The organism is Sinomonas terrae (genome assembly GCF_022539255.1).
GTDB lineage: Bacteria > Actinomycetota > Actinomycetes > Actinomycetales > Micrococcaceae > Sinomonas > Sinomonas terrae.
The window spans coordinates 1-55519 of sequence record NZ_JAKZBV010000002.1 but is presented as its reverse complement, the minus strand read 5'-3'; the positions used below and the strand labels follow the sequence as shown (position 1 = coordinate 55519).

53 protein-coding genes and 1 other annotated feature (1 of these 54 cut by a window edge) are annotated in these 55519 nt (G+C 69.1%); of the genes, 35 read left to right on the top strand and 18 right to left on the bottom strand.

Annotated features, from left to right (window positions below; all coding sequences use genetic code 11):
* A protein-coding gene (locus L0M17_RS21055) for a DUF1345 domain-containing protein (protein ID WP_241056592.1) crosses the window boundary here: on the bottom strand, positions 1-82 show its start. 593 nt of this gene lie to the left of the window's left edge; only the first 82 of its 675 coding nucleotides appear in the window; its start codon is at positions 80-82; the stop codon falls past the left edge of the window.
* A 175-nt stretch (positions 83-257) separates the two neighbouring features.
* Here L0M17_RS21055 and L0M17_RS21050 point away from each other — a divergent pair, with 175 nt between their 5' ends.
* A complete protein-coding gene (locus L0M17_RS21050; protein WP_241056591.1) occupies positions 258-476 on the top strand; it encodes a YegP family protein in 219 nt (72 codons plus the stop codon).
* A 235-nt stretch (positions 477-711) separates the two neighbouring features.
* Here the strand turns inward: L0M17_RS21050 and L0M17_RS21045 are convergent.
* A protein-coding gene (locus tag L0M17_RS21045; protein WP_241053928.1) for an IS3 family transposase occupies positions 712-1931 on the bottom strand; the annotation gives its coding sequence in 2 pieces (ribosomal slippage) (positions 712-1652 and positions 1652-1931; 1221 coding nt in all).
* Positions 1540-1653, bottom strand: a sequence feature (AL1L pseudoknot). Its footprint overlaps the gene before it by 114 nt.
* Before the next feature lie 52 nt (positions 1932-1983).
* On the opposite strand from L0M17_RS21045, the gene L0M17_RS21040 reads away from it, so the two are divergent.
* On the top strand, positions 1984-2415 hold the full coding sequence (locus L0M17_RS21040) for a hypothetical protein (RefSeq protein ID WP_241056590.1): 432 nt from the start codon (positions 1984-1986) through the stop codon (positions 2413-2415).
* 842 nt (positions 2416-3257) lie between these two features.
* A complete protein-coding gene (locus L0M17_RS21035) occupies positions 3258-3488 on the top strand; it encodes a hypothetical protein (protein ID WP_241056588.1) in 231 nt (76 codons plus the stop codon).
* Between the two features lie 567 nt (positions 3489-4055).
* On the opposite strand, the gene istB is transcribed toward L0M17_RS21035, so the two are convergent.
* From istB to L0M17_RS21010, 5 genes are all read right to left on the bottom strand, one after another.
* Entirely contained in the window at positions 4056-4853 is a 798-nt protein-coding gene (gene istB / locus L0M17_RS21030) for an IS21-like element helper ATPase IstB (RefSeq protein ID WP_308196793.1), read from the bottom strand.
* On the bottom strand, positions 4850-6382 hold the full coding sequence (gene istA, locus L0M17_RS21025; protein ID WP_290427279.1) for an IS21 family transposase: 1533 nt from the start codon (positions 6380-6382) through the stop codon (positions 4850-4852). The genes istB and istA overlap by 4 nt, the downstream gene beginning before the upstream one ends.
* A gap of 120 nt (positions 6383-6502) precedes the next feature.
* On the bottom strand, positions 6503-7837 hold the full coding sequence (locus L0M17_RS21020) for an SIR2 family protein (RefSeq protein ID WP_241056586.1): 1335 nt from the start codon (positions 7835-7837) through the stop codon (positions 6503-6505).
* A gap of 150 nt (positions 7838-7987) precedes the next feature.
* Positions 7988-8707, bottom strand: coding sequence for a hypothetical protein (locus L0M17_RS21015; protein ID WP_241056585.1), 720 nt, complete (start codon positions 8705-8707; stop codon positions 7988-7990).
* A 211-nt stretch (positions 8708-8918) separates the two neighbouring features.
* Positions 8919-9236 (bottom strand): hypothetical protein, encoded by a 318-nt coding sequence (locus L0M17_RS21010; RefSeq protein ID WP_241056584.1) that lies wholly within the window; start codon positions 9234-9236, stop codon positions 8919-8921.
* Between the two features lie 217 nt (positions 9237-9453).
* Here L0M17_RS21010 and mobC point away from each other — a divergent pair, with 217 nt between their 5' ends.
* Genes mobC through L0M17_RS20995 form a run of 3 tightly spaced genes read left to right on the top strand, consistent with a single transcriptional unit; the run spans position 9454 to position 12434 of the window.
* Positions 9454-9855 carry a plasmid mobilization relaxosome protein MobC gene (gene mobC / locus L0M17_RS21005; RefSeq protein ID WP_241056583.1) on the top strand — a complete coding sequence of 134 codons (402 nt, stop codon included), beginning with the start codon at positions 9454-9456 and terminating at the stop codon, positions 9853-9855.
* Positions 9852-11585, top strand: a complete 1734-nt coding sequence (locus L0M17_RS21000) for a relaxase/mobilization nuclease domain-containing protein (RefSeq protein ID WP_241056582.1) — start codon at positions 9852-9854, stop codon at positions 11583-11585. Before mobC ends, L0M17_RS21000 begins: the two co-directional genes overlap by 4 nt.
* Before the next feature lie 18 nt (positions 11586-11603).
* Positions 11604-12434, top strand: coding sequence for a hypothetical protein (locus L0M17_RS20995; protein ID WP_241056580.1), 831 nt, complete (start codon positions 11604-11606; stop codon positions 12432-12434).
* A 132-nt stretch (positions 12435-12566) separates the two neighbouring features.
* Here L0M17_RS20995 and L0M17_RS20990 read toward each other — a convergent pair whose 3' ends face one another.
* The gene (locus L0M17_RS20990; RefSeq protein WP_241056579.1) at positions 12567-12815 is read right to left on the bottom strand and encodes a hypothetical protein; all 249 of its coding nucleotides are present in this window, start codon (positions 12813-12815) and stop codon (positions 12567-12569) included.
* A 532-nt stretch (positions 12816-13347) separates the two neighbouring features.
* Here L0M17_RS20990 and L0M17_RS20985 point away from each other — a divergent pair.
* Positions 13348-14070 (top strand): UPF0158 family protein, encoded by a 723-nt coding sequence (locus L0M17_RS20985; RefSeq protein WP_241056578.1) that lies wholly within the window; start codon positions 13348-13350, stop codon positions 14068-14070.
* Positions 14071-14390: 320 nt separating this feature from the next.
* Positions 14391-14579, top strand: a complete 189-nt coding sequence (locus L0M17_RS20980) for a hypothetical protein (protein ID WP_241056577.1) — start codon at positions 14391-14393, stop codon at positions 14577-14579.
* Between the two features lie 573 nt (positions 14580-15152).
* Here L0M17_RS20980 and L0M17_RS20975 read toward each other — a convergent pair.
* Entirely contained in the window at positions 15153-16265 is a 1113-nt protein-coding gene (locus tag L0M17_RS20975) for a PDDEXK nuclease domain-containing protein (protein ID WP_241056576.1), read from the bottom strand.
* Positions 16266-16839: 574 nt separating this feature from the next.
* Complete coding sequence (locus tag L0M17_RS20970) at positions 16840-18327, bottom strand: PucR family transcriptional regulator (protein ID WP_241056575.1); 1488 nt, start codon at positions 18325-18327, stop codon at positions 16840-16842.
* Positions 18328-18498: 171 nt separating this feature from the next.
* Here L0M17_RS20970 and L0M17_RS20965 point away from each other — a divergent pair, with 171 nt between their 5' ends.
* Genes L0M17_RS20965 through L0M17_RS20945 form a run of 5 tightly spaced genes read left to right on the top strand, consistent with a single transcriptional unit; the run spans position 18499 to position 22631 of the window.
* Entirely contained in the window at positions 18499-19146 is a 648-nt protein-coding gene (locus L0M17_RS20965; RefSeq protein ID WP_241056574.1) for a LamB/YcsF family protein, read from the top strand.
* 30 nt (positions 19147-19176) lie between these two features.
* Positions 19177-19422 carry an acetyl-CoA carboxylase gene (locus tag L0M17_RS20960; RefSeq protein WP_241056573.1) on the top strand — a complete coding sequence of 82 codons (246 nt, stop codon included), beginning with the start codon at positions 19177-19179 and terminating at the stop codon, positions 19420-19422.
* Positions 19419-20771 (top strand): acetyl-CoA carboxylase biotin carboxylase subunit, encoded by a 1353-nt coding sequence (locus L0M17_RS20955; protein WP_241056571.1) that lies wholly within the window; start codon positions 19419-19421, stop codon positions 20769-20771. Before L0M17_RS20960 ends, L0M17_RS20955 begins: the two co-directional genes overlap by 4 nt.
* A complete protein-coding gene (locus L0M17_RS20950; protein WP_241056570.1) occupies positions 20768-21673 on the top strand; it encodes a 5-oxoprolinase subunit B family protein in 906 nt (301 codons plus the stop codon). Before L0M17_RS20955 ends, L0M17_RS20950 begins: the two co-directional genes overlap by 4 nt.
* Positions 21663-22631, top strand: coding sequence for a 5-oxoprolinase subunit C family protein (locus L0M17_RS20945; protein WP_241056569.1), 969 nt, complete (start codon positions 21663-21665; stop codon positions 22629-22631). Before L0M17_RS20950 ends, L0M17_RS20945 begins: the two co-directional genes overlap by 11 nt.
* Before the next feature lie 73 nt (positions 22632-22704).
* On the opposite strand, the gene L0M17_RS20940 is transcribed toward L0M17_RS20945, so the two are convergent.
* Positions 22705-23724, bottom strand: coding sequence for a LacI family DNA-binding transcriptional regulator (locus tag L0M17_RS20940; RefSeq protein ID WP_241056568.1), 1020 nt, complete (start codon positions 23722-23724; stop codon positions 22705-22707).
* A gap of 300 nt (positions 23725-24024) precedes the next feature.
* Between L0M17_RS20940 and L0M17_RS20935 the strand changes: the two genes are divergently transcribed.
* From L0M17_RS20935 to L0M17_RS20905, 7 genes are all read left to right on the top strand, one after another.
* On the top strand, positions 24025-25047 hold the full coding sequence (locus tag L0M17_RS20935; RefSeq protein WP_241056567.1) for an asparaginase: 1023 nt from the start codon (positions 24025-24027) through the stop codon (positions 25045-25047).
* A 64-nt stretch (positions 25048-25111) separates the two neighbouring features.
* On the top strand, positions 25112-26002 hold the full coding sequence (locus tag L0M17_RS20930; RefSeq protein ID WP_241056566.1) for a polysaccharide deacetylase family protein: 891 nt from the start codon (positions 25112-25114) through the stop codon (positions 26000-26002).
* Positions 25999-27384, top strand: coding sequence for an MFS transporter (locus L0M17_RS20925; RefSeq protein WP_241056565.1), 1386 nt, complete (start codon positions 25999-26001; stop codon positions 27382-27384). The genes L0M17_RS20930 and L0M17_RS20925 overlap by 4 nt, the downstream gene beginning before the upstream one ends.
* On the top strand, positions 27377-28141 hold the full coding sequence (locus tag L0M17_RS20920) for an SDR family NAD(P)-dependent oxidoreductase (RefSeq protein ID WP_241056563.1): 765 nt from the start codon (positions 27377-27379) through the stop codon (positions 28139-28141). The genes L0M17_RS20925 and L0M17_RS20920 overlap by 8 nt, the downstream gene beginning before the upstream one ends.
* Positions 28138-28860, top strand: coding sequence for an SDR family NAD(P)-dependent oxidoreductase (locus L0M17_RS20915; protein ID WP_241056562.1), 723 nt, complete (start codon positions 28138-28140; stop codon positions 28858-28860). Before L0M17_RS20920 ends, L0M17_RS20915 begins: the two co-directional genes overlap by 4 nt.
* Before the next feature lie 18 nt (positions 28861-28878).
* The gene (locus L0M17_RS20910; protein WP_241056561.1) at positions 28879-29277 is read left to right on the top strand and encodes a hypothetical protein; all 399 of its coding nucleotides are present in this window, start codon (positions 28879-28881) and stop codon (positions 29275-29277) included.
* 163 nt (positions 29278-29440) lie between these two features.
* Complete coding sequence (locus L0M17_RS20905) at positions 29441-30544, top strand: oxidoreductase (RefSeq protein WP_241056560.1); 1104 nt, start codon at positions 29441-29443, stop codon at positions 30542-30544.
* 272 nt (positions 30545-30816) lie between these two features.
* On the opposite strand, the gene L0M17_RS20900 is transcribed toward L0M17_RS20905, so the two are convergent.
* From L0M17_RS20900 to L0M17_RS20885, 4 genes are all read right to left on the bottom strand, one after another.
* Positions 30817-31041 carry a hypothetical protein gene (locus L0M17_RS20900; protein ID WP_241056559.1) on the bottom strand — a complete coding sequence of 75 codons (225 nt, stop codon included), beginning with the start codon at positions 31039-31041 and terminating at the stop codon, positions 30817-30819.
* A gap of 14 nt (positions 31042-31055) precedes the next feature.
* On the bottom strand, positions 31056-32192 hold the full coding sequence (locus tag L0M17_RS20895; protein ID WP_241056558.1) for a hydroxypyruvate isomerase family protein: 1137 nt from the start codon (positions 32190-32192) through the stop codon (positions 31056-31058).
* A gap of 99 nt (positions 32193-32291) precedes the next feature.
* Positions 32292-33038: a ThuA domain-containing protein gene (locus L0M17_RS20890; RefSeq protein WP_241056557.1), complete on the bottom strand. Its 747-nt coding sequence runs from the start codon at positions 33036-33038 to the stop codon at positions 32292-32294.
* Positions 33038-34066, bottom strand: a complete 1029-nt coding sequence (locus tag L0M17_RS20885; RefSeq protein ID WP_241056556.1) for a zinc-dependent alcohol dehydrogenase — start codon at positions 34064-34066, stop codon at positions 33038-33040. The genes L0M17_RS20890 and L0M17_RS20885 overlap by 1 nt, the downstream gene beginning before the upstream one ends.
* A gap of 328 nt (positions 34067-34394) precedes the next feature.
* On the opposite strand from L0M17_RS20885, the gene L0M17_RS20880 reads away from it, so the two are divergent.
* The 8 genes from L0M17_RS20880 (at position 34395) to L0M17_RS20845 (ending at position 43509) form a co-directional block, all read left to right on the top strand.
* Positions 34395-35582 carry a Gfo/Idh/MocA family protein gene (locus tag L0M17_RS20880; protein WP_241056555.1) on the top strand — a complete coding sequence of 396 codons (1188 nt, stop codon included), beginning with the start codon at positions 34395-34397 and terminating at the stop codon, positions 35580-35582.
* Between the two features lie 2 nt (positions 35583-35584).
* Complete coding sequence (locus L0M17_RS20875; RefSeq protein WP_241056554.1) at positions 35585-36595, top strand: sugar phosphate isomerase/epimerase family protein; 1011 nt, start codon at positions 35585-35587, stop codon at positions 36593-36595.
* A 138-nt stretch (positions 36596-36733) separates the two neighbouring features.
* Positions 36734-38095 carry an ABC transporter substrate-binding protein gene (locus L0M17_RS20870; protein ID WP_241056553.1) on the top strand — a complete coding sequence of 454 codons (1362 nt, stop codon included), beginning with the start codon at positions 36734-36736 and terminating at the stop codon, positions 38093-38095.
* Entirely contained in the window at positions 38092-39000 is a 909-nt protein-coding gene (locus L0M17_RS20865; protein WP_241056552.1) for a carbohydrate ABC transporter permease, read from the top strand. Before L0M17_RS20870 ends, L0M17_RS20865 begins: the two co-directional genes overlap by 4 nt.
* Positions 39001-39005: 5 nt before the next feature.
* Entirely contained in the window at positions 39006-39899 is an 894-nt protein-coding gene (locus L0M17_RS20860; RefSeq protein WP_241056550.1) for a carbohydrate ABC transporter permease, read from the top strand.
* Between the two features lie 115 nt (positions 39900-40014).
* Complete coding sequence (locus L0M17_RS20855) at positions 40015-41265, top strand: ROK family protein (RefSeq protein ID WP_241056549.1); 1251 nt, start codon at positions 40015-40017, stop codon at positions 41263-41265.
* 41 nt (positions 41266-41306) lie between these two features.
* Positions 41307-42350, top strand: coding sequence for a LacI family DNA-binding transcriptional regulator (locus L0M17_RS20850; RefSeq protein WP_241056548.1), 1044 nt, complete (start codon positions 41307-41309; stop codon positions 42348-42350).
* 88 nt (positions 42351-42438) lie between these two features.
* Positions 42439-43509, top strand: a complete 1071-nt coding sequence (locus tag L0M17_RS20845) for a LacI family DNA-binding transcriptional regulator (protein WP_241056547.1) — start codon at positions 42439-42441, stop codon at positions 43507-43509.
* A gap of 12 nt (positions 43510-43521) precedes the next feature.
* Here L0M17_RS20845 and L0M17_RS20840 read toward each other — a convergent pair whose 3' ends face one another.
* The 3 genes from L0M17_RS20840 to L0M17_RS20830 form a co-directional block, all read right to left on the bottom strand.
* A complete protein-coding gene (locus L0M17_RS20840; protein ID WP_241056546.1) occupies positions 43522-44079 on the bottom strand; it encodes a (Fe-S)-binding protein in 558 nt (185 codons plus the stop codon).
* Positions 44080-44469: 390 nt separating this feature from the next.
* Entirely contained in the window at positions 44470-45645 is a 1176-nt protein-coding gene (locus L0M17_RS20835) for a hypothetical protein (protein ID WP_241056545.1), read from the bottom strand.
* On the bottom strand, positions 45645-46670 hold the full coding sequence (locus tag L0M17_RS20830) for a DUF4432 family protein (RefSeq protein ID WP_241056544.1): 1026 nt from the start codon (positions 46668-46670) through the stop codon (positions 45645-45647). Before L0M17_RS20830 ends, L0M17_RS20835 begins: the two co-directional genes overlap by 1 nt.
* 228 nt (positions 46671-46898) lie before the next feature.
* Between L0M17_RS20830 and L0M17_RS20825 the strand changes: the two genes are divergently transcribed.
* From L0M17_RS20825 to L0M17_RS20795, 7 genes are all read left to right on the top strand, one after another.
* Complete coding sequence (locus L0M17_RS20825; protein ID WP_241056543.1) at positions 46899-47945, top strand: Gfo/Idh/MocA family protein; 1047 nt, start codon at positions 46899-46901, stop codon at positions 47943-47945.
* Positions 47933-48973: a LacI family DNA-binding transcriptional regulator gene (locus L0M17_RS20820; protein ID WP_241056542.1), complete on the top strand. Its 1041-nt coding sequence runs from the start codon at positions 47933-47935 to the stop codon at positions 48971-48973. The genes L0M17_RS20825 and L0M17_RS20820 overlap by 13 nt, the downstream gene beginning before the upstream one ends.
* 91 nt (positions 48974-49064) lie before the next feature.
* Entirely contained in the window at positions 49065-50093 is a 1029-nt protein-coding gene (locus L0M17_RS20815) for a zinc-dependent alcohol dehydrogenase (RefSeq protein WP_241056541.1), read from the top strand.
* Between the two features lie 150 nt (positions 50094-50243).
* Positions 50244-51647 carry an ABC transporter substrate-binding protein gene (locus L0M17_RS20810; protein WP_241056539.1) on the top strand — a complete coding sequence of 468 codons (1404 nt, stop codon included), beginning with the start codon at positions 50244-50246 and terminating at the stop codon, positions 51645-51647.
* 117 nt (positions 51648-51764) lie between these two features.
* The gene (locus L0M17_RS22810; RefSeq protein WP_241056538.1) at positions 51765-52721 is read left to right on the top strand and encodes a carbohydrate ABC transporter permease; all 957 of its coding nucleotides are present in this window, start codon (positions 51765-51767) and stop codon (positions 52719-52721) included.
* The gene (locus tag L0M17_RS20800; RefSeq protein WP_241056537.1) at positions 52718-53611 is read left to right on the top strand and encodes a carbohydrate ABC transporter permease; all 894 of its coding nucleotides are present in this window, start codon (positions 52718-52720) and stop codon (positions 53609-53611) included. The genes L0M17_RS22810 and L0M17_RS20800 overlap by 4 nt, the downstream gene beginning before the upstream one ends.
* Before the next feature lie 77 nt (positions 53612-53688).
* The gene (locus L0M17_RS20795; RefSeq protein ID WP_241056536.1) at positions 53689-55218 is read left to right on the top strand and encodes a family 1 glycosylhydrolase; all 1530 of its coding nucleotides are present in this window, start codon (positions 53689-53691) and stop codon (positions 55216-55218) included.
* Positions 55219-55519: the final 301 nt, after the last annotated feature.

Genomic DNA, 55519 nt, shown 5'->3' with positions numbered 1-55519 from the left:
TCACCGCCAGCCTCAGCCGGGAATGATGCGGGAGAGAGTTGAAGTTCCGGACCCGATCCTCAGAAGCCGCAGAAGCGCCCATCACCAGATCATGGCACGGGCCGGGAGCCTGTGGCGCCCGCAACGGCGGCCCCGGTCGACCCCGAGGCCGGCTCCCCGGTCCCACGCCGAGCGCGAGAGCACGACAATGCCTCAGCGCCCCTGCCCGTTCCCCGCTTCCACGGCTAGTCTGGGCGTACAGCAGACAAGGGGAATCCATGGCAAAGCGCGTCCTCTACACCCGCAACGACGGCAGATGGGCATGGCGGCTGGAGGGGGACGACGGCCGGGTCATCGCCACGGACGGCGGACCCGGCTACGCCAGCGAACCCGAGGCACGCGATATGGCGGACAGGATCATCGGCGGGCGTTTCAAGGAAGCCATCGGGGACGTCGGCCCCGAGCGGACCGGACCGGGGCCGGCCCCGGGCACCTGAGCGGCCACCCCCGGGCCGGCATCGCGGCAGCCCCACGCGTCGATGGGCGGCGGGGCCCGGCGGCAGCCGAGCGCAACGGGCCGCGGGCCGTGGTGCTCGCCTGGCTAGTCTTCCTCCCGGCCGTGCGGGCGGTGGGGGCGGCGGGGGTCCCTATGGGGGCCGTGGTCGTGGAGGCCGGTCAGGGAGGGCCCGTCGTAGCCGTACTTGTCAAGCCCCGTGTTTGATGGAGTACTTTTTAGTTGGTTTTCGTGGGTTCTGGCTGTTGGGCTGGTGCGGCATGGGCCGCTTCGTATTCGGCGGGGGGGACGTGGCCGAGCTCGCCGTGGAGGCGCCGGTGGTTGTACCAGTCGACCCATTCGGCCACGGCGATCTCGAGGTGGTTGATGTCGCGCCAGGGGCCTCTGTTGCGGACCAGCTCGGCCTTGAACAGGGAGTTCAGGGCCTCGGCCATGGCATTGTCGTAGCTGTCCCCACGCGAGCCGACGGAGGCGACCGCGTCGGCCTCGGCGAGGCGCTCGGTGTAGCGGATGGCCCGGTACTGGACCCCGCGGTCGGAGTGGTGGACCAGACCGGCCAGGTCGGCCCCGTCCCTGGTGCGGGCCCAGATGCCCATCTGCAGGGCGTCGAGGGCTAGTTCGGTGTAGAGGCTGGTGGAGACCTGCCAGCCCACGATCCGGCGGGCGAAGACGTCCAGGACGAACGCCGCGTAGACCCAGCCGGCGAAGGTGCGCACATACGTTATGTCCGCGACCCAGAGCCGGTTCGGCGCCTCCGCGGTGAACCGGCGCTCGACCAGGTCGGCGGGGCGGGCCGTCTCGGGGGCCGGACGTGTCGTGCGCGGGCCCTTGGCGCGGCTGATCCCGCGCAGGCCCTCGGCGCGCATGAGCCGCTCGACGGTGCAGCGCGCCACCGGGATGCCCTCACGGTTCAGGGCAGCATGGACCTTGCGGACCCCGTAGACGCCGTAGTTCTCCTCATGCACGGTGCGGATCTTCTCGGCCAGCCCGGCATCCCTCAGCGCCCTCGCGGAGGGCTGGCGGGTGCGGTGGGCGTAGTAGGTGCTCGGGGCGATCTGCAGGACGCGGCAGATCGGCTCGACCCCGTGCTCGTCGCGGTGCTCCTCGACGAAGGCGCACATCACCTCGACGGGCGGTCGAGCTCCGCCGCGAAGAAAGCCGAGGCCTGCTTCAGGATCGTGTTCGCCCGGCGCAGCTCGCGGTTCTCCCGCTCGAGCTCGGCGATCCGGGCAGCGTCAGTGCTGGTCGTCCCCGGTCGCAGCCCCTCGTCGACCTCCGTCTCGCGCACCCACGTCCGCAGCGCCTCGGGATGGATCCCCAGCTGTTCCCCGATCCGCTTGTACGCCCCGACCCTGGTCGCGGGATCGGCGCGGGCCTCCAAGGCCATGCGCGTCGCGCGCTCCTTCAGTTCGGCCGGGTACTTCCGCGGTGCTGACATGAGAGAAATCCTTCCGGGTCATCGATCTCTCCATCAAACCCGGTGCGGATCAGTGCACGAGAACACCCCAACCCTGCTTCCGGCCCTTGCCCTCACCGGGGTGCTGGCCTCGGCGCTGCGGCCCGACACCGGCACCGCCCAGGGCCCGGCCCGCTACACCGTGCCCGCGGCCTTCTCCCGCCGCCCCGAGCCCAGGGAGGCCGAGCTGCTCAACAGCGCCGATGCCGCCCGGCGCCTGCGCGCGGCCGGATACCCACAGGTCGGGCTGCTGGTCTCGGACCGGCGCCTGCTGATCACCGACACCAGCCTCGGGGAGCTCAAAGCCGGGCTGGCGCACGCCGTCGCAGCGCTCCTGCGGGAGGTCTCCGAGCAGTGCGCGCGCGAGCGTGCACAGCGCACCCTGGAGCTGGCGGCCCTCGGCCGGGCCGAACAGGACAGGCTCGAAGCCCTTGACGCCGCCGCAGCCGAGATCCGCTTCGAATAGGCCGCACAGGGCGGCCCCGCCCCACACGCCCGTGGGGCGGGAACGGCGGGCTGGAACCGATCCGCGGTTCGGGGACCCAGACGGGCTCGGGGGGGGCGTCTTCCTACCCCTGCCCGCTGCCCTTCCGAGCGGCCGGTCCCGGCTCGCCCTCGCTGCTCTGGACAGGCCCTTCCCGTCGGTCAGGACGGTGCGCGCCGCCGGCCAGGAACAGGTCATCGCCCAGGACCGCGACACAGAAGATGACCACGGCCCCAAGGGTCCTGGCCGTTCGATGCGCGGTTCTCCTTGGCGAGGAGCGGCGCGCGCTTCTGGATTCGGACAGCCGACCTCGGCTCCGAGAAGAGGTCCGATCCGCCCCCCGGTCAGGGCAGATCCTCGCCTGCTCCCGGAAGGAGGCAGTGAAGGGCCCGAAGGGCGGGTCCTGGCGGCCGGGGGCGGGGAAGCGCAAGGCCGGGGAGGCCTTCCTGCTCCGCGCGGCTGGGCCCCGCGGGTGCCCGCCCCATTCCATGGAACGGGGGTTCAGCGGTACGCTCGCCGAAGATGAAGGGAGCTCTCCTCTGATGGCCAGGACGAGCAGGACGGTCTACACGCACACCTGCGACCTCTGCGGGGCCGAGACCCCGAGGGAGGGACTGACCAGGGTCTATGACGGCGTCTGGGGCCGGGGAGCGGTGGATGTCTGCAGGAAGTGCGAGGCGAGGCCCATTGCCGATCTGCTGTCAAGGTTCCGCGAGAAGGAGAACCCTTACGGGGAGGAAGAGCCCCCTGGGCTTCGCAATGTGTCAGGCGCGAGTGACCCACTGAGCCACTAGGCTCGTCCCGATCAGGCAGGAGGCACGGCAGTGAGCACCGAGGGTGAGAGGGGCGCCGGTGCGCGCCAGGAGAACGCCGAGCGCCGGATGCAGCGGCTGGCGGAACAGAAGGGGCTCCGCCTGGAGCGCTCCGGGACGGCCGGCGGGCAGCCGACGTACTGGCTCATGGACCCGCGCACGGACTCTGTGGTGGCAGGCGACGCCGACAAGCGCTTCGGCCTCAGCCTCGAGGAGGTCGCCGAAGCCCTCAGGGACCGCTAGGCGTCCACGCCCCGCCGACGGCCCCAGGAAACCGAGCCAACGGCCGGCCTTCTGAACTGCCCGCGGCAGCCACAGCTCCGAGACACGGGAAAGACCGGCAAGACGACGCTCAAAGCCGCCAAGGGCGATCCTCGCGGGCTGGCCGAAGAACAGCACCCGGTGAAGGCGCCCCGAACGCTAGGGTGGGGAGGGGACTCCCCACTTCCGTTGTCCCTCCATGCTCAGACAGCGGCGAGGGTCGGAATCGATGGTCTGCGAGACGGACAGGGTTGGGCCTCATGCCAGGGCGGAGCTACAAGGGGCGGCGTGTAACGCTTGGCGTGCATGCGCCTATGTTCTGCTTTCCCGCCTTTCTGACACGTTCTTCGCTGTCTGTGTACGGAAATTCTGGGTCAACGCCGACCAAGCCGTGGCGCGCCAAATGGGTCTCTAAACTCCCGGTCTGGGATGTCAACGGCCAGTTGGTTTTCCCCGTGGACGGCCAGTTGTTTTCCCCGGTGGCGGCCATCTTTCCTCCCCACGTATGGCCAGTTGATTCCCCGGTTCGGGTTTGGACTGTCTGTCGGGTCAGCGGAAGGGCGTCACCCCCTTGCCGGAGGCGGCTTGGGCGAGGCGGTAGGACTCGCCCTTGGTCTCGACCCGGTGGGCGTGGTGCATGAACCTGTCCACCGTCGCGGTCGCGATGGTCTTGGGCATGATCTCGTCGAATCCGGCCGGGGCGAGGTTCGAGCTGACCGCCATCGCCCGGCGCTCGTAGGCGGCGTCCACGAGGCGGTAGAACCCCTCGGCGGCGTCTGGGGAGACCGGGAGCAGGCCTATGTCGTCCACGATGATCAGATCGCTGCGCACGACCCTGGTCAGGGCCCGGGCGATGGAGTCGTCGGCGCGGTGCTTGCGCACCAGGGCGCCGAGATCCTCGATCCCGAACCAGGACACGATCATGCCGGCCTCGACTGCCGCGTGGCCGAGCGCCTCGCAGAAGTGCGACTTCCCAGTCCCCGACGGCCCGTAGATCGCGAGATTCTCCCGCCGGCGGACCCATTCGAGGGACTTGAGTGCTTCCTGGGTCGGGCGCGGGATCGGGGAGAGCTCCTCGTCCCAGTCGCCGAAGGTCTTCCCTGCCGGGAAGCCGGCGGATTTGCGGCGGGTGATCAGGTTGGCGCGGTCGCGGCCGGCGACTTCCTCCGCGAGCAGGACCCGCACGAGCTCGGCTGGGTCCCAGCGCTGGGCCTTCGCGGTGGGGATCAGGTCCGTGAGCGCCTTGCGCATGTGGGGCAGCTTCAGCCGGCGGGTCAGCTCCAGGGCCTCGGCCAGCGGGTCGCCGTGGGCGCGGGCGACCACGGTCTGCATCGTTGTGATCGTCACCGGTCCTCCTCCTCGCCCGTCATGTCGGCGGCGGCGGGCTCTGAGCCATCGAGGCGGCCCCAGCCGCCCGTGCCCGGCTGGAGGGAATGGGCCTCGGAGGCCCGGGAGGGCTCCACGTGGGCGAGCCCGGCCTGGTAGCCCAGGATCGAGACCAGGTCCCTGTCGGCGAACCTGCCCGTCGTCGCGGCCGTGCCCAGGGCCCGGTCGACCTGGTCGGTGCCGTAGAGCTTGGCGAACGCAACGGCCTCGGCCATCTTCGCGCGGATCCGCCTGGCTCCCGCGGCGGCGGCCTCGACCAGCCACGCCTTGGCACCCGCGCCGAGCATCAGGAACGCTGCCTCCTCCGGGGTGGTCGCCCTGGGCTGGCGGTCCGCGGCCTCATCCGCCCGGGGCGGGTAGTGCGCGTCGTCCAGGACTGGGGTCCCGGGACGCCCGGTCGCATGCCGGGCCACCTCGCGGGCCTCCCCGCGCTCGGCCACGGAAGTGACGATGACCTCCTCGCCCGCCTCGCGCACCCAGACCCTGGTGTTGGCCAGCTCGTGCGGGACCGAGTACCGGACCCCGTTCATCGACACGGTCGCGTCCCAGTTCACCCGGCGGGTGGTCCCGAACACCACCGTGAACGGCGCCTTCGGAAGCAGATGCAGCCGCTCCCGCTCCGCAGCGAGCATCGCCGCCGGCGCCTGCCGTGTCTCCCGGTGCGGGCGGGCGTTGACCTCGTCGCAGAAATCGTGGCACGCCTTCTCCAACTGCCCGAAGGTGCGGTACTCCTCGAGCAGGTTCGCCGCCGTGGGCACCAGATCCGCCTTCGAGATCCGCACCGTGGACTCCGAGCCGCCCTTGGACTGCGGGTCGGCGGGAACGCAGGTGCGCACGGTCATCCCGTAGTGGCGGCCCATCTCCACGATCTGCGGGTTGCGCACCGCGACCCTGGCGATGTGGTCGGCGGTCACGGTGCGCTCGTTGTCGGTCAGCGCGAACGCCGGGACCCCGCCCATCCTGCGCAGCGTGGCATCCATGCACGCCACGACCGTCGGCAGGCTCTTGTCCCAGATCGGGATCACGACGCGGAACCGCGACCACGCCAGCCACGCGCACCACAGCAGCGTCGCCCGGCCCCCGATCCTCGGCCCCCATCCGTAGTCCCACTGCAGCCACAGCCCAGGCTCGACGATCCAGGGGCGGAACACGCGCCGCCGCCCCGCCGCGAACTGCGCCTTGGCCTCCGCGACCGTGCGCCTCGTGGTCCTCTCCGCGCCGGTGAACCCCATCGCGACCAGCCGCTCATGGACCACATCCGCCCGGACCCGGCCTCCCGAGCGCTCGACGAGTTCTTCGATCTTCGGCAGGAACCCGTCGATCGGCCTGGCCCGCTGCCCCTTCTCGCGATCCGGCCCTCCGGCAGCCCGCAGCTTCACATACCTGGCCACCGTGTGATGGTCACACCCCGCGAGCTCCGCTGCGGCACGGTAGCTGCCGGTGAGGTCATACGCCTCAAGAATCTCCATGATCTCCTCGTTGCTCTTCATCCGCGATCATCACCACGACCGGCGGAAGGAATCCCGCACCCGGGGAGAACAACTGGCCGTGGACGGGGAGAAAGAACTGGCCGTCAGCGGGGAACTATCTGGCCGCCAATGGGGAGAATCTCATGGCCGCTGACACTGCGGGCTCCGGAGGGCCAGCAGTTTGACGACGTCATCCCAGCGCGCTCCGGCGGTGGCTGCGACGCCCCCGGCGTACAGCAGGATCTCGCTGGCTATTAGCGACAGGCTCGCGATCTCCTGGTTCATTGCGGGGGAGAGCGGCTGGGAGAACCTGATGATCGCATCGCTCAGCCAGCGGACGGTCTCGCCGCCGCCCCATCGGCCAATGCACGCGGCGAGTGCCGCTGGGACTGCGCAGGCTTCGGTGGCCGAGCGGGTTGCGCCGGCGACATCGCCGAGGGCTTGGAGAGCCTCGGTGGCGGCTTGGGGGTCTTCCGGGATTGTGAATTCGGGGCGCTTGGCGAGCCGCTCGAGTTGGGTGTGGAAGGTGTCGTGCAGGCTGATCGACACGCGTTCGCCGGCCAGTTCACGCTTTGCGGTCTCGGCAGCTGTTGTCACTGAGAGTGGGTGCTGAGTTCGCTTGGCTGCCTGCATCGCCTCGACGGCGTCAGCGAGGCGGCCTATGGCGTCCTCCCCGTTGGCGCGGACGAGCCTGCCGTTGAGGAGCCCAATGAGGTTGGTCGCCTGCTCGGACGGGTCATTTGGTTCTATCCACGTCGGCGTGTACCGGCCCGAGTATTCGTCGCGGATGAGGTCTCTGAGCACAGGGTCGTATGTGGATGACCATCCGGCGATTACGAGTCCGTAGTTCTCTAGGACCTGGCGGAGGAACTTCGTGAGCTTGCGATGATAGCCCTGCCCCAGTTCCTTCTCGGTGTTGAGCATCGACATGGGGGAGAGGTAGTCGCCATGCACGTGCACGACGCAGCATCGGACGGTGTGCAGGGGAGGCAGCCGCTTGCCTAGCTTGTGTGGAGTCTCGACGACCGTGGGGGTGATGCCCTCGTCGAGGAGTGCCCGTTCCAGGAGCTTGTCGAAGTTGAGGGTGAGGATGACTCGCACGCTGCCGGCTGCGACGAGTCGGGCGATCGCGCGGTGCGTTTCCGTGGGCTGCGGACCGTCTCCGGTGGTCGGCTCGAAGTACCTCAGGAGCATCCTCTGGCGCTCTTCCTGGGTTTGGGCCATTTCCTCGAGGAAGGTCTCGTAGGTGGGGTCGGCTCCGTTATGTCTGTCCCGGTACCACTGCAGAGCATCGGCAGGAGTGTCGCCCGATGCCTCGGCCTGCTTGGCCACAAGCTCGGTCAGGATGCCCCACGCACTTGGGACCTCGGGCATCGAGATTCCTGCTCCCAAGAGGAGCGCGTAGGCGCCGGGGTTGTTGTGAAGCGAGAATGCGAGTGAGAGGAGATAGTCCTCGTCTCGTTCCGTCAGCGGCATGGCCTCAGATTACTCAGCCCCGGGAATCTCGGGCCCCGCCTACATCGTCGAAAGCCCACAGGACGGCCGGCGGCTGCGGCCCTCCTCCGAGGTGCCGAGTAGAGAGGCTTGTCGGTCGAGTGCCTGGAGACTGTCACCTCAATGAGGACATCATGGCGTCCAGAGCTTCGAGTGGGGCCGGTTCGCTGCGTGCAGCATCGGCGGCGCGATGCGCCGGACAAGAGTGAGTCCAAGTCCGCTGACGCTGAGACCGATGACGAGGAGCATCAGGCCGTATTGGGTCTCATTGCCGAGCATGACTCCAGCACCAACGCCGACTACAACGATCCCGGCAGCGAGCACAGCACTCGTGACGAATTCGGATCGAGTTCCGCCTTCCATCTGGAACAGGATGGACAGCTTCGGTGCGGCCACTTCGATGCCACGGAAGTACTCAGAAGCTATTCGGTAACGCTCGAGGTAGGAGCGCAGAGCGCGGCGGAGGGGCAACCATGCCGAGACGAAACCCGCAACGGCGGCAGGCCACATCACCGGTGTCCCGCTGCTCGATGCCCCGACCGCAATCTGGACAACGGTGACTCCGAAACAGGTGATGGTTGCTTCGAGAAAGAGCCGGGCAGGGACCATGACGGTGGCCAAGGCGTATCCTGCCGCCCACCTCTGGACCTGCAGGAGCACAGCGCTCCGGTTCGGGTCTGCTTCTCCTTCGGCGAGGTCTTTCGCCCATTCGGCGAGCCGCCGCATTCGCGCACGCTGAGTCAGTTGGTCAACTGCGACAACAATGCTGACAGCCGAGGCCACCACGGCGACCAAGCTCGGGGCGATGTTCATGAGCGTGTCCCACGTCGCTTGTAACCCGGGATTGTTCATGCCGGACCCATCTTCTCTTCTAGGTTGGGAATCGTCGTCTCGAGCCACGCACCCAGCCTGTGCACGGCCGCCGGCTGCTTCCGGTGACCATCCGATGAGTAGGTTTGCTGGCGGTTATGTGCAGGCGGTCAGGTGGTCCCTGTCGTCCATCCTGTGTGCAGGGAAAGCCGCGGAGCGGTGGAGCTTTCGCTGTGCACAGGTGGGCGAGAGGCTACGCGGGCTGCCCGGGGAGGGACGGCTCGGGTGAGGGCGCCTGCTCGGGTGCATTGCGGCGTGTGGCGCGCTTGCGGACGCGTGCCTTCTTCTCCGGTTCGGTCAGTCCTGCGGTGCGGAGTTCGTCGGGGGTCCAGCCGGCGGTGAGGGCGGCGTTCCAGCGGCGGACGTCTTCGTCTTCGGCGGCCTTGAGCATCGCTTTGGCGTCGTCGAGTTCCTGGCGGGAGCGGACGAGGGCGCGGACTGAGTCCATGCGGGCGTCGAGGCGCTGGCGGAGGGCGTCTTCGATCTTCTGGGCGTCGAGTGAAGTGGCCATGCGCCCACGGTAACCACGACGATCCGCCGTCCCTTGGAGGACACGCTGACCCTCAGAGCCTGAGCCGCCTGCGGCGGAGCAAGCTATAGGGTTAGCAGGGCTAACCGGCGTGTCGATCCCCGGCCGCTGGCCGGGTCTCTGGCACGCTGGGCTTGTTGTCCCCGCAATTCGGCGGGGTCGCTGCGCTGGGCGAGGGGGTGCTGCCGTGGAGGATGGGATGCCGAAGGGGCGCGCCTTCCGCCGTCGGCGTCGTGCGAACGTGGCGGGCGGGCGCCTGTACAAGCACGAGGTGAAGGTCTCCCCGGAGGAGGAGGCCGGCCTGCTGCTGCGCGCGAACGCCCAGGGCGTCACGATCCCGCGCCTTCTGGTCGAGTCCGCCCTCGCCGAGCACGCGGGGGAGACGGCGACGGAGCGGCGGGAGCAGCTGGCCGAGCTGTTCCGGCTGCACCGCATGCTTGCCGCGCTGGGGAACAACCTGAACCAGATCGCCCGCGCGGCCAACGCCGACGGCACGATCCCGGCCGAGCTGCGCGCAGAACTCACACACACGATGGCCGCGGTCCGGGCGAGCGCGGAGCGCGTGGACGGGTTCATCGATGCGGTGAGCGAGCGCGCATGATCCCCAACGTCGTGCGCGGGGAGCGGATGGCCGGGCTCATGGTCTACCTGGTGGGGGAGGGGCGCCACAACGAGCACACCGAGCCGCACCTGGTCGCCGGCGATGCGGCGCTGATGGCGTGGCACGCGGATGCCGAGCTGAACCGCGACTCCGCAGCGGCGATCGCCCGCCACCTCGACCGCCCAAGGCGGGCCTTCGACACGGAGGTTTCGGGCGGGCACGTGTGGCACTGCTCGCTCTCGCTGCGGGCCGAGGAGGGCATGCTCACGGACGAGAAGTGGGGGGCGATCGCGTCCGACTTCATCCGCCTGATGGGCTTCGACGACGCCGAGGGAACCAAGGCCCCGGTGCGCTGGGTGGCGGTGCGCCACGGGCTGTCGCAGAACGGCAACGACCACATCCATGTGGCGGTGAACCTGGTGCGCGAGGACGGCACCAAGGCCAGTGTCCACAACGACTTCCGCCGGGCCCAGAATGCCGCCCGGGTGCTCGAGGCAGAGCACGGACTAGAGCGCCTCGAATCCCTCGCCGCCGAGCGCGCCACCCGCGGGTGGGAACCTGCCGAGCGCGAGGCCCAAGCCCGCGCCCGAGCCCAGGCCGAATACACCCGCACCAAGGCCCACGGCGCACCCGACTGGGAGCACCTCCCCGCTGCAGACCGGCAGGGGAAGGTCGTCGCCCAGCTGCGCGCCGAGCAGCCCCGCCACGCCCTCGCCCGCACCGTCAGGGCGTGCGCGACCGCGTCACAGGATGAGGCCGAGTTCGTCCGCAGGCTGCGCCGGTCCGGCGTCATCGTCAGACCCCGCTACGCCGACGGCACCCGGGATGTCATCACCGGCTACAGCGTGGCCGAACGGCCCCGCCACGGGGAGCGGCCGATCTGGTACGGGGGCGGGCACCTCGGCCGCGACCTGACCCTGCCCCGGCTGCGCGCCGAATGGCCCGACACGCCCCAGGGGGCCATGGACGCCGCCGCCGAATGGAACGCCGCACGGCGCGCCCGCGGGGTCGTCGCCCCGGGCCGGGAGGCGCACGAGCCCGACCCGGCCATGTGGGAGCGCATGGACACCGAACTCGGCGCGCTCAGGGAGCACCTGCGGAACGTACCGCTCGAGGACAGGGACACCTGGGCCCGCGTGGCCCGCGACACCGCCGGGGCCTTCGCGGCCTGGTCGAAGGCCGTCGAGCAGACCCCGGGCGAGCTCGCCGCGGCCGCCGACGCCCTGTCCAGATCCGCCCAGACCTTCCAACGCCACCAGGCCCCGAAGCCGCTCTTCATGGCGCCACTGGCCGGTACCGCGATGCTGCTGGCCTCGGCGAAGAAAGGGGGACGCGGACCGATCGGACAGGTCGCCCTCCTGCGCCAGCTCCTGGCCCTCGCCCAGGCGATCCACGATGTCGCCCACGCCACCGATCAGCTCCGCCAGGCAACCGCCATCAGGGACACCGCCTACACCGGACTCAAGGACATCCACAGCCGCCTCAGCGCCAACGCGAAGGCCACGGCCAAGCATGGGCCGGAGGCCGCTGGGACGGCGGTCGCCACGGCGCCGCCGGAGCTCACACCCGAGCTCGAGCAAATGCGACAGATGCTCGCCGCCACACGGCCACCCGCGCCCGGAAGCGTCGTCCCGAACAGGATCGAGCCGCGCACCGACGGAGCAGCGGCCGCGCCGCGCAGAAACCAGCCCCGCCGAGGACGGGGCCGGGACACTGGAGCCGAACGATAAGGAGACGAGGGAAACCCCATGGTGCACGAAGAAGGACTCGAAGAACCGCTCATCGGGGCGCTGAACGTCGCCCTGACCGCCGCCTCGCAGCTGGGCGAATTCCTCGCCCGAATCCACGCCCAGAGGCTCCGCGTCCTCGAAACCGCCACCCGGGGCCAAGCCCGCGAGGCACGCACCCGATTCGACGCGGAACGCGCCGCCGCCGCCGCAGAGCTGTCGCAGGCGAACCGACCCGACTGGTGGGACCGCACCGGCCCCGACGGCATCGGACGCACCTATGCCACCGCGATCGCCTGGCGGGACTACGCCCCCGAGGCCGCGGCCGCCGAGGAACGCATGCGCACCGAACTCCGCCAGCGCTACGGGATCGACGTCGACGCGCTCTCCGCAGACCCGGCAGCCGTCCAGGCCAAGCTGCGCCAGTACGAAGCCGAACGCAGCGGAGCAGGACAGGAACGCCAGGGTGAGAAGGAGGACCGCGCCGAGGCCGCACGCCTGAACGCGGAGGCCACCCGCGCCGGGCTGGACGCCGAACAGGCCCAAGCCGGCGCCGCAACCGATCCAAAGTCGGACGGCGGGGCGGCCGCAGCAGCTGTCGTGGCTCGAGATGCGGAGACGACCAACCGGGGCCTGGAAGGCGCCGCGTACGACAGCGCCGAACGCCGCGCCGAGACCGCCGCCGCCATGGAAGCTAACGGCGTCCCGCCCAAGCTCGTCCAAGTCCGCATGCTCGCCGACGTCTCCCAGGCCGCACCTCCAGCCGACGCCGTCCGCACGCGTACTGACGCCACGGCGCGCAAGGGCCGAACTATGCTCGGGAAGGGCCGCGAACAGCAGCTGGGCCGCTAGGCGGTGGTGGTCGGACCTGGTGCGGTGCAATACCGGCGGAAACCGGTTGGCGACGGCCGGCCCTGCCTCCATCGCCATTGGGTCACCGTGAACCACCTTTCTAACAGTGAAGGTTGGAAGGGGCAGCGATGATCACAAGGGATCGAGACCTGTGCCAGCTGCATCGTCAGGCTGTCCAACGGCATGCCTGTCCGTGGTCGTCAGCACCGTGCCGCCCGTGGCCTGGATGTCCTCTGCCCTCGGATCCTTGACCTGCGGGGACATCGCCTGAGCGATCCCGACGCGGCGGAGGCCACCATCCGGCAAACCCTCGTCTGAGAGAACCTCGTCGGCGGCAACCTCGCCTGGTCCGGCCGGAGCGGCCGCGGCGCCGCGGCGCATGCGATCCTTGGGCCATGGCACGAACTTGGCTGTCGCTGACGGTGGAGCTGCTCGGCGGCCGCGGGGAGGAGCTGTGGCCCTGGCCCGGGCGGATCTTCGCGGTCGGGCCCTCGCACACCTTCCTGGACCTCGCCAACGCCATCAACACCGCCTTTGCCCGATGGGATCGAGCGCACCTGTCGCTGTTCACGCTGGCCGACGGCCGGATCATCACCGACGAGGAGACGGGAGCCGAGCTGGCCGGATCGGCCGGCGGGCGGCTCGCCGCGCCGATCGACATCGCCGAGGCCAAGGTCGCCCGGACGGTGGGGCCCGGGGGAGAGTTCCAGTTCACTTTCGACCTCGGCGACGACTGGACCCACCGGTGCGTCATCGGGCAGGAGAAGGTCGACCCGCTCGAGGTGCTGGGTGTCCGCCCCCATCGTCCGCTGCCGTACTGGGGTGGGGCAGCATCCCGGACCAGTACGGACGTCGGTGGGACGGCGACGACGGGCAGGGCCGGGCGCCGGCGAGGCCGAGCCAGCCGCACCCGATGCTGCTGCACGCATGGCCCGGCCAAGCGCAGCTGCCAGCGCTCGACCTGTCCGAGCTGCGCTCAGCGATTGCTGCGGCGGACCCGGGCCGCTTCCTCGCCGTGGTCACCGGGCGCGAGATCGACGACGCCCTGCAGCAGGTCGGGGCCGGGATCCCGATGGCGCTGGAGCAGCGGCCCCGGGAGGCCGAGCCGGTGGCGTTCTCGGTCGTCAACCGGCTGATGCGACGCGGCGGCGTCGGGGACGGGCTGCTGGCCGAGGACCTGCTGGCCCGCCTCCGTGGCGACCCGCTGGCAGGCCGCGTGCTGCCGGTGGACCTGGAGATGCTCGGCACCATGCTGGAGGGGGACCCCGGCCTCTCGCCGGGCGGCTACCTCGACCTGCACACCGGGGCGGTGTACGACGACGGCTTCACAGACCCCATGACCGTCGGTCAGGATGCCGCCATCGAGGTCGAGGAGGAGCCCGAGCGGTGGCTCCGGCTCGAGGGCACCGGGTCCGGCAAAGGCTGGGAGGACATGGCGGCCTTCGCAGCGCGGCAGCATGACCTGGCCCTGCGGGAGCGGCTGGAGCGGGCGATCGAGGGCAGGGGCGCTTTCGGCCGGTTCCGAGACATCGTCCAGGGCGAGGACCTCGGCGGACAGTGGCACGCCTTCACTGCCGACCGCCAGATCGGCCGCTCCCGCGAGTTCCTCGCCGAGAACGGCATCCGGGTGGGCTGACAACCCGGGCCCGATCGCGCCCGCAGAGGTTGCATGGCCAGACGAGGCCAGCCTGGGCTGCGCGCCGTCGGAGGACTGATTCCTCCTCACCATGACAGGACTTCGCGCTGGGCGAACAGCCCCCGCTGGGCAGGGGGCAGATCGGATGCTAATTTCATGTGACGGTCATCACGCGAAACGCGGCATTGAGGCTCTCTGCTCGCGTACTGGCCACCCCCAAGGCTCTCGGGCTGGTACCAGGTCTCCTGCAATCGGAGCTGACAACCCTCCGCGCCAGCTGGGGACAATGTGCTGTTCGCACAGGAAGCGAGGATGGATCGATGGAGATCATCGTCGGATCCCGGCCCGCTGCACGCCTCGGGCGCGGGCTGCCCGGACACCAGGCGGACCCGCAGCCCGGCAGGAGCCAGGATCGGATGCTCCGCGCATTGGTGAGGGCGGGGATGAGCGAGGAGGCTGCCCTGGAGCAGATCGCGCGCCTCCGGGCCGGAGACATCTGGAGCGGCTGAGGCGATTGGCCCCGGACGGCTCAGGTCGGGCAGGAACAGCGACATCTGCCGAAGCAGGCACGTCCAAGGGGTTTTGACGGATTCCCGCCGGCTTCGCTCGGCGGCGCGGGGGCCGGTGCTCCACGGCCCACGGCCTGTCCCGGGGATTGCCGTGCCCTCGGAGGGGACGATGCACCCGTCCAGCGGGCGCGGAGCCGGTACAGCTTGAGCACGGTTTCGAGGTCCGGGTCGTCGTGAGATCTCGCCGCTGTCGAGGACGTCGACCGGGTCGTAGCCCAGGCCAGCGTCGCGATGCCGGAGCCAGTACGCCCAGCAGATTCCGGACCCTGCGCCCGCGCCGTACTTGCTGGTGAAGCGGACTCCCGCCGGGTAGGCGCCATCGTCCAGGATGAGGCCTCGGAGTCAGTGGGCGATGAGCGTGGTCATGATGCGGTCCTCGCCGGTGAGGGTGCTGAGCGTGACCTGTCCGCCGGACTGGATCAGTGGCTGCTGCCCGGCCTGACGGTGATCGATCTGGGATCGGACCGATACCGCGGCCCCGCGATGGGCATCGCTGCCGGCACCCGGGTGATGTCAGTCTGCGGTGTCTTCGGGGTGATGGGTTTCGAGCTCGCGGCGGGTACGGGCCAGTTCGAGCTCGAGGGCTTCCTCGTCGGGGAGTGCGAGCCTGTATTCGGAGGCGAGCACGGGGTTGGGGAGCCCGTCGAGGGCGTAGCGGGCCTCGTCTGCGCCCTTGTCGGCGCACAGGATGAGCCCGACGGGTGGGTTCTCCCCGGGCTTCATCCAGTTCTCACGGGCGTAGTTCAGATAGAGGTGCATCTGCCCGGCGTCCTGGTAGGAGAAGCGTCCGATCTTGAGGTCGACAAGCAGCAGGCAGCGCAGCGTGCGGTGGTAGAGGACCAGGTCGACCCGGAACCAGGTGTCGTCGAGGCGCAGCCTGCGCTGGCGGCCGAGGAAGGTGAAGTCGTCGCCGAGTTCGAGGAGGAACTCGGCCAGGTGTGTGATGAGGGCATCCTCGAGGTCGGTCTCGGAGTACTCGTCCTTCAGGCCGAGGAACTCGAGCACGAAGGGCTCTTTGATGGCGTCCTCCGGGGCGATGCGATCCGCTGGGGCGGCGTCGGCGCCGCGTTGGAGCATCGAGGCCTTGTCCTTCGAGAGCGCTGTGCGCTCATAGAACATCGAGTCGATCTGCCGGCCCAGCTGCTGGACGGTCCAGCCGTTGCGCAGCGCCTCGGTCTCGTAGAAGCTGCGGGCGTGCGGGCTCTTGACCGAGAGCAGGCGGACGTACGCTGACCAGGGAAGCGGGAACGCGTTCGCGGGCAGCGCTGCGGAGCGGGTCAGCGCGGAGTCATCGGCGCCAGATTTGCCAGATGCCGTCTGGCAAATCTGGTCGGGCGGCCATGTGAGGTAGAACTGCCGCATCTGCTGGAGGTTCTGGCGGCTGAAGCCGCGCCCGAAGCGTCGCGTCAGGTCGGCTGCGAGCCGTTTCAGGAGCGCTTCGCCGTACGCCGCCCGGGTCTGGCCGGCCTGCTCGTCCTCGACGATGCGCCGACCGACCTGCCAGTAGGTCCTCGTCATGACCGCGTTGACGCTGCGGGCGGCCGCGGCCCTTCCCCGCTCGAGCAGGTCGACGACGTCGGTCAAGACGGCGTCGTAGCCTTCAGTGGGGGCGGGGGAGTCGTTCACAGCTGGTCTGCTTCCAATGGCCGGCCTCTTGGCCCGGGGCTTGTTCTCGGTGTCGACGCTACTGGTTTCCCGGCCGGATTGCCGAACGCCGCGCCCGTTTGGCGCGGACAGCCGGGGCGCGAGTGCACCCCAAGCTGACGACCGGCCTCTTGGCGTTCGGCTTCACGCCGAAGCCCGCCCGGACCGGACGCTTTGGCCTTGACCCGGGAGACCAGGCGCAGACCGTGCCCTATGTGAGATCTCCTTCAGAGCGCATACGTCTGTGTACACGTGGAACCGCTGAGCTCTCACAAGTCCGCCTCCGCTCCACAGTGCGCCTAGGGCGCCCCGACCTCCGAGAGCCGACGGCCGCGGGCCGTCCCGCGCAGATCGTCGGCACCTTTGGACAGCCTCGCGCAAGCCCCATTGGGCGTTGCACCGCCTCTAGACCCTCGCACCGAAGTGTGGTGAAAGAGCACCGAGGACCCTAGCGCCCCGCATGAACGCGTTCCGGCATGCCGAGGCGTTGGGGTGCACCTATATGCAGCGGAGGCGGATCGCGCGAAGGCCCCGCGTACCGGCTTGCCACGGCTTCTTATCTTTGATGCTGGAGGATGCGGAGGGCGAGCAGGCAGGTGGTGCGGATTTCGCCGTCGTCCAGGCTGATCCCCATCAGGTCTTCGATTCGGCGGAGCCGGTAGGCGAGCGTGTTCCGGTGGATGAAGAGCTCTTCGCACACGGCGCGCGAGCTGGCCGCGTTGCGGAGGTAGGAGGCGAGGGTCTGCCGCAGGGTTCCCCCGGGGTCGGCGGTGTCCAGAGGTGCGAGCAGCTTCTGCGCCATCGCGACGAGCCCGCGTCCCGGAAGGCCTTCGACGATGGCCGGGAGGTCTGCCGCCGGCGCGATCCGGACGCCTGGTGCCCCCACGTGGCGGCGTGCGAGCCTGAGCGAGAGCGGCAGTTCGTCCAAACTTCCCGCCTCCGCGACCACGACGGAGAGGCCGGGGGTGTCGGCGAACAGCGTGGGGGCCTCCTCCGGAAGGCTCGCGTCGTCCGCCGGCCCTTGGACGAGGAGAGTCGTCACCCCGGGCTCCTCCATGAAGCGGACGGTGCGGAACCGTTCTTCGAGGCGGATGCGGGCTTGCCAGGCGAGGACCCGGAGCTGGAATCGGTCCATGCCTTCGGTTGCGTTGACCAGGAGTGCTCCCCATGGTTCAAGGGCGTTGAATCCTGCCTCGGTCGCGAACCTTTCCAGGATCGGTTCCGGTGTCGGCTGCTCGTCGTACAGCGCGTCCATGAAGCGCGCCGCTTCGCGCGAATGCAGGGGAGTCCGCGAGCCGAGGGTGTAGCTGAGCTGGACGGCGAGCACGGCCGCCGCCGGGCCGAGCAGGGGGTGGAGCAGCACATTGCTCTCGATGCCCTGGACCTGGAGCCGGAAGGAGTGCGGCTCCCCGCTGGGAAGCCGGAGCGTGGATCGCGGAGCACTGCTCGGGGCCTCCCCGGCGCTGACGAGCTCGAAGCCGCTCTGGTCCGTCACCGCGACGCGGGCCTCGACGGATTCGGCGACCCGGTCCAGCACGGCCGTGAGTGAGCGGCCCTGGGCGGCGAGGCGGGTGCATTCGTCGGCCAGGTCCCAGCCGCGTCGCAGCTCGTCGTAGCGCTCGGCGGCGAGCGTCTGCTCGACCTGGCGCATCACGAGGACGAAGGGAACCTGCGGAGGCAGCTCGAAGAGGGGGAGGCCATGCGCCTCGCAGGCCGTGAGCAGCCCCTCCGGCAGTTCACGGTGGGCCGGGCCAGTTCCGAAGACGAGGCCGGCCACCGGCACGGCGGCGAGGCGCTCCGCGTAGGCGTCCCAGATGCGGTAGTCCCGCACGTTCAACCCCATGCCGCTGGTCAGCACGAGGGCGTTCACGGACAGGAACGGGGTGGGGTCCATGTGCTCGGTCGGGGCACACCAGGCGATGGGCCGGGAGAGCCTCTCCTCCGCCCCCTTGACGCGCAGCCGGATGTCCAGACCGGGAAGACCGACGAGATCGAGAAGCCGCATGAGAGTCCCGCCCACAGCAAGGGATAGTGCAGAAAGCATAATCGAAGGCGGCCTCTTCGGCAGCTCGCCCAATTCCCCAGCGCCCAATCGATTGAGTAGCGTGAACGACATGCCAGGAAATGTGACCTCCAGCACTCAATCGCGCGTGCTGCTCAATTCGGACATGGGGAGGGCTTCGGCCTCCACGAGTTCGGCAACGATGCCGAGCTCATGAAGCTGGTCGACGTCGCCAACGTCGCGTGCGGCTACCATGCAGGAGATCCCGACGTGATGAACCGCACCGTTGCCCTCGCCGCGGAGAACGGCGTCGCGGTCGGCGCCCACCCCGGCCTTCCCGACCCGACAGGCTTCGGCCGGCGCCGCATGGCGCTGACCGCCGAGGAAGTGGAATCCATCATCCTCTACCAGATCGGCGCCCTGACCGCCTTCCTCTCCAAGCACGGCCTCGAGCTCAACCACATCAAGCCACACGGCGCGCTGTACGGCATGCTGGCGGGCGACGAGGAGCTGATGGTCGCGGCAGCCGGTGTGGCCAGGCAGTTCGGCATCCCCTTCTACGGCCTCGCCGGAACGGCCCACGAGGAGGTCTGCCGGGCCGAGGGCGTCGACTTTGTCCCCGAGCTCTACGTGGATCTGAACTACGGCCCGGAGGGGCAGCTGCTCATCCAGCGCCGGCCCGAGCCGACCGATCCGCCGGCTGCGGCCGAGCGTGTCCGGCGCGCCATCGCCGGGGAGCCGGTGCTCGCCGTGGACGGAACACCGCTCGACATCACCTTCACCAGCATCTGCGTCCACTCGGATGCGCCGAACTCGGTCGCGGTCGCCTCGGCGGTCCGCGATGTACTCGTCAGCCGCTGAGCCTCCGCTCAGCAGGAAGCAGGAATCGCCATGGGAAATGTCATTTCGCCGCTGCCCGGGATCTTCTACCGCAAGCCGGGCCCCGGCAAGGACCCGTTCGTGGAGGTGGGCGACGCCGTCGAGTCTGGCCAGACGGTCGGGATCGTCGAGATCATGAAGCAGTTCACCGAGGTCCAGTCGGATGTCGCCGGCGTTGTCGAGTCGTTCGAAGTCGAGGATGGTGCGATGGTCAACCCGGGGGACACGCTCGTGGTTGTGCGGGAGGGCCAGGCGTGAGAAGGCTCTTCATTGCGAACCGCGGCGAGATCGCGGTCCGCATCATCCGCACGGCCAAGGAGATGGGGATCGCGACGGTCGTCGGCGTCAGCGAGGCCGACGTCGATTCGCTCGCCGCCCACATCGCAGACGAGCATGCGCTCCTCGGTCCCGCCCCGGCCCCGGCCAGCTACCTGAACCAGGACGCCGTGGTCGCAGCAGCCCTTGAGCACGGGTGCGACGCCCTCCACCCCGGCTACGGCTTCCTCTCCGAGAACGCAGCCTTTGCCGCCAAGGTCGCAGAGGCCGGGCTGATCTGGGTCGGTCCTGCAGCGGAGGCCATCGGAATGATGGGCAACAAGGCCCAGGCCCGCGATGCGGCTCGTCGCGCGGGCGTCCCGATCCTGAAGGGAACGGACGGGCCGCTCCGGCCCGAGGACGACGCCCTCGAGATCGCCCGGGAGATCGGCTACCCGCTGGTCGTGAAGGCCTCGGCCGGCGGCGGCGGCCGGGGCATCCGCTTCGTCCACCACGAGGCAGAGCTCCTGTCCACCATCGAGATGGCCCGCGGCGAGGCCGGCGCGGTCTTCGGCGACCCGACCGTCTACCTCGAGCGCTTCGTCGAGTTCGCCCGCCACGTCGAGGTACAGATCCTCGGCGACGGAAAGGACTTCATCCACCTCGGAGACCGCGACTGCTCCATGCAGCGCCGCTCGCAGAAGGTCATCGAGGAGGCGCCCGCGCCCGATCTTCCCGACGTGGTGCGGCGGACGATCCGGGAGTCCTCGGTCGAGCTGGCCCGCCAGTGCGGCTACTCCGGAGCCGGCACGGTCGAGTTCCTCTACGACCCTATCCGGCAGGAGGCGGCGTTCATCGAGATGAACACCCGCATCCAGGTCGAGCACCCGATCACGGAGCAGATCACCAGCGTCGACCTGGTCCGGGAGCAGCTCCTCATCGCGTACGAGGGCGCCATGTCCCTCATGCAGGAGGACGTCGCCTTCACCGGGCACGCGATCGAGTGCCGCATCAACGCCGAAGACCCGGAGAAGAACTTCTTCCCGAGCCCCGGCCGGATCGCCCGGCTCGCCTGGCCCGAAGGCAGCGGGGTACGCGTGGACAGCGGGGTCGGCGAGGGCTCTGTCGTGACGCCGTTCTACGACTCGATGCTCGCCAAGCTCGTCGTCCACGCCTCCGACCGCCCCGGCGGCATCGAGGCAACTCTCCAGGCCCTCCAGAACACCAGGATCGAGGGCGTAAAGACGACCATCCCGATGCACTCGACGCTCCTGTCCCGCCCCGAATTCGCCGATGTGGCCCACCACTCCAAGTTCATCGAGAACATGCCCGACCTGCTGGAGGCACCGTGAGCGCACCAAGCCTCGAACTCCACGAAGCCCGCTACACCTGGGGCGGCGACGAGTTCCTCTTCGTCGAAGTCGACGAGGCCATGAGCCTCGCCGCGAACTTCAAGGTCATGACCCTCGCCTCGAAGCTCTCGGCAGTGGGCGTGGAGGGCGTCGTCGACATCTGCCCGGCCAACGCCTCGCTCCTGATCCGCTTCGACCCTGACGTCCTAGCGCCATCGGTCCTCGAATCCACGGTCCGGAAGCTCGAGCGGGAAGCCGCCATGGGCCACGCTGACACGCTTGAGACGCGGATCATCGAGGTGCCCGTCTGGTACGACGATCCCTTCACCGCAGAGGTGGCCCAGAGGTTCCGCGAGGGGTTCCACCAGGAGCCCGAGGGCACAGACCTCGACTACGCCGCCAAGGTCAACGGCCTCGAGGGCGCCGCAGAGTTCATCCGGCGGCACCACGAGCAGCCCTGGCTCGTGTCGATGGTCGGGTTCGTCGCCGGACTGCCGTTCCTGTTCCAGCTCGTCGAGCGGCAGAAGCAGCTCGAGGTGCCGAAATACCTCAGCCCCCGCACCGACACGCCGAAACTGACCGTCGGCCACGGGGGCTGCTTCGGCGCCATCTACTCCGTGCGGGGCGCGGGCGGCTACCAGATGTTCGGCGTCGCCGCGGCACCGATCTACGACCCGGCGCAGTCCCTCGCCGACTTCGAGGACTTCATGGTCTTCTTCCGGCCCGGCGACAACGTCAAGTTCAGGCCGATCGACGAGCAGGAGTACAACGCAATCCAGGACGAGGTCGCGAACGGGACCTTCCGGTACCGGCAGGCGCCCGTGGTCTTCGAGCTGCACAGTGCCCTCGAGGACCCAGAGCGCTACAACCGAGAACTCATGGAGGCCCTCAATGGCATTTGAGGTCAAGAGCCCGGGCCTGTCGACCACGGTCCAGGACCGGGGCCGGCCCGGCTACTACAACGTCGGAATCCCCCAGGGCGGGTCCATGGACCAGTACTCGGCGGAGATGGCGAACGCCCTCGTGGGCAACCCGCCCGAGGCAGCGGTGCTCGAATGCACCTACCTCGGCCCAGTCCTGACCGCCACCGAGGCGGCCCTGGTCGCCGTGACCGGCGCGCCCGTCCCGGTCAGGGTCAACGGCCAGGAGCGTCAGGAGTGGACCCGGCTCGCCCTCGAGGCCGGGGACGAGCTGAGCTTCGGGCCCCTGAGGGGCGGCACCCGCTTCTACCTCGCCTTCGCCGGCGGGATCGACGTCCCCGAGGTCCTCGGCAGCCGGTCCACCTACCTCATCGGCGGGATCGGGGGCCGCAAGCTCGAGGCCGGCGACGTCGTCCCCATCGGAGTCCCAGACGGCGTGCCGCCGCGGTCGGAAGCGGTCCCCGAGGAGTTCCGACCCGTGTTCGCCAAGGAGCAGGCTGTCCGGGTGGTCATGGGACTCTACGACCACCGCCTCACCCAGGCCGGGCGGGAGAGCCTCCTCACGGGCGAATGGACGGTCACCCCGGTGGCGGACCGGATGGGGATCCGCTACTCGGGACCCGGCGTCCAGTGGAAGGAGCGCGAGCAGCCCTTCGGGGCCGGCTCCGATCCGTCGAACATCGTGGACGCAGGCTACGCCGTCGGCTCGATCCAGATCCCCGGCGGCACCCAGCCGATCATCCTGCACCGCGACGCGGTCTCCGGCGGCGGCTACGCCATGGTGGCCACGGTCATCAGCGCTGACATGGACCTGCTGGCCAGGGCTGCCCCCGGGACGGCCACCCGCTTCGTCGAGGCGAGCCTCGACGAGGCCTTGGAGGCACGCAAGGAGCGGACCGCCTTCCGGGACCGCGCCCTCGCAGCCCTGCGATCGGGCTAGGGGCGGGGGACGGCGCGCGGCGGCCCGCGGCCGTCGGGCCGCAGCGGCGCCATCGGGACAGGGGAGAGGGGCGTCAGGCGCTGCTCTCGCGGACCTGGAGGGTCGGCGCGAGCCGGACCGACTCGACCGGTTCGCCGCGGATGACGCGCTGGAGCAGCCGGACAGCGCTCCGGCCGATCTCGGCCATGGGGGACCGGACGGAGGAGAGCGGGATGGGCAGCTCGGCGGCGAGCGACGTGTCGTTGTACCCGACGACGGCGCAGTCCGCACCCACGGCCATCCCGTGGGTGCGGAGGGCGCCCATCGCCCCGATCGCGGCGAAGTCGTTGACCGCGAAGAGGGCGGTCGGGGCAGTGCCGGCGGCGAGGATCCTCTCCGCTGCCTCGCGTCCTCCCTGGGTGTCGAAGCGCGACCAGACGATGGAGTCATCCGGGATGTCGCCCCCGAGGGCCCGCCAGCGGTCCACGAAGCCCGCGGTGCGGTCCACCGCCGTGCTCGCGTACGGCTCGCCCGCAATGACGCAGACGCGCCGGTGGCCCTTGTCCCAGAGGTGCTCCGCGACGAGCTCCCCGCCCCGGGTGTCGTCGCACGTCGAGGAGGGGAAGCCGGGATGACGACGGTTCATGAGCACGAACGGCACGGCACGGTGCCTGAGGTCGGGCAGGACGTCCCCGTCGAGGTGCGAATCGCCGATGATCAGCCCGTCCACCCTGCGCGCGAGCATCATCTCGACCTTGCGGCGCTGCTCGTCGACGTCGTCGCGCGAGTTGGTGACGAAGGCGGAGTAGCCGATGCGCGCCGCCGCCTCCTCGATGCCCTCGTACATGATCGCCAGCACGAGGTCGGACAGGCGCGGGACGACGACGCCCAGCAGCTGCGTCCTGCGCGTGCGCAGGCTGGTGGCCTGGGGGTCCGGGGAGTAGCCCACCTCCGCAGCGAGCTCGCGGATCCGCTGGGCCGTGGCCTCCGACGCCGCGCCTCTGGCCGAGTCCGGGTCCGAGTGCAGCACCCTGGACACCGTGGAAGGGTGGATGCCCAGCTCCTTGGCCAGGTCCTTGAGGGTCACCGCCCTCTCGCTCGTGTTCTTCTCCATCCTCCAGCTCTCTCCCGCCTGCCTTCCCATTGTCCATTGCCCGCACCCGACCGCGGCCCGGAAGGGATCTTCCAGAAGGCCTTGACCGTGACCGCCACCACATCGTACAGTCGAGACAAAGCCTAACCCAATCGATTGGGTAGTCGCATGAGTTCCGGGTCCCGCATCCGCCGGACGCGTTCTTCCGGAAACCGTGCCCCGAGCCTCAGACGCAAGTGCCTGTCCCTCCCGTGCCTTACCCAAACGATTGGGCAAGCGGGGGAGGGCAGGGGAACCGCAGGAGCAGGAGCAGGAGCAGTAATGACAACGAGCCTGAGCGAGGAGCACGTGGTGCTCCTCGCGACCGGGGGGACGATCTCCTCCCGCACTCGCGAGGACCTCGGAGGCGCGGCAGTCGCCTCCGACGGAGCGCGCGAGCTGCTCCGTGCCGCCGGCCAGGGGCTCGCGCTGCCGGTGCGCGTGGTCGACGTCCTGCGCCTGGGCTCCTACGCCCTCGACGTCGAGGACATGCTCCTGGTGTGCAGGCGCATCCGGGAGGTCCTCGCCGACCCTGCCGTCGTCGGGGTCGTCGTCACGCACGGCACGGACACGATGGAGGAGACGGCGTTCCTGGCCGACCTCGTGCACGGCGACCCGCGTCCGGTGGTCTTCACGGGCGCGCAGCGGGCAGCCGATTCCCACGACCCGGACGGCCCGGGGAACCTGGCCCGGGCCATCGCCCTCGCCGCCTCGGGGCAGGCCCGTGGACGCGGGATCCTGCTGTGCTTCGCCGGGGACGTCTTCCCCGCCCGGGGCGTGCGGAAGACGGAGACCGTCCGGCAGCACGCCTTCGGCAACCCGGACTACGGCTTCGCAGGACGGGTCGGCGAGGACGGCGCCGTGACGCTGGCCGAGCCGGCGCACCGGCGCCCGGACCCGCTGCCCCTGCCCGGCCCCGACGCCGGGCGCGCCCGCCGTGTCGACCTCGTCGCGTCCTACCCCGGCGCCGACGCCGCCCACCTCCGTGCCTCCCTAGCGGCCGGCGCCGCCGGGATCGTCCTGCAGGGCACCGGCAGCGGGAACGCGAACCCGGAGCTCTGCGCGGCCGTGGCCGAGGCGACGGCGGGCGGGGCGGTCGTGGTCACCAGCACCCGCGTGCATGCCGGACCGGTGGCCCCGGTGTACGGGGCCGGGGGAGGGAAGGACCTGCTCGCCGCCGGTGCCGTCCCCTCGGGCCTGCTGCGCCCGTCCCAGTCGCTCGTGCTCCTGTCCCTCCTCCTGCGGCTGGGCAGGTCGCGGGAAGAGGTAGCCGAGGCCTTCGCGGCGATAGGAGGCAACCCCTGACCCATCCGCCCCTGCACCCACCGACACACCAGCTGAATTCCACACATCCAGAAAGGCCCCAACCATGACCAAGGACATCCAGGTCGCCTTCGGCGTCGACGTCGACGCGGTCGCCGGAATGCTCGGCTCCTACGGCGGAGAGGACTCCCCGTGCGACATCTCCCGCGGCCTCTTCGCCGGCGAAGTGGGAGGCCCCCGGCTGCTGCGCCTCTTCGAGAAGTACTCCCTGCCCGCGACGTGGTTCGTGCCCGGCCACTCGATCGAGACCTTCCCCGACCTCACCCGGATGATCGTGGACGCAGGGCACGAGATCGGGGTGCACGGCTACTCCCACGAGAACCCGATCGCGATGAACCGCAAGCAGGAGACCGCGATCCTGGACCGCTCGATCGAGCTCATCGAGAAGGTCTCGGGCCGCCGCCCCACCGGCTATGTGGCCCCGTGGTGGGAGTTCTCCCCCGTGACCAACGAGATCCTCCTCGAGCGCGGCATCAAGTACGACCACTCCCTGATGCACCGCGACTTCGAGCCCTACTACGTCCGGGTCGGGGACAGCTGGAAGAAGATCGACTACACCCAGGACGCCGAGGCGTGGATGGAGCCGCTCGTCCGCGGGGAGGAGACCGACCTCGTCGAGATCCCGGCGAACTGGTACCTCGACGACCTGCCCCCGATGATGTTCATCAAGGCCTCGCCCAACTCCCACGGCTTCGTCAGCCCCCGGGACATCGAGCAGATGTGGCGCGACCAGTTCGACTGGGTCTACCGCGAGATGGACCAGGCGGCCTTCACCATGACCATCCACCCGGACGTCTCCGGGCGCCCGCAGGTCCTCCTCATGCTCGAGCGCCTCATCGAGCACATCAACAGCCACGAGGGCGTCACCTGGATGCAGTTCGACCAGATCGCCGACTCGTTCCTCGCCCGCAGTCCCCGGAAGGACACCTCGAAGTGAGCACCCGCACCACCGGCGTCGACCTGACGGCGCCTGCCGCTAACGAGAAGCGCCGCTTCCCTGTCTTCTCGAAGAGGACCACCACTGTCGCCACCGTCCTGGCCCTGCTGGCCTGGACCGTCGCCGTGTTTGACTACGGGCTCTTCGGCACCCTGCTGCCGGCCATGCAGCAGGAATTCGGCTGGAGCGCCCCGGAGGCCTACGCGATCAACACCTGGATCGCCGTCGGCACTGCCGTGGTGTGCTTCGGCATCGGCCCGGTCATCGACCGCCTCGGCCGGCGCAAGGGCATGATGACCACCATCGGGGGCACCGCCGTGATCTCCGCGCTGACCGCGGCCATCCCCGCGGCACTCGGGGCCCTCAGCAGCGTCCTGCTCGTGGTCGTGCGCTCCTTCGGCGGGCTCGGGTTCTCCGAGCAGGCCGTGAACGCGACCTACATGAACGAGGTCTACCAGGTCACCGAAGTCGCCGACAAGCGCAAGCGCCCCGGCTTCCACTACTCCTTCATCCAGGGCGGCTGGCCGCTGGGCTTCCTCCTGGCCAGCGCCCTGGCCCTGGCCTTCCTCCCGTCGCTGGGCTGGCGCCCGCTCTACCTGATGGCCACCGTGCCCGCGGCGATCATCGTCTGGGTCATCTCCCGGAAGCTGAAGGAGACCCCCCAGTTCGAGCTGCACCGGAAGCTTACCGAGCTCGAGAAGCACGGCAACCCCGAGCAGGCCCACGCCCTCGCAGCCGCCTACGGAGTCGAGCACTCCTCCGCCGCACCGCTCAAGCGGATCTGGGAGCCGCACCTGCGCCGGAACACCATCGTGTTCTCGCTGGCCTGGATCATCAACTTCTTCGGCATCGCGATCTTCAGCGTCCTGGGCAGCTCCGTACTGAAGAACGCCAAGGGCGTCGAGCTCTCCGACGCGTTCTGGATGCTCATCGTGATCAACCTGCTCGCCTACTTCGGCTACGTCTTCCACGGCTGGCTCGGAGACAGGATCGGGCGCAAGAAGACCATCATCATCGGCTGGATCATCTCCGGGCTCTCCTTCGCCGTGATGCTCAGCCCGGTCGCGTCCAGTCCGTTCCTGATCATCCTCACCTACGGCGCGGGCCTGTTCTTCCTGGTCGGCCCCTACGCGGCCATCCAGTACTTCATGGCCGAGTGCTACCCGGTCAGCTGCCGCGCCACGGGCACCGCCTTCATCGGCGCCATGAGCCAGCCCGGGACCATCATCGGCGGGGCCCTCTTCACCGCCCTCGCTGCCGGCTCCGGCACCGGCACCGCCGCCCTGTGGGTGGGGGCCCTGGGCACCCTGCTCTCGGGCGTCCTGATGATCGCAGCCAAGCCCCCCGTCGAAGCCATCCTGGAGGACCACCCCCATGCCTGAAGCGAAAGCAGCCATCGTCACGGGCGCGGCCAGCGGCATCGGACGGGCAGTGGCCGTCCACTACGCCGCCCGGAACATCCGCACCGTGATCGGCACGTTCCCCGGCGACCCCCACGACCCCGAGGAGACCCTCCGACAGGTCAAGGACGCCGGGGGGCAGGCCGTGGTCCACGAAGTCGACGTCCGTTCCACCGACTCCGTCGAGGCCTTCGCCCAGCGGGCCGTCGACGAGTACGGCCGGCTCGACTACGCGGTCGCCAACGCCGGGATCCTGCGGAACGCTCCGCTCGGCGAGCTCTCCGACGAGCGCTGGCACGACATGCTCGACGTCGATCTGACCGGCGTCCTGCGCACCCTGCGCGCCGGGGCGGCCCGGATGGGCGAGGGCGGGGCCATGGTCGCCGTCTCCTCGATCGCCGGGGGCGTGTACGGGTGGGAGGAGCACGCCCACTACGCCGCCGCCAAGGCAGGAGTCCTCGGCCTGGTCCGCAGCGTCGCCGTGGAGCTCGGCCCCCGCCAGATCCGCGCCAACGCCGTCATCCCCGGCCTCATCGAGACGCCGCAGTCCCTCGACCCGGTCAACTCGCTCGGGCCCGAGGGCCTCAGGCGGGCCGGGAACGACATCCCCTGGGGCCGCGTCGGCCACCCGGAGGAGGTGGCAGAGGTCATCGGCTTCCTCACCTCCCCGGCCGCCAACTACGTCACCGGACAGGCGATCGTCGTCGACGGCGGCCTGACCGTGAAGATGCGCGCATGAGCGCCCAAGCCGCCGACGGACGCGCCTCCGGCCGGACCGTCGTCGTCACCGGCGGCGCGAGCGGCATCGGCAGGGCCATCGCCGAGGCGTTCCGCCAGAACGGCGACCGCGTTGCAGTCCTGGACCGGGCCGATGCCCCCGACGTGATCCGCGTCGACGTCGCAGACGAGGAGAGCGTGCGCCGAGCCTTCTCCGCGGTCCGCGAGCAGTTCGGCACCGTGGACGTCCTCGTGAACTCCGCAGGCCTCCTGACGGAAGCCCCCGTGGAGGAGATGGACCTCGCCCTGTGGAACGAGACCATCAGCGTAGACCTCACCGGAGTCTTCCTCTGCAGCCGCGAAGTCCTCAGACCCATGCGCGCCCAAGGCTGGGGCCGGATCATCAACGTCGCCTCCCAGCTGGGCATCAAGGGCGGGGTCGGCCTGGGCCACTACAGCGCGGCCAAGGCCGGGGTCATCGGCTTCACCAAGGCCCTCGCGCTCGAGGTCGCCGCGGACAACGTCCTGGCCAACGCCATCGCGCCCGGCCCCATCGAGACACCGCTCGTGGACGGGATCTCCGAGGAATGGAAGAAGGCGAAGCGTGCCGAGCTTCCCTTGGGCCGGTTCGGAACGCCGGCCGAGGTCGCCCCGGCCGCCGTGCTCCTGGCAAGCGACCCGGGTGGGAACCTCTTCGTCGGACAGACCCTCGGGCCCAACTCCGGCGACGTGATGCCCTGAGGCGGAAGGAAACCGAACATGTGCGGTGTCTGCGGACGGGCTGTAGTGGCCGATCCCGTGTTCCCCGAGGGGCGCACCACGCGGGGGAACCTGATCGCGGCCCAGATGATCGCAGGGCTGTGCCCGCCCCTGGCGGGCCGGGTCAAGGTCGCCGGGCTCGCCGCCGGCTTCGCCGTCACCGCCTCCGGCGGACGGCAGGCACTGTGCGCCACGGTAGGAGAGGCCTGGGCGGCGGTGTTCGCCGCGGCGCCCGCCGCCCTCGGCCTCGAGGACGTCCCGAAGGAGCTCGAGGCCAGGTACCCCGCCGTGGCCGAGCGTCTGCTGCTGCAGGCCGTCATAGCCGCCGGACGGGAGGCCGCGAGCAGCGGCCCCGCTCGCACGGGCAGCGCTCCGGGGAGGCCCCTGCCCCCTCGATGAGGGCCCGCAGGTCTTGCGGCTCCACACCGGGTTCGAAAAATGCCCGTTCCGACGCTGACCACCGGCACTCCAACCCTTGGCCAATCGTTTGGGTAGGATTGGGCCCCGAATACCTCTCGCGACAAGGGCGATCCCGCCCGGAGAACCTCCGAAGGAGACCGTCATGACGAACCTCGCCCCGCTCTGGTCGCCCCTGCAGCTCGGCTCCACGCATCTGGGCAACCGGGTCGCGCTGGCGCCCATGACCCGCATCAGCGCCACCGAGGAAGGCCTGGCAACCGCGAAGATGGCCTCCTACTACGAGGCCTTCGCCCGGGGCGGGTTCGCCCTGCTGATCACCGAGGGCATCTACCCGGACACCGCGCACAGCCAGGGCTACCTGTACCAGCCGGGGCTGGCCACCGACGACCAGGCCCGGTCCTGGACCACCGTCGTCGAGGCAGTCCACGCCGCCGGGGCCAAGATCTTCGCCCAGCTCATGCACGCCGGCTCCCAAGCCCAGGGCAGCCGCTTCGCGGAGACCACCATCGGCCCCTCGGCCGTCGCCCCCAAAGGGGCGCAGCTGGACTTCTACCGCGGCGATGGCCCCTACAGGGTCCCCGCCGAGATCACGCGCCAGCAGATGGACGAGGTCCTCCAGGGCTTCGTCGCCGCCGCGCTGCGCGCCGAGGAGGCAGGATTCGACGGCGTGGAGATCCACGGCGCCAACGGGTACCTGCTGGACCAGTTCCTCACCGACTACCTCAACCTCCGCACCGACGAGTACGGCGGCTCCCCTCAGAACCGGGTGCGCTTCCCCGCCGAGGTCGCCCGCACCGTCCGCCAGGCCCTCAGGCCGGAGACCACCGTGGGCGTCCGGGTCTCCCAGTCGAAGGTCAGCGACCACGACCACCGGTGGGCCGGCGGCGCCGAGGAGGCCGAGGTCATCTTCTCCAGCCTCGGTGCCACCGGCGTCGACTTCATCCACACCACCGAGCACAGGGCATACGCCCCGGCCTTCGGCCTCCAAGGCCCCTCGCTTGCGGCCCTGGCCAAGCAGCACTCCGGACTGCCGGTGATCGCCAACGGACATCTCGACGACCCGGAAACCGCCGTGTCCATGCTGACCGACCACGCGGCCGACGTCGTCGCCCTGGGCAAGGCAGCCCTCGGCAACCGGGACTGGCCCGACAGGGCCCGCAACGGCCGACCCCTCGACGAGCTGGACGCCAGCCTGTTCGCCCCCGTGGCCGACGTCAAGGACTGGGAGCTCGAACTCCTCTCCTGAGGAGGCCTCCTGCTCCCGGCCACGCGATTCCCCGGGGGGTCGGAACCTGACCCCCAACCGCTGCAGGTCGCCAAGGACGGCGATCGCCAGCGCCTGAGGACGGGCGGTACAGTAGCCGGGGGCCGGACGCGTCTGCATGCCCCGTCGCAATCGCTCGGAGATGATCTTCCTTCTCCAGGGGAGAGAGCAGGATCCTTGTTCTGCCGACGAGGGAAACGGGGCTTGGCCAGATTCTGGTGACGCAGGTGGCCGAGACCCGAAACGGAAGAGGGCTAGTGAGCCATCAGGTCGAGCTCGGCGATGATGCCCTGGGGAACGTCGGCGGTGAGTTCCACCGTGAAGGAGCCCGGCGAATGCCGGGTGACCAGGATTCCGTGTCCGGGCGTGTCGAGTGCGTGCTGGATGGCGTGGTCGACGACACGGTCGAGTTCGGCTTCGAGGACCTTCCGGCTGTCGATCTCCAGCGTCTTGGCGTAATCAATGGTCTTGAGCGCCATTGTCTGCTCCTGTCTTAGCTCTTGATGGAGTCTTTGAGAAATCTGGGCTTCGCTCGGCCAAGCGCAGACGCAGCCGAAGATGATAAGGCGCGCCCAGTCGCCAGGGGACTGCTTCCCCGGCCCTCACCTGTCTCCGTCGACATCGCCGGGGCAGCTCCGATCTCAACGTCCTGGTAGTCGAGGTGAACGAAGGCCCTTGGCTCCACTCCCTCGGCTGCCAACCAGAAGCCAGACCTGTCCGGCATCACGGTTTCGACGATGCCCCGCCTGACGAGGAAGCCGCCTCTGCAAAGTTCGACTGCCGCTCCTGCCTCGGGGCAGTGCGCCCGGTTCCGTTCAGGCGAGTCGGTGAGCCAGGAGAAGCACGTGTCGGGCTCGTCGGTTCGGTATTCGAGGCCGACGCCACCGGCGTATCCGGCTTCGAACGCTGCCTGGACCCATTCTTCGAGCGGGAGACTCCCGCTGCCGGGGCATCCCCGCCCTGGTGCATCCGCGATCTGGATCCGGGCGAAGTCTGGGGCACGTCGCCGGATCACGGCGGTCATGTCCTCTCCACCGAAGCTGAGGTGGTAGAAGTCGGCGAGGAGGCCGATGTTGGCCGCGCCCTGGTCCCGGACGCGTTCGATGATGGACAGTGCGGAGGCCGCGGTCGCAAGCGGATAGGCGGGCAGCGCGCTGAGGGGTTCGAGTGTGAGGGTGGCGCCCAGGTCGCCGGCGCGCTGGGCCGCCTGGGCGAGGTTCGCCACTGCCGTGCGCTCCTGGTCATCGGCGGTCGCCCCGGGGACCCTCAGGCCGTACATGGGGTTGAAGACCTTCACGCCCAGTCTCCCGCCGAGCTCGAGGGCCGAATCGAGCGAGGCCATGAAGTCCTGTTCCCGTCCCGGGATGCAGGCGAAGCCTCGTTCGCCGGCCCAGAGGTCCCCGCCGAAGAGATTCAGGAGTCCGACGCGCACTCCGGCGTCCTCCACCGCTGCAACGAGGCGGTCCATGTCCCTTCTGCTGGGATAGGGGTCCGGGTAGGGCCACCACAGCTCGATCTCCTCGAACCCAGCCGCGGCTGCTGCGGAGGGCTGCCGGAGCAGGGGAAGGTGGGACAGGACGGATGAGCAGTTCAGCGCCAGCGGCAGACAGGTGCCGGGGAACACTGCCACGTCATCAGCCTCCTCGGCAGTCGACCACTCGTTTCCCCCCATAGCGGGCCGATGCCGTGCCGGCTGGCACGGCACCGGCCCGCGGCAGGGGGGAGGACCTCAGCGGCTCAGGGAGCCGCTGAGGTCGTGGCTGGCGTCGGGCGTCTCGGATTCGAGGCACCACTTGGCCGCGTTGGCGAGGAAGGTCTTCACGATCGACTGGCGCAGGTCGGAGGGGTGCCCCATGTTCGTGTAGACGGTGCGCTGGCCGTTGGGGCGTTCCCAGGTCCAGGCGACGGCTGAGGGCGTCGGCTCGTCTTCGGGGTCCACCGGCTCGCCCCACAGGATCGGGGTGCACCCTTCGCTGAGGTCTGTGCGGTAGAGCCATCCGCGCAGGTGGAAGGCCTCGGGGATTCCCTCGAGGATGGGGTGGCCTTCCTTGTCTGCCCAGGTGACGTCGGTGCTGGAGGAGTGGCCGTGGTGGCTGATCCACGGGGAGCCGAGGATGTTGCGCCCGAAGCCGTCGTTCCACTCGGCCCATTCGCTCTCGGGCGGGTAGTGGAAGGCGTGGCTCGAGGTGCGCAGGCCGATCACGTGGCCTCCGCGGTTGCAGTAGTCCACGATGTGGCGCATCTCCTCGTCCGGCAGCTGCCGCCATCGGGTGTAGACGACCAGGAGGTCGGCGTCGTCGAGGTCGGAGAGGTCCCCGAAGCTCTGCTTGGGGAAGTCCGGCATGTCCTCGAGGACGTCGGGGGTCTTGTAGACGACGTCGGCTCCGAGTCTCGCCTCGAGGTGCTCGGCGATGGGGCGCATGGTGCGGTCCGATTCGTACTCGCCTTCGCCGACGAGGAACACGATCTTGGTCATTATTCGGTCTCCTTGGTTTGTCCGTGGGGGAGGAGGAAGATCTTGCCGCAGGCGCCGGTGTCCTGGATGTCCATGGCTGCGGCTACGTCGTCGAGGTCCATGGTGTGGGTGACCATGGTGTCCAGGAGGCTTCCGGCCTTGCGGACGGTCTCCCACATCAGCGGGGCCATGCTCAGGTGGTTCCAGTGCCAGCATCCGTGGATGTCGAGGCCGAGCGGGACCAGGGGCGGCAGGTCGAGGTCGTTGCCCCAGGAGACGAAGCTGACCTGGCCCCGCGAGCGGGTGGCGAGGGCCAGGGTGCGGGAGGCGCCGGGGGCGCCGCTGGTCTCGATTGCTGCGTCGACGCCGCGGCCGCCGGTCGCTTCCCGGATCTGCTCGACCATGTCGGGATCGCGGGGGTCGAAGACTCGTTCGGCTCCCAGCTTGTGGGCGAGTTCGGCACGGTAGGGGTGGGTCTCGATGGCGAGGACCCTTGCTCCCCGGACCGCCCCCTGCACGATCGCGCCGAGGCCCACCGGACCGCACCCGGACACCAGGAGGGTGTCCAGGGCGTTGACGCCCATCCGCTGCATGGCGTTGAAGCTGGGGCCGAGCCCGCAGCAGGCGAGGGCGCCGTGGCGCAGGGGGATGTCGTCGGGGATCGGTGCCAGGAGCCAGTCGGGCTTCAGGACGTACTCGGCGTAGGTGGCCGTGCCGTACGGCTGGTTCGTCTCGGCCAGCACATCGCGCTGGTTCGGACAGTACATGTAGTCCCCGGCGGTGCACAGCGGGCAGGTGCCGCACCCGTAGTGCGGCATGACCGCCACCCGGTCGCCCACGTTGACCCGCCCCGAGTGGCCGGCGTCCACCACGATGCCCGCGGCCTCGTGGCCCAGCGCGTCCTGGACCGGGCCGCCATGGCGGTGCTTGAACTCGGTGCACATCGGGGAGATGAGGATCTTGACCACGACGAGGTCGCGGCTCGAAGCCGGCTGCGGCTGGTCGAGGACCTCGACGCGGCCTGGCGCGGTGATCGCTGCTGCCTTCACTGAAACGCTCGTTTCTGCTGGTGCGCCGTCGATCCGGCGCGGTGGGCAGCCCGCTGCCCGGGGGCCGGGAAGCGGGGCTGAAGGGAAAGCTGTCTCGAACAACTTATGTCTGGCGCATCCCTGCTGTCAGATGGCCAGAGCCGGGAAACCACCAGTCAGAAAGCGATACTAGGGCCGCGAAGGCCGTCTGTGAACCACTTTTGGTACGTAAAAAAAATTTGGCCGGAAGTCTGGATTTGCGGACGGAGCAGAGGGTACGTTGTCCCGGACGGCATCGACGTGACAGCGCTCACAGAGCCGAAAGTCGACAGATCCTGGAGACACACCAATGACATCTGGAAGCAGTACTGCTCTGCGCGTAGGCATGGTGGGCTACGCGTTCATGGGTGCGGCGCACTCACAGGCATGGCGGACGGCGCCGCGTTTCTTCGACCTGCCGCTGGCCCCGGTGATGGCCGCGGTCGCGGGCCGGGACCCGCAGCGGGTGGCGGCGGCGGCGGAGAAGCTGGGCTGGGAGTCGGCGGAGACGGATTGGCGGCGCCTGGTCGAGCGGGAGGACATCGACCTGGTCGACATCTGCACTCCAGGCCACACTCACGCCGAGATCGCGGTCGCGGCCCTGGAGGCGGGCAAGCACGTGCTGTGCGAGAAGCCGCTGGCGAACTCTGTGGCGGAGGCGGAGCGGATGACGGCGGCGGCGGATGCGGCGGCGGCGCGTGGGGTCTTCTCGATGTGCGGGTTCTCGTACCGCCGCACTCCGGCCCTGGCGCTCGCGAAGCGGCTCGTGGACTCGGGGGCACTCGGGACGGTCCGGCACGTGCGGGCCCAGTACCTGCAGGACTGGCTCGCGGACGAGGATGCGCCGCTGACGTGGCGGCTGGACAGGACGAAGTCGGGCTCCGGGGCGCTCGGGGACATCGGCGCCCATATCATCGACGCCGCCCAGTGGATCACCGGCCAGGACATCACGGGGGTTTCGGCGCTGCTGGAGACGTTCGTGAAGGAACGGCCGGTGGGCGGGGACTTCGTGGGCCTGGGCGGGGCGGGGCAGGCGGGCGGGCCGAAGGGGCCGGTGACGGTCGACGACGCCGCGGTCTTCAGCGCGCGGCTCGACGGCGGGGCGGTGGGCGTGTTCGAGGCGACGAGGTTCGCCCTGGGCCGCAAGAACGCGATGCGGCTCGAGCTCAACGGCTCGGAGGCCTCGCTCGCGTTCGACTTCGAGGACATGAACTCGCTGTGGCTCTACGACGCCGCGCAGGAACCGAACGCCGGCTTCCGCAAGATCCAGGTCACCGAGCCCGCGCACCCGTACACGGGCCATTGGTGGCCGGTGGGCCACGGGCTCGGGTACGAGCACGCGTTCACCCACCAGGTGGTGGACCTCGTGGAGGCCATCGCGGCGGGGAAGCAGCCCGCGCCGTCGTTCGCGGACGCGCTGCAGGTCCAGCGCGTCCTGGAGGCCGTCGAGGCGAGCGCCGCGGACGAATCACGCTGGACCAAAGTAGAAGGAGCATGACCATGGCACCGCGACCTATTACCTTGTTCACGGGCCAGTGGGCCGACCTGCCGTTCGAGGAGGTCGCGCGGCTGGCAGGGGAGTGGGGCTTCGACGGGCTCGAGATCGCCTGCTGGGGCGACCACCTCGACCCGGTGCGGGCGGCCGAGGACGACGACTACGTCCAGGACCGGCTCGACATCCTCAAGCGCAACGGGCTGGAGGTTTTCGCGATCGCGAACCACCTCACCGGCCAAGCCGTGTGCGATGACCCGATCGACGCACGGCACCGCGGGATCCTTTCCGAGGAGGTCTGGGGCGACGGCGACCCGGAGGGCGTGCGGCAGCGCGCGGCCGAGGCGATGAAGGCGACCGCGCGGGCCGCGGCGCGGCTCGGGGTCAAGACCGTCACCGGGTTCACGGGCTCGGCGATCTGGAAGGCCGTGGCGATGTTCCCGCCGGTCCCGGACGGGATGATCGAGGCCGGGTACCGGGACTTCGCGGACCGGTGGAACCCGATCATGGACGTCTTCGACGAGGTCGGGGTCCGGTTCGCGCTCGAGGTGCACCCCTCGGAGATCGCCTACGACTACTGGACGGCCAAGCGCGCGCTCGAGGCCATGGCGGGCCGGGAGGGCTTCGGGCTCAACTTCGACCCCTCGCACTTCATCTGGCAGGACCTCGACCCCGTCATGTTCCTGCAGGACTTCGCGGAGAAGATCTTCCACGTCCACGTCAAGGAGTCGATCCGCCACCTCGACGGCCGCAACGGCCGGCTCGGCTCGCACCTGGCATGGGCGGACCCGCGCCGGGGCTGGGACTTCGTCACCGCCGGCCACGGGCACGTGCAGTGGGAGCCGATCTTCCGCACCCTCAACGCGATCGGGTACGAGGGGCCGACCAGCATCGAGTGGGAGGACGCCGGCATGGACCGCCTCGTCGGGGCACCCCAGGCCCTCGCCCTCGTCAAGCAGCTCGCCCAGATCTCCCCGCCCGCCGCGGCCTTCGACGCAGCCTTCAGCAGCAGCCGGTGACCAGCAGCAGCCGGTGACGCCGTGCGCGGGAGCCGCGCTCCCGCCGTCGTACGCAGCCGCCCTATCGCCGAGAAGCCCCAGACCGGCACCGCTCCAACCATCCCAGACCACCACCACTCCAACCATAAGGAAAAGGCAATGAAGCTACTCCAAGAGAATCGCCCCCGAATTCCGCGGGTCGGTTCGAAATCCGTTCGGCGCGGCCTCGCTGTAGCAGGGGCCGCGGGCCTCGCCATCGGCATGGCAGCGTGCGGCAGCACCGGGCCCGGGCAGGGAACCGGGCCCTCGGGAACCGCCCCGATCACGACCTGGGCCGTCAGCAGCGGCGGCACCGACAACATGTTCCAGGACTCCTTCACAGCCTGGAACAAGGCGCACCCCAGCGAGCAGATCAACGCCTCCTACTTCGCCACCGATGCGTACAAGGACAAGATCCGCACCGCGATCGGCTCGGACCAGGCCCCGACCCTGATCTACACGTGGGGCGGCGGGGTGCTCAAGGGCTACGTCGACGCGAACAAGGTGATGGACCTCAGCGACATCGTCAAGCAGAACCCCTCGCTGAAGGACAAGTTCACTGCCTCGGTGGCCGCCGGGGGCGTCATCGACGGCAAGACCTACGCCATCCCCATGGCCGCGGTGACGCCGGTGCACTTCTACTACAACAAGGACGTCCTGGCCAAGGCCGGGGTCCAGCCGCCGCAGACCTGGGATGACCTCCTGGCCGCCATCCCGAAGATCAAGGCCACCGGTGCCGCGCCGATCTCCCTCGGAGGCGGCAGCAAGTGGCCGTACCTGATGTGGGAGGAATACCTCGTCGACCGGCTCGGGGGCCCCGACGTCTTCAAGAACATCCTGGCCAACAAGCCCAACGCCTGGTCCGACCCGGCCGTCATCAAGGCCAACACCATGATCCAGCAGCTCGTGGACGCCGGCGCCTTCGTCAACGGCTTCTCCTCCGTCCAGGCAGACAGCAGCGCCGACCTCGCCCTCCTGGTTTCCGGGAAGGCGGGCATGCTCCTCCAGGGCGCCTGGGACTACCCCAGCGTCTCGCAGATCGACCCTAAGTTCATCAGCAGCGGCAAGCTCGGCTACGGGGCGTTCCCGGCCGTACCAGGAGGCCAGGGCGACCCCAAGGACGTCGCAGGCAACCCGTCGAGCTACTGGGCCATCTCCTCAAAGGCCACCCCTGCACAGGTAAAGACCGCCGTTGACTACCTCGTCAACGGGCTCTGGGACCAGGGCTACACCGACCGGATGATCAACAGCGGCGAAGTGCCCCCGCTCAAGGGCCTGGACGACCGGGTCCAGAAGGCGGGAGACTTCCCTGCCGCCATGTACAAGATGATGAGCGACGCGCCCAGCTTCCAGATGTCATGGGACCTCGCCCTGGCGCCGGCCCCGTCTGCGGCCTTCTGGACCCAGCTCGACCTGCTCTTCAACAAGGCCGAGACCCCGCAGCAGTTCTCCGACAACATGAACAAGACGATCGGGCAATGAGCAGAGTCAAGACAGAGTCCGGTGCGGGGGCTTCCCTCCGCACCGGACCCAGCTCCTGGATGGTCGCGCCAGCGCTGGCATTCTTCCTGATCTTCGCGATCGTGCCCCTGATCCTCGCCGCGGTGCTCAGCTTCACCAAATGGGACGGGATCAACCCTCCGGCGTGGACCGGGCTGGGCAACTGGACCCGGACGCTCTCGGATCCGGTGACCTTCCAATCCCTGGGCCTGAGCTTCAAGGTCATCATCGTCTCGTGGCTGGTCCAGACGCCCCTCAGCCTCCTGGTGGGGGTCTTCACAGCCGGGCGCCAACGGTACCGCGCCGTCCTTGCGGCGCTGTACTTCCTGCCGCTGATCCTGTCCTCCGCGGCGATCGGCATCGCCTTCAAGGCGCTCCTGGACCCGAACTTCGGGCTCAGCAAGGCCTTCGGCATCCCGGCTCTGGCCCAGGACTGGCTGGGGAACCCGCAGCTTGTCTTCTACGTCGTGATCTTCGTCATCGCGTGGCAGTTCGTCCCGTTCCACTCCCTGCTCTACCAGGCCGGGACACGGCAGATCCCGACCTCCTTCTACGAGGCCGCAGAACTGGACGGCGCCAGCAGGATGCAGCAGTTCTTCCACATCACCCTGCCGCAGCTGCGCTACACCATCGTCACGTCCTCGACGCTCATGGTGGTCGGGTCGCTGACCTACTTCGACGTGGTCTACATCCTCACCCAGGGGGGACCGGGCTACTCGACCCGCCTGCTGCCTCTGGACATGTACCTCACAGGGTTCGCCTCCAGCGACATGGGCGATGCGAGCGTGCTGGCGATGCTGCTCGTCGTCATCGGGCTCCTCCTCGCGCTGGGACTGACGAAGCTGACCGGCTTCAGCCGCATGACAAGCCAGCAGGAAGGATCCTGAGAGACATGGCTACAGTTCTACGGGAGCGGACCCGGCGTCCCGTCGCGGCGGATCCGAAGCGCCGGCCGCGGAACGGGCGGAGGAGGGTCCGGCCCAATTACCTCGCAGGGATCGGCGGCTTCGTCTGGCTCGGCGTCATCATCATCCCCATCTACTACATCGTCATCACGAGCATCGGCAGGCAGTCCGACTTCTACACCGGGAACCCGCTCCTGCCCTCCTCCAACCCGACCCTGGACAGCTACAGGGCTGTCTTGGACAACGACTTCCTGCTCTATCTGGGCAACAGCGTCGTCGTCACGGTGGCGAGCGTCGTGGTGACCGTAGGGGTTTCGCTCATGGCGGCCTACGCCATCGTGCGCTCACGGGCGCGCATGGTGCGGCTGACGTTCTCCCTGTTCCTGCTCGGGCTGGCGATCCCCCTCCAGGCGACGATCATCCCGCTCTACTACATGATCGGCCAGGCGCACCTCTACGACACCCTCCTGGCACTGATCCTGCCCTCGATCGCGTTCGCCATCCCGATCACAGTCCTGATCCTGGTCAACTTCATCCGGGACATCCCCGCCGAGCTGTTCGAGTCGATGCGGGTGGACGGTGCGAGCCATTGGCGGCTGTTCATCTCGCTCGTCGTCCCGCTCTCGCGTCCGGCGATCACCACCGTCACGCTCTACAACGCGCTGAATGTCTGGAACGGGTTCCTGTTCCCACTGGTGCTGACCCAGAGCGCCGACAAGAGGGTGCTGCCGCTGTCGCTGTGGACCTTCCAAGGCCAGTTCTCCATCAATGTCCCGGCCATCCTGGCCGCCGTGGTGCTCTCGACACTGCCGATCTTCGTCCTGTACGTCCTCGGACGGCGGCAGCTGGTCGCGGGCCTCACCGCCGGTTTCGGCAAGTGACCGATCCGTCGACTGCGGTGTCCAGTCGTCCTGGCTGGACGCGGACGGCTACGATGCCTGACAGCCCTTGCGGGTTGCCCTCCGGCGGACCGGCTGGGGCCAGGCGGGAGAGCAGGTGAGCAGATTGGATGCAGCCGACGGGGATCGAGGCCCGAGGGCCAGCAGCCAGGAGCAGGTACGCCGGGAGAACCTCTCCCGCGTCCTGCGGCTCGTCCACTCCCGCAGGCGGGTGCCCCGGGCAGAGATCACGCGGGCAACCGGACTGAACCGGTCCACCGTCGCGGACCTCGTCGCAGAGCTGGTCGGCCTCGGCCTAGCCTTCGAGTCGGAGCCGGAGCGCGCGAATCAGGCGGGCCGGCCGAGCCCGGTGGTCTCGGCGACCAGACGTCCAGTCGCCATCGCCGTCCATCCCGAGACAGACGCGCTGACCATCGGAGCTGTGGCGCTGGACGGAACCCTCGTCCAGCGGATCCGGTACCCCCTCGATCTCCCGCCGACTCCCTCGGAACTGGTGGAAAGGGCCTCCGAGGTGATCGCGGGCCTCGGGCTCGGCTCCGACGCCCATCCCCCCATCGGGATTGGCGTGGCCGCGCCCGGGCTGGTGCGGTCCTCGGATGGAATTGTGAGGCTCGCCCCCCACTTGGGATGGGAAGACGTTCCCCTTGCCTCGCTCCTCCAGGAGGCGACGGGGCTGCCGACGAGGATCGCCAATGACGCCCACGTCGGAGCCCTCGCGGAGGCCATATTCGGAGCAGGCCGGGGGGCAACCGACATGGTCTTCCTCAACGGCGGCTCCAGCGGCATCGGCGGAGGCATCCTCGCGAACGGCCGGCCGTTCGGCGGCGGAGACGGCTACGCAGGCGAGTTCGGCCACACGCTCGTCAACAGCGCGGGCCAGCGGTGCCAGTGCGGGGCGCGAGGGTGTCTGGAGACAGAAGTCCGCCCCGAACCCCTGCTGGCAGCCTTCGGCCCCGGATTCCGAGCACTTCCGGCCGGCGAAGACGTGGGTGCAGCGCTCACCCCCTCGAACAGGGAAGCAGTCATGGACGAGGCCCGCCGTCAGCTCGGCTTCCTCGCCGTCTCGCTCCGGAACATCGTCAACGCGCTCAACCCGCAGGTGATCGTGCTCGCGGGCTTCCTGGCGACGCTGCAGGCCATCGACCCAGGCTTCCTGGACCGAACGCTGCGAGAACAGGCCCTGACACCGCCTCTCGAAGGCGCCCAGATCCGTGCAGGAGCACTCGGCTCGGACCTGCTGATGGTCGGCGCTGCCGAGCTCGCCTTCGGACCGCTTCTGGACGACCCGGCCTCGCAATCCCCAGAGGGAGGATTCCTGCGGGCGGCGTACGCGCGCCGGACTGGCTAGAGTAGCCCTGATACGAATCAAGACCTGCAGGAAGGGCGGCGGTGGAACCCAGCCAGAGCATGTTCGCCGCCGCGTCCGGGAAGCGGCTGAACTCCCGGGCCATTGCCGCCGCAGCGGGCGTCTCCCAGGCCACCGTCTCCAACGTCCTCAACCACCCCGACGTCGTCTCTCCGGCCACCTACGAGAAGGTCATGGCCGTGATGGAGTCCCTCGACTTCGTCCCCAACCGCTCGGCCAGGGACCTCAGGGCAGGAGGGGGCTCGGCACTGGGACTCATCGTCCTGGACATCTCCAACCCGTTCTGGGGCGAACTGGTCCGCGGCGCCGAGGAGGTCGCCGCCGCCAAGGGACAGCCGGTGATCGTCTGCAGTTCGGAGCAGTCCGCCCAGAAGGAGGAGCAGTTCCTCCGCCTCCTCGAATCCCACCAGGTCAGCGCAGTGCTCATCGCGCCGGTCGCCCCTGATTCGCCGGCGCTGCGCGGTGCCCGCCGCCGCGGGACGAGGCTGGTGTTCCTGGACCATGCGGACACGGCCGAGGACGTGATCTCGGTCGGGGTCGACGATGTTAAGGGCGCTCGGATGGCCGCAGAGCACCTCCTCTCCGAGGGCCACCGTCAGGTGGCCTTCGTGAACGGCCCGCGGAGCATCTCGGCGTGCCGCGACCGTGCGCGCGGCTTCCTCGGCGCCTACACGGGGGCCGGCCCGGACGCCCGCGTGACCGAGATCAGTGTCCCGGCCATGACGGGACGCGAAGGGATGGCGGCCGTGGAAGCACTGCTGGAGGTCACACCGGCTGTCAGCGCGGTGTTCTGCGCGAACGACATGCTTGCGCTCGGGGTTCTGCGGGGCCTGAGCCGCCGCGGGGTCAAGGTCCCGGAGCAGGTCTCGCTCGTCGGCTACGACGACAGCGAATTCGCAGAAGTCCTCTCACCCGCCCTGACCACGGTGCGCATCGACCCATTCGAAATCGGGCGCCGGGCTGCCCGGGTCGCCCTCGACCTGTCCCCGGAGGAGGCGGGCGCTTCCCCTGTAGTCCTCGAGCCGCACCTGATAGTCCGGGAATCGGTCCTGCCGAGACAAGCATGAGGCGCAACATGGCAGGCTTCCGCGGGGAGCCCCAAATGGCGGAAGATCGGAGCTGTGGGGCTAATCCGGCAGAGGAGGAGGCAGCAGGTTGAGCGAGACCTCTGAGACCGAGTCACCCGCACGCGTTCCCGCCAAGCTGGTCGACGTCGCCCGCCATGCCGGTGTCTCCACCGGCACCGTCTCGAATGTCCTCAACAGGCCAGGGCGGGTGCGCGCTGACCTGAGGGCCCGGGTCGAGCAGTCGATCGAGGAACTGGGGTTCCTCGGCTCCCGTGTGGCCAGCCAGCTCAAGAACGGCCGGAGTTCCCTGATCGGCGTGGTCCTGCCCGACGTGGGGAACCCCTTCTGGGCAGACCTCCTCCGCGGAGTCGAGCAGGTCTTGGACCGCTACGACCTGACTCTCGTCGTCGCCTCGACCCGACTGGACCCAATCCGCGAGCAGAGGCTCCTCGAAGCACTCGCGCGCCACCGGGTCGACGGCCTGATCCTGGCACCCGCGCGGCGCAGCTTCCAACTGGCCGAGGTCTTCCTGGACCGTCCGTTCGGGGTTGTGACCATCGACCAGAGGGCCCCGGCTAAGCGTTGGTCGTCGGTCGCGCTCGACGACGTCAAGGGCGGAGAACTCGCGGCCGGCCACCTGCTCGAGAGAGGATACCGGCAGCTGGTCCTGGTGAACTGCTCCGATTCCGCCTCCTGGCCCGCCGACCGCCGGGCCGGAGTGAGGAAGGCGATCGCCGAGCACGGCCTCCTCGAAGCGGACTGCCTGACCGAGGTCCTCCCAGCGGGGGAGGGCACGGTGGCAGACGGCTTTGCGGCGGCGGAAGAGGTCGCCCAAGCAGTCCGCGGCGAGCCCACCGGGGTGATCTGCGGCAACGACCTGCTGGCCCTCGGGCTCCTCCGAGGCCTCCACGACCGCGGACTCCGGGTCCCCGAGGATCTGGCGCTGGTCGGATACGACGACGTGGACTTCGCGGCCGCCCTCTCGCCCGGCCTCACCTCAGTGCGCCAGCCCTCGTTCGACATGGGCGCCGCTGCGGCCCGACTGCTGCTGAGCCAGGCTGAAGGTCACAGTCACCACGTCACCTTCGAGCCAGAACTCATTCCCCGGGGGTCATCCGGCGCCCTCCCCATGCCGAGGAGCCCTTTCCACCTTCACTAACAGTCACCTGCATCAAGAGGTCGTTCGGCTGACAGTCTCATCAGCTGGCGCTGTGGCTTCTTCGAGGATCTCCAGGACGTGGCGGTAGGGGTGCCCGGTGGCCTTGGTCATTCCGAGTTCGCAGGTGCGGTTGGTGGAGGCATAGGCGTCGAATGGCCCGTCCCTGATCTCCTGGGCCTGCCCGCTGGTGGCGGAGTCGGTGAGTTCTGGGTGGAACAGGCCGCGGTCTCCGGCGAAGGCGCAGCAGCCCCACTCGGCGGGGATGAAGACTTCTTTGGACACGGCGTGGGCGATCTCGGCCAGGGCCGGGTTGGTGCCCAGCTGGGTGGAGGAGCAGGTCGGGTGCAGGGCCAGTGAGCCGAGCAGGCCGGAGACCGGAAGGTGGGGTAGGACGGAGCGGTGGACGAAGTCCACCGAGTCGACGAACCTCAGGGCCCTGTAGGGCTCGTTTTCTCGGGCCTGCCGTTGCATGTTGAGCAGGCCCTCCGTACACGATGCCGCGTCGCAGACGATGGGCAGGGCTCCGCCGCGGCTGGCGTCGTGGAGTCCTTCGAGTACTTGGGCAGACATGCGCGCGGAGCCCTACCCTGAGCCTTCTGGGCCGAATGGTGCCGATGCAGGCGGGGAAGAAGACGGCCTGGGCGTCCTGGTCCCGGCGCGGCTTCCGCCTCGTCCCTCCGCGGGGGAGGCTGGGGTCGTACTGGGCGACGGCCTCGGTGCCGAGCACGGCGCGAGCGAGCGCGGTTGCTGCTTTGGTCAGCGAGGAGGTCCCAGTGCCCAGCCGCCGCCTTCCACCCGGCCTGGGGGAGGCTGCCGGCGTTCTCCCTGCGCAGCCGCCGGACGAGGTCGCCGGTGTTGATCAGCACCGGGCAGGCGGTGGCGCACATCCCGTCGGCCGCGCAGGTCTGGACGCCAGCGCTCGGGCTCTTCCCCGGCCGTCCGCCGTCAAGCACCCACGGATCAATGGATGGGTGCGTCGGGGTTGATGTCTGGGCCGAAGAATTTGATGATCGTCATGTCGGTTGTCCCGGTGTTGGTGTACTCGAGGTCTTGGATGGCGCGGTCGTGGACCACGAGCAGCTCGTCCGAGCCGGGCGTGTTGCCGAGGACCTGCTGTCCTCCGATGCGGCCTTCGCCTCGCCACACGAGCAGGTTGAACACTCCGTGCTCTCGGCAGGTGTAGGTCTGACCCGGTCGGACGACCAGGCGCTTTCCACTGAATTTGGTGGAGCCGTAGAAGATCCAGGCCTCGGACCCGGATTCCGATTCGTGGAAGACGGCCGGTGGGATGTGGCGGTTCTCGTAGAAGTAGGGGTCGCCGTTGGCGTCCCAGTCCAGCCAGTCCAGGAGGGCGGCTTCTCCGCGCTCTTCCCTGTCGGTCTCGCTGACGTCCTTGTAGAGGAGGTCCTTGCTGATGATCTTGCCGGCGTTGAGGGCCTGGAACATGGCGAGGGTGTCGGAGTCCTCCTGAAGCTCAATGGTCAGGGCGGTTCCGGGCGCGTGCAGGACGCCCGAGGGCAGGAAGAACCCGTCTTCGGGCATCTGCTTGTAGGCCCGCGCGTACTGGAGGATGTCGTCGGAGTCCCACGCGGTGAGCTGATCGAGCAGGAGGTCGGCGCGACGGGATGCTGCGATGCCGGGGTGGAGGCCGAAGAAGGTCTCGGGATGGGCCCCCATCTCGACCCCAGCGGGGAAGTAGTAGGCCTCGTCCTTGGAGTTCCTGCCGACCTTGGCCGCCTGGTCCTTGGGTGGGTGGATGTGGAAGGGGATACGGGCTGCGAAGTCGTAGATCTTGGCGAGGCGGCCGAGGCCGCCGTGGGAGCGGGCGTAGTCCTGCCCGAGGATGGCGGCCGGGTCAGCGCTGATGGCTTCGGCCAGGCTGATCGGCGCACCGCTTGCGGGACGGATGTAGCTGATTCCCTCGTCGTCGGGTCCGACTGCGTTGTCCGCGTGGGTGGTCGAGCCGAGCCAGCGTTCGCAGATCGTGCCGCGCTCCCCGACGTCGTACTGGTCCTCCCCCAGGCCGAGCCGACGTCCGGCCGGCAGCCAGTCGCGGGCGACCAAGGCCGCGTCGAGGGGGAGCACCCCGTCGTGTTCGGCGACGGCCTTGGCCAGCTGCTCGGCGATGGAGCTCATCAGGAGTGTCCTTTGTTCGCTGTGATGGTGAGGGTGTAGGTGCGGGAGTCGCCGGGCTTGAGGGTGATGACCTCGCCTCGGGCCCGTGCTGCAGGGCGCCCTTCGTCTCTGGCGGTGGAGGGTTCGAGCCCGAGGACATTGGTGCGGGCTCGGGGGAACTTCCAGACCACCAGCACGGGCATGGTCTCGTGGCGCCATTCGAGGGTCAGGTGCGGGTGCTCGGCACCTGCACGCCGGACCGTGGCTGTGCCCGCGTCTGCGGGGTGGTTCGTCTCGACGTAGAGGACTTCCTCGCGGGCCCCAGGGGATGGCTCGAGGATGCGGTTCCACGCTTCGCCCGCGGGGGGCGCATCTGCCCGCCATCCGGCAAGGGCACCTCCCAGATCCATGACGTCTCCGGGGCGGATGAATGGGAAGCCGAAGTTGGCGTGGTAGCGGTACATGTGCGGTGCGTCCACGGAGCCGGTGTTGGTGACGGTGTCCTCGATGCGGAGGACGGGGGCGCCGGCACGGGCGCGGATGGCGCGGTGCCGTTCCAGCGTCGGCCCGCCGAGGTCGGTCTCGACGACACGGCCTCCGACCACGATGTCCAGTTCGTCGCCGCTCCATTCCCAACGATGGGAGACGCTTTCGGCTGGGAGGCTCGCGACCCTGCCGTGGAGGCCGAGCTCTTCCCCGTCCCGGGAGGCGGCACCGATGCTCATCATTCCGCACGTGGTCAGGAGGCCACCGCCGAACGTCCGGGTCCAGCCCGATCCGGTGTGCTCGGCGAATGCTGGCGCTACGGGCCCTCTCGGGGAGCGCCAGGACAGGGGCTCTCCCCCCACCGAGGCGTGGCCGATGTCCATTCCGCGATCGAGGAGCACATCGAAGCTGAAGCCTCCGACCAGGCGGAGTGCCAAACCCCTCATGCCGCGGGCCGGCCCGTCCGTGAAGGCGAAAGGGGCGACGTCGGCGAGCTGCCGGAGGTCGCCGACCAGACGCTCGACCTGCTGGCGCGAGTAGCTCTCTCGGCCTACCCGCACCCTGCCACCTCCTAAAATTATACGTACCAAACAGGACGACCGTAGCGGCAGGCGCCGCCTAGGGCAAGAGGGCTTCCCGTCTCTTCTTCTGGCAGGCGGACGTGAACGGGATTCATACCTGCACCAGAAGCTGGGACCGGGACGCCGTAATCCGGGGCGCCGTCCGTGATAACGTCCCCACAAAGTCCTATGGCGGTCCCGCGACCGGCGCGTGGAGAAGAGAGACCTATGAGTCACAGCAGAGTCCTGGGATGGGCCATCCTCGGCACGGGAAAGATCGCGCATGCGTTCGCGGCATCGCTGCCGCTGAGCGAGACGGGGCGTCTGGTGGCGGTCGGCAGCCGGACGATCGAGAGCGCCGAGGGGTTCGGCCACAGGTTCGGTGCAGAGCGCTGCCACGGGAGCTACGCGGCTGCGCTGGAGGACCGCGCGGTCGACGCGGTCTACATCGCCACCCCCCACACCACCCACGCCGAGCTCATCGCGCAGGCCGCCGAGCGCGGCAAGCACGTGCTCTGCGAGAAGCCCCTGACAGTCAACTCGGCGCAGGCGCGGGAGGCGCTCGAGGTTGCGAGGGCTGGGCGGATCCTGCTCATGGAGGGCTTCGCCTTCCGCTTCCATCCGCAGACGAGCCGCCTCACGTCTCTGCTGTCAGCCGGTGAGGTGGGGGAGGTCCGGCTCGTGGAAGCTTCCTTCGGCTACGACGCCGGCCCGGCCCCGCGGAACTACCTGCTGCGCCGGGAACTCGCAGGCGGCAGCATCCTGGACGTGGGCTGCTATACGGTCGCGATGAGCCGGCTCCTGGCCGGGCTGGCAGTCGGGCGCCCTTTCGCTGAACCGGTCTCCATCACGGGAGCCGGGTGCGTCGATGACGAGCACGGGGTCGACCGCAGCGCTGCGGCGATGCTCTCGTTCGAGGGCGGCCTCAGGGCCAGCGTCAGCTGCTCGATCGAGACGAACCTCGAGAGCAGGCTGCGGGTCTGGGGCTCGTCCGGCGTGGCCACCCTCACCGACCCTTGGCTGCCCGGGCGAGGTGGGCCGGCGGCGATCGAGGTGAGCAACCGACATGGCAGGCGGGTGTGGGAGGCCCAGCCGGATGACGGGGACCTCTACGCCACGGAGGCCGACGAGGTCGCCCGCTGCTTGGACGGGGGCGAATCCCCGCTGATGACACCGGCGGACTCGCTGGGGAACATGGAGGCCCTGGACGCCTGGCGGAGCAGCATCGGGCTCGAGTACGGCGCCGACGTCGAAGGACTGGCTTGCCGACCATAGCCGATGTCGCGGTCCGGGCAGGGGTCTCCGTCGCGACCGCCGGCAGGGTCCTCTCGGGCAACGGATACGCGGGCAGGGACACCCGGGCGAAGGTCCTCCTAGCCGCTGAGGAGCTCGGCTACGTGCCCAACCAGGCGGCCCGGAGCCTCAGGCAGGGCAGGACCCGGCTCGTCGGGCTCCTGATCGCCGACATGGAGAATCCCTTCTATTCGATGATCGCCAAGAACGTCGAGTACGCCCTCAAATCGGCCGGCTACCACCTCGTCCTGTGCAACGACAACGACGACAGGGACGAGGAGAGGGAGAACCTCCTCATTCTCGAGCGCATGGGCGTGGACGGCCTCATCGTCGTCCCGACCGGGAGGAACAGGACCGAGCTGGAGCGCCTGAAGGAGAAGGGCATCCAGATCGTCCAGATCGACAGGTACGTCCCAGGCCTGCGCTGCGACGGCGTCGTGGCCGAGAACGAGCGCGTCTCCGCCGCAGCCGTGTCCCACCTGATCGAATCCGGGCACACGAGCATCGGCGTGCTGGCCGGCCCCTCCCACCTCACCACAGCCAAGCAGCGCCTCCTCGGCTATGAGCGCGCCCTGCGGGAGCACGGGATCCCCTTCAGGCCCGAACTCGTCAGAACCGGATCCTTCACGCACGACCATGCAGTCGCCGACGCCACAGAGCTCCTCGGCGCCTCCCCGCGCCCGACGGCCATCTTCGCCACCAACAACGTCCTCGCCGAGGCCTGCGTGACCGCACTTCGGGAACGCGGGCTCAGCATCCCGTCCCAGATGTCGCTGCTTGCCTTCGACGACCTTCCCTGGATGAGCCTGACCCACCCACCGCTGAGCACAGTCCGCCAGCCCGTCGCCGAGATGGCGCGGATGGCGGCCGAGCTCGTCGTGCAGAGGATCGAGAGCAACGCAGGTAGGCCCAACAGGATGACCTTCACTGCAGAGCTCGTCCTCAGGGGCTCCACAGCGCCGCCCCGGGCCCAGGACATCGAGGGAAGAAAGTCCCCCGCAGGGCATTGACGGGAAGGCCACCTGTCCGCGAGGCTGTGAGAACGATCTCACACGAGATCGCACTCCAAGGCCCCCTGGCCCCTCTCCGACGAGGAGCAACATGCCACGCACAGCCCCAGCGATTGCCTTCACCTCCCCCGGGGAGGCCCGGCTCATCGACGTCCAGATCCCAGACCCCGGCCCGGGCGAGGTCAGGGTCCGCACGGCATACTCCGGCGTCAGCCAGGGTACCGAGCGTTGGCACCTCACCGGCCGATACCTCGGACTGGACCAGGACCACCCGGAGCGGAACTATCCGAGCTTCCCCGGCTACCAGGCAGCCGGCATCGTCGAATCGGTCGGCGAAGGCGTCAGCGACCTTGCCGTCGGGGATCCGGTGGCCCTCGAAGGGACCCGCTTCCAGGACCCGGGCCTGACCAACCCCGGCCCCGGCCTGGCCTCCCATGTCGGGCTCCTCGTCGCCCGGGCGGACGCAGTCCTGCCGCTGCCGCCCGCCGTCGACCTCGCCGAAGCCTCCCTCTACAGGATGGCCGGCGTGGCCCGGCACGGTGCCAGGCTCACCGGTATCGCCGCCGGCGAGACAGTCCTCGTCCTCGGCCTGGGCATGATCGGGCAGATGGCAGCGCAGGCCGCGCGGCGGCGCGGGGCCCGGGTGCTCGCCGCGGACCTGATCGACAGCCGAGTCGAGGCGGCCGGAAAGTACTCCGCGGACGTGGCCGTCAACAGCTCGGGCCGCGACCTCGCAGACTTCATCCGCACGGAGGCCCCCCAAGGCGCCGACGTGGTCGTCGACACCACCGGAAACAGCGGCCTCTTCGGCCTCTGCGTGGACCTCGTGCGTCCCGAGGGCAGGATCTGCCTGCAGGGCTACTACCCCGACCCCATCCGGATCGACTTCCACGCCACGCACCTCAAGCGGGCCACAGTGGTCTTCCCCTGCGCATGGGACGGGAAGGACGCCGACCGCGGCATCGCCGAAGACCTCGCCGCGGAGCGCCTCGTCATCGACCCGCTAATCACCCACAGGATGCCCTTCGACGACCCGGCGTCCGCGTACGACATCGTCCTGAACGACCCCCAGCAGGGCCTGGGCATGGTCTTCGACTGGAGCCGCGCCGGTCTGGAGTGACCCCCGCGGCACAGCGCCGGCATCCGCGCCGTTCGCCTCGGCCACGTCAGGAATATCCGCAACAACAGAATGAACCGGTTCACGAAAAACCCCAACGTAATGGTTCGGCCCTTCCAACGAGCCGCTTCCTCCCACTGAAAGGAGTCAACGATGACCCACAACCCGAAAGCACTGGTGCGACGGGGTCTCGGCGCGGTCGCCACTGCGGCAGCGGTGGCCACCGCGCTCACCGGATGCGTGTCCGGTGCACCGCCGGCCGCCTCGGACACCCCCAGCTCCGTCACCGCGCCCTACTCGTCCAGCCATCCCTACCCTGACTTCCCCCAGTACACGAAGCAGGTGCATCTGACCTGGTGGACCTGGACGACCAATGCGGACAAGGTCATCGCCGCCTTCGAGAAGCAGTACCCCAACATCACCGTCACGGCCTACAACCCAGGCTCCGGAACCCCCACCTTCACCAAGCTCAAGGCGGCCCTCCTGGCGGGATCGGGGGCGCCGGACGTCTCGCAGCTGCAGTGGCCCCAGCTGCCGGAGTTCGTCGCGACGAACAAGCTGCTCGACCTCTCCCCCTACGTCAACCAGTACAAGAGCTACTTCCCCGACTTCGCCTGGGCGGACGTCACCTCCGGGAGCGGCGTCTACGGCGTGCCGGAAGACTGGGGGACGATGGGCTTGGCCTACCGCCCGGACCTGCTTCAGAAGTACGGGCTGCCGGTCCCCGAAACCCAGGCCCAGTTTGCCGACGACGCCGTCAAGCTCCACGCCGCCGATCCCTCGAAGTACATGACGGAGTTCCCAACGAACAGCGCAGGCTTCGTGATGGACTTGCTCTGGCAGGCGGGCATCAACGTCTATCAGCAGACGGGCCCCCAGAGCTGGAAGATCAGCCTGGACACCCCCCAGACCAAGGCGGTCATGGACTACTGGGGGAAGCTGATCGACGAGCACGCGGTTCTCCCGGTAGCTTCCTACACGCCGGCGGACTCCCAGAGGATCGCCAACGGCACGTATGCGTCCTACTTCCTGCCCGCTTGGGGGCCGACCTACCAGCTGGCCCCGAACATCAAGCCCGGGAGCCAGGCGCTCGCCCTCACCCACCTCCCGGACATCACCCCCGGGGTCAGGTCCAATTCCTCCGACGTCGCCTCGATCAACGTCGTGCCGAAGGCAGCCCCCAACCCCGGCGCGGCCGCGCTCTTTGCGGCCTATATCAACCTTGCCCAGCCGGAGCTCCAACTGAGCGCCGAGTCCGGGCCGGACGGCGGGAGGGGCCTCTTCCCCTCCGCCAACGCCCGCGCCACGGTCGATTCGTTCAACAAGCCCTCTCCGCTGTTCGGCAACACCAACGTCAACGCCACCTACGACAAGCTGACCAAGGACATCACCACCTCCTTCACCTGGAGCCCCTGGACCGGATTCGTCGACTCCACCATGGCAACCGAGCTGACCAAGGCCACCTCCGGCCAAGAGGCATTCACCGACGTCCTGCCCAATGTCCAGAAGGCCCTGGTCTCGTTCGCCAAGAGCCAGGGCTACACCATCACCGAATAGGCCACCGGCCGGCCCTTGCGGTCCCCCGGGCGTCCCTGAGATCCGGAGGACCGCAAGGGCTCCGGCGAGCGCCGGCTCTTCAACCAACCGCCAGTCAGAAAAAAGGAGGCGCAGCGCGTGCGCAATCCGCCCCGCACAGCAGAACCCGAGCTGGCCGCTGGAGGCCCCGCCGCCTCGGCTACGGCAGCCGCACCGATCGGCAGGTCCGATCCGGGCAGGAAGGGGACGGGCATCAGACGGAGGACCGGTAAGCGCGTGCCGCTCGTGCTGGCTGTGCCGTTCGGGATCCTCTACGCCATCTTCTTCGTCGGCCCCCTGGTCTACGCGCTCCTCGAGAGCCTGCAGTCCCCCCTGACCGGAGGGTTCGCAGGGACGATGAACTACGAGACCGCAGCCGGGTCGGCGGACTTCTGGTCGAGCATGGTGCAGATGTCCCTGTTCACCGTCGTTCAGGTGGCGGTGATGCTGTCGCTGGCCCTCGCCCTCGCCCTGCTCCTGGACAGCAAGTACTGCAGGGGGAAGAGCGCGTTCAGCATCATCTACTTCCTCCCCTATGCCGTCCCGGGAGTCATCGCCGCCATCATGTGGGCATTCATCCTCTCCCCGCAGACCGACTCGCTGCTGCGGGCGGCCAACGCCTCCCCCCTCGAGTCCGGAGGGGTCTTCTACGTCATCCTCACGATCGTCACCTGGGAGTGGACCGGGTACAACATCACCCTCTTCCTCGCCGGACTCACCTCCATCCCGGCAGCCGTCGTCGACGCGGCCCGGCTGGACGGCTGCGGAGAGTTCCGGCTCGCTTGGCACATCAAGCTCAAGATGCTCCGGCCCATCATCGCGTTCACCTGCTTCGCCTCCCTCATCGGCACGTTCCAGCTGTTCAACGAGCCCGACGTCATCAACTTCATCCATCCGCTGCCGGCGAACTACACGCCGAACCTGCTGATCTACAACACGGCCTTCCGGTTCGGGAACATCCCACTCGCCAGCGCCGAGTCGATGATTCTCGCAGCGCTGACCATCGGTGCCGCCCTCGTCTTCACACTGCTGGCCAGAAGGAGGAACCGGACATGACCACCCCCCGCATCACCACCGCACGGAGGCCGAAGAGGGCCGAACGGCTCAAGGTGCTCGCAGTCACCGCGGTCCTGGCCCTGGCCGCAGTGGTCGTCCTGGGTCCGCTCTACTGGCTCGTCGTGGCCTCGGGGAAGAGCCAGGAGTCACTGTTCACCAGCTCTACCCTCGTGCCGGGCCCCGACCTGTCCTACGGGGACAACCTCGCCAAGACGCTCGGCTTCCAGGGCGGCCAGTACGGGCTCTGGCTCGTGAACTCTGCGGTGTACTCCGGGCTGAGCGCAGCACTGGGGGTCTACTGCGCCACGATGGCCGGGTACCTCCTGGCCTGGTTCAGGTTCCGCGGCCGGAGCCTCCTCCTGGCGGTGGTGGTCGCCTCCCTCGCCATCCCGGCCACGGCCCTGACCATCCCGACTTTCGTCCTGGAGTCGTCCCTGGGGCTGACCAACTCCTATCTGGGAGTCATCCTGCCCCTGAGCGTCTACCCGCTCGGGGTGTTCTTCATCTACGTCTACGCCCAGCAGGCGATCCCGGCTGCCCTGCTCGATGCCGGCAGGATCGACGGGGTCGGGGAATTCCGGCTCTTCCACTCCGTGGCATTGAGGCTGCTGATGCCCGGCATGGCGACCATCTTCCTGCTCTCCCTCGTGGGGGCCTGGAACAACTACTTCCTCCCACTGGTCATCGTCAGCAGGGGCGACCTGTTCTCGACGACCCTGGGCTTGGGCACCTGGGTGAGCCAGCTCCACGACCCCACAGTGGGCACGCCGCCCTACGGGGAGATCTTCACCGGGTCCCTCATCTCGATCCTGCCGGCACTCATCGTGTTCCCCTTCGTCCAAAAGTTCGTGGCAAGCGGCATATCCGCAGGCTCGCTGGCCGGGGACTGACAGCCGGAGCCCTCTACGCAGTACACCAACTACCCGTCGCGAAGAAACCGGGCAACTGCCCGCGGAAGGGGACACGCATGAATCTGAGGCTCGACTGCGAATTCGGCACCGCCTTCGCCCCGGAGAACTTCTTCTTCGGGGTGGCCAACGCACCGTACCTGAGCGAAGGCGGGTACAACACCCCGGCCGGGCCCCAGAACAACTACGGCTATTTCGAACGGGACGGACGGGTCCCAGTCTCGGGTGCGGCAACCCGCTTCTGGAGCGAATACAAGCAGCACATCGAGCTGGCCGCCTCCCTCGGGCTCAACGCCTTCAGGATGGGCCTCGACTGGTCCCGCGTCCAACCCGCCACCACCCTCGCACCCGCCAAACCGCCGGCCTGGGACCCTCGGGCGCTGGACCGCTACGCGGACATGATCTCCTGCGTCCGAAGCCACCGGATGCAGCCGATCGTCACACTCCACCACTTCACCCATCCCGCCTGGCTGGGCGAGAGCATCTGGCTCGGCGATGAAGGCCCCGACCTGCTCGTCGACTACGAACTCCGCGTCGTCGAGGAGGTCAACGACCGGCTATCCGAGGCCGGCGTCGAGGTCATGGACCACTTCATCACCTTCAACGAACTCAACCTGGTCCCGCTGATCTACTTCGTCGGACCGCTCAGGAGCACCAGCGCACCCGATCAGGCCAGCCTGGCCCCGGCGTACGACAACATCCTCTCGAGGCACATCCGCATCTACGACGGGCTGCACGACCTGTTCGCCAGGAAGGGCTGGCCAACCCCACGCGTGGGGTTCGGGACCGCCAGCGCCATCGAATACGAGCACGACAGGCTCTTCCTCGACATCGCCCGCCTGCGCAGCTCCGGCGTGCGGCGGGAGCGGACGGGCGAATGGCTCGCCCGGCAGCGCGAGGCATGGGACACCCGGATGGACGCCCTCGCGCGGGCGAAGCTCACCGACGAACAGTACGCGGCGTACCGGCAGCAGAGGCAGCTCGCCGCTGCAGCAATCAGGCCGGAAATGCTCACCAAGACCCTCGAGGCGCTCTACGCCTCGGACCGCGACGAGAAGCTCGACTACCTCTCGGTGAACGTCTACGAGCCCCTCGGGCCGGCGAAGTCCGAGGGCGACCCCCGGAAGCGACCGAAGTGGTGGGAATTCGACGTCGACACGGACGTTTACCACACCTTCATCCACGCCTACAACGACGGCAACACCGGTCTGCCCCTGTACCTCGGGGAGAACAGCCTGGCCCTGCGCCAGGCGCCGGGCGCCCCCGCCCAGCCCCGCCCGGACGGCTGGAACCGCGAGCGATACCTCAAGGCGTACCTCATGGTCGCAGTCCGCGCCCTGGCTGAAGGCGTCCCGATCCATGGATACCTGTACTGGTCGCTGACCGACGACTTCGAATGGGAGGCGGGCTACGAGCCACGCCTCGGCCTCTACGGCTACGACTACGGCACCGGGACAATCGCAGAGACGGACGCCCTCGGCGAGCCTGCCGGGCCGGTATACGCCGAACTGATCGCGGCGCTGCGCAGCGGGGACAAGGCCCGCATCGCAACCACATTCACTGAACGGTATGCGGGTCGGGTAGGTTGAGCAGTCGTCCTTGCGACGAGTCTTGCTTGGGGTGCAGGGGCCAGTTGGCAGCAGTCTGCCCAAATGTCCGAGTTCTTCGCCCTGTAGTCGAAAACCTCCGCCATCGGCACCGGCGCTGACAGCTCCTTTCCTTCCGGCTTCCGAAGTGTGTGACGCAGCTGTGAGCATGGAGCCGGGACTGGGTGTTCTAGCTTGAAGTGCCAGCTCAGGCTGAGGGGCTGGGATATGGGCTTTCGCGCCGGTTCCTGTGAATGGTGGACTGGAAGTCGGACATGTCTGCCGGGGAAGATTGCCGGGGCGC

Excerpts from the sequence above, each read along its gene's own strand:
- L0M17_RS21050 (WP_241056591.1), top strand. The coding sequence starts at position 258 with ATGGCAAAGCGCGTCCTCTACACCCGCAACGACGGCAGATGGGCATGG.
- istA (WP_290427279.1), bottom strand. The coding sequence starts at position 6,382 with ATGAAGAGCAACGAGGAGATCATGGAGATTCTTGAGGCGTATGACCTC.
- L0M17_RS21020 (WP_241056586.1), bottom strand. The coding sequence starts at position 7,837 with ATGCCGCTGACGGAACGAGACGAGGACTATCTCCTCTCACTCGCATTC.
- L0M17_RS21015 (WP_241056585.1), bottom strand. The coding sequence starts at position 8,707 with ATGAACAATCCCGGGTTACAAGCGACGTGGGACACGCTCATGAACATC.
- L0M17_RS21010 (WP_241056584.1), bottom strand. The coding sequence starts at position 9,236 with ATGGCCACTTCACTCGACGCCCAGAAGATCGAAGACGCCCTCCGCCAG.
- mobC (WP_241056583.1), top strand. The coding sequence starts at position 9,454 with ATGCCGAAGGGGCGCGCCTTCCGCCGTCGGCGTCGTGCGAACGTGGCG.
- L0M17_RS21000 (WP_241056582.1), top strand. The coding sequence starts at position 9,852 with ATGATCCCCAACGTCGTGCGCGGGGAGCGGATGGCCGGGCTCATGGTC.
- L0M17_RS20995 (WP_241056580.1), top strand. The coding sequence starts at position 11,604 with ATGGTGCACGAAGAAGGACTCGAAGAACCGCTCATCGGGGCGCTGAAC.
- L0M17_RS20990 (WP_241056579.1), bottom strand. The coding sequence starts at position 12,815 with ATGCGCCGCGGCGCCGCGGCCGCTCCGGCCGGACCAGGCGAGGTTGCC.
- L0M17_RS20985 (WP_241056578.1), top strand. The coding sequence starts at position 13,348 with ATGCTGCTGCACGCATGGCCCGGCCAAGCGCAGCTGCCAGCGCTCGAC.
- L0M17_RS20980 (WP_241056577.1), top strand. The coding sequence starts at position 14,391 with ATGGAGATCATCGTCGGATCCCGGCCCGCTGCACGCCTCGGGCGCGGG.
- L0M17_RS20970 (WP_241056575.1), bottom strand. The coding sequence starts at position 18,327 with ATGCTTTCTGCACTATCCCTTGCTGTGGGCGGGACTCTCATGCGGCTT.
- L0M17_RS20965 (WP_241056574.1), top strand. The coding sequence starts at position 18,499 with ATGAAGCTGGTCGACGTCGCCAACGTCGCGTGCGGCTACCATGCAGGA.
- L0M17_RS20960 (WP_241056573.1), top strand. The coding sequence starts at position 19,177 with ATGGGAAATGTCATTTCGCCGCTGCCCGGGATCTTCTACCGCAAGCCG.
- L0M17_RS20945 (WP_241056569.1), top strand. The coding sequence starts at position 21,663 with ATGGCATTTGAGGTCAAGAGCCCGGGCCTGTCGACCACGGTCCAGGAC.
- L0M17_RS20940 (WP_241056568.1), bottom strand. The coding sequence starts at position 23,724 with ATGGAGAAGAACACGAGCGAGAGGGCGGTGACCCTCAAGGACCTGGCC.
- L0M17_RS20935 (WP_241056567.1), top strand. The coding sequence starts at position 24,025 with ATGACAACGAGCCTGAGCGAGGAGCACGTGGTGCTCCTCGCGACCGGG.
- L0M17_RS20930 (WP_241056566.1), top strand. The coding sequence starts at position 25,112 with ATGACCAAGGACATCCAGGTCGCCTTCGGCGTCGACGTCGACGCGGTC.
- L0M17_RS20920 (WP_241056563.1), top strand. The coding sequence starts at position 27,377 with ATGCCTGAAGCGAAAGCAGCCATCGTCACGGGCGCGGCCAGCGGCATC.
- L0M17_RS20915 (WP_241056562.1), top strand. The coding sequence starts at position 28,138 with ATGAGCGCCCAAGCCGCCGACGGACGCGCCTCCGGCCGGACCGTCGTC.
- L0M17_RS20910 (WP_241056561.1), top strand. The coding sequence starts at position 28,879 with ATGTGCGGTGTCTGCGGACGGGCTGTAGTGGCCGATCCCGTGTTCCCC.
- L0M17_RS20905 (WP_241056560.1), top strand. The coding sequence starts at position 29,441 with ATGACGAACCTCGCCCCGCTCTGGTCGCCCCTGCAGCTCGGCTCCACG.
- L0M17_RS20900 (WP_241056559.1), bottom strand. The coding sequence starts at position 31,041 with ATGGCGCTCAAGACCATTGATTACGCCAAGACGCTGGAGATCGACAGC.
- L0M17_RS20890 (WP_241056557.1), bottom strand. The coding sequence starts at position 33,038 with ATGACCAAGATCGTGTTCCTCGTCGGCGAAGGCGAGTACGAATCGGAC.
- L0M17_RS20880 (WP_241056555.1), top strand. The coding sequence starts at position 34,395 with ATGACATCTGGAAGCAGTACTGCTCTGCGCGTAGGCATGGTGGGCTAC.
- L0M17_RS20875 (WP_241056554.1), top strand. The coding sequence starts at position 35,585 with ATGGCACCGCGACCTATTACCTTGTTCACGGGCCAGTGGGCCGACCTG.
- L0M17_RS20870 (WP_241056553.1), top strand. The coding sequence starts at position 36,734 with ATGAAGCTACTCCAAGAGAATCGCCCCCGAATTCCGCGGGTCGGTTCG.
- L0M17_RS20865 (WP_241056552.1), top strand. The coding sequence starts at position 38,092 with ATGAGCAGAGTCAAGACAGAGTCCGGTGCGGGGGCTTCCCTCCGCACC.
- L0M17_RS20860 (WP_241056550.1), top strand. The coding sequence starts at position 39,006 with ATGGCTACAGTTCTACGGGAGCGGACCCGGCGTCCCGTCGCGGCGGAT.
- L0M17_RS20840 (WP_241056546.1), bottom strand. The coding sequence starts at position 44,079 with ATGTCTGCCCAAGTACTCGAAGGACTCCACGACGCCAGCCGCGGCGGA.
- L0M17_RS20835 (WP_241056545.1), bottom strand. The coding sequence starts at position 45,645 with ATGAGCTCCATCGCCGAGCAGCTGGCCAAGGCCGTCGCCGAACACGAC.
- L0M17_RS20825 (WP_241056543.1), top strand. The coding sequence starts at position 46,899 with ATGAGTCACAGCAGAGTCCTGGGATGGGCCATCCTCGGCACGGGAAAG.
- L0M17_RS20815 (WP_241056541.1), top strand. The coding sequence starts at position 49,065 with ATGCCACGCACAGCCCCAGCGATTGCCTTCACCTCCCCCGGGGAGGCC.
- L0M17_RS20810 (WP_241056539.1), top strand. The coding sequence starts at position 50,244 with ATGACCCACAACCCGAAAGCACTGGTGCGACGGGGTCTCGGCGCGGTC.
- L0M17_RS20800 (WP_241056537.1), top strand. The coding sequence starts at position 52,718 with ATGACCACCCCCCGCATCACCACCGCACGGAGGCCGAAGAGGGCCGAA.
- L0M17_RS20795 (WP_241056536.1), top strand. The coding sequence starts at position 53,689 with ATGAATCTGAGGCTCGACTGCGAATTCGGCACCGCCTTCGCCCCGGAG.